This is a genomic window from Nemorincola caseinilytica (assembly GCF_039540515.1).
Lineage (GTDB): Bacteria > Bacteroidota > Bacteroidia > Chitinophagales > Chitinophagaceae > Nemorincola > Nemorincola caseinilytica.
This window is the reverse complement of the sequence record NZ_BAABFA010000018.1, coordinates 1-57,671: the sequence shown is the minus strand read 5'-3', so window position 1 is coordinate 57,671 and position 57,671 is coordinate 1. Positions and strand designations below refer to the sequence as shown.

At 52.2% G+C, this 57,671-nt stretch carries 46 protein-coding genes and 1 tRNA gene (1 of these 47 running past the window's edge); 26 read left to right on the top strand and 21 right to left on the bottom strand.

Translation table 11 applies throughout. The annotated features are described in order from the left end of the window. On the bottom strand, nt 1-3,401 hold the 5' portion of the coding sequence (locus tag ABD843_RS12425; RefSeq protein ID WP_345083613.1) for an FG-GAP-like repeat-containing protein. Its footprint begins 1,936 nt before the window's first position; only the first 3,401 of its 5,337 coding nucleotides appear in the window; its start codon is at nt 3,399-3,401; its stop codon lies beyond the left edge, outside the window. Between the two features lie 209 nt (nt 3,402-3,610). Between ABD843_RS12425 and ABD843_RS12420 the strand changes: the two genes are divergently transcribed. The 4 genes from ABD843_RS12420 to ABD843_RS12405 all read left to right on the top strand — a co-directional run bounded on the left by ABD843_RS12420 (nt 3,611) and on the right by ABD843_RS12405 (nt 10,955). Further along, nucleotides 3,611-4,675 carry a gliding motility protein GldB-related protein gene (locus ABD843_RS12420; protein ID WP_345083611.1) on the top strand — a complete coding sequence of 355 codons (1,065 nt, stop codon included), beginning with the start codon at nt 3,611-3,613 and terminating at the stop codon, nt 4,673-4,675. 47 nt (nt 4,676-4,722) lie between these two features. After that, nucleotides 4,723-5,742, top strand: coding sequence for a DUF3078 domain-containing protein (locus ABD843_RS12415; protein WP_345083609.1), 1,020 nt, complete (start codon nt 4,723-4,725; stop codon nt 5,740-5,742). Nucleotides 5,743-5,791: 49 nt separating this feature from the next. After that, nucleotides 5,792-6,643, top strand: coding sequence for a segregation and condensation protein A (locus ABD843_RS12410; RefSeq protein ID WP_345083607.1), 852 nt, complete (start codon nt 5,792-5,794; stop codon nt 6,641-6,643). Nucleotides 6,644-7,016: 373 nt separating this feature from the next. Further along, nucleotides 7,017-10,955 (top strand): Pls/PosA family non-ribosomal peptide synthetase, encoded by a 3,939-nt coding sequence (locus ABD843_RS12405; protein ID WP_345083605.1) that lies wholly within the window; start codon nt 7,017-7,019, stop codon nt 10,953-10,955. Between the two features lie 10 nt (nt 10,956-10,965). Here the strand turns inward: ABD843_RS12405 and ABD843_RS12400 are convergent, their stop codons facing one another. From ABD843_RS12400 to ABD843_RS12390, 3 genes are all read right to left on the bottom strand, one after another. After that, complete coding sequence (locus tag ABD843_RS12400; RefSeq protein ID WP_345083603.1) at nt 10,966-13,455, bottom strand: hypothetical protein; 2,490 nt, start codon at nt 13,453-13,455, stop codon at nt 10,966-10,968. Continuing rightward, the gene (locus ABD843_RS12395; protein WP_345083601.1) at nt 13,418-14,419 is read right to left on the bottom strand and encodes a hypothetical protein; all 1,002 of its coding nucleotides are present in this window, start codon (nt 14,417-14,419) and stop codon (nt 13,418-13,420) included. Before ABD843_RS12395 ends, ABD843_RS12400 begins: the two co-directional genes overlap by 38 nt. Before the next feature lie 111 nt (nt 14,420-14,530). Continuing rightward, nucleotides 14,531-15,436 carry a hypothetical protein gene (locus ABD843_RS12390; protein ID WP_345083599.1) on the bottom strand — a complete coding sequence of 302 codons (906 nt, stop codon included), beginning with the start codon at nt 15,434-15,436 and terminating at the stop codon, nt 14,531-14,533. A gap of 267 nt (nt 15,437-15,703) precedes the next feature. On the opposite strand from ABD843_RS12390, the gene ABD843_RS12385 reads away from it, so the two are divergent. Further along, a complete protein-coding gene (locus ABD843_RS12385; protein ID WP_345083598.1) occupies nt 15,704-16,240 on the top strand; it encodes a dihydrofolate reductase family protein in 537 nt (178 codons plus the stop codon). Here the strand turns inward: ABD843_RS12385 and ABD843_RS12380 are convergent, their stop codons facing one another. Then, entirely contained in the window at nt 16,241-16,642 is a 402-nt protein-coding gene (locus tag ABD843_RS12380; protein WP_345083597.1) for a hypothetical protein, read from the bottom strand. 99 nt (nt 16,643-16,741) lie between these two features. Here ABD843_RS12380 and ABD843_RS12375 point away from each other — a divergent pair, with 99 nt between their 5' ends. Beyond that, nucleotides 16,742-18,124, top strand: a complete 1,383-nt coding sequence (locus ABD843_RS12375; protein ID WP_345083595.1) for a DUF58 domain-containing protein — start codon at nt 16,742-16,744, stop codon at nt 18,122-18,124. Nucleotides 18,125-18,184: 60 nt separating this feature from the next. Here ABD843_RS12375 and ABD843_RS12370 read toward each other — a convergent pair whose 3' ends face one another. Continuing rightward, nucleotides 18,185-18,685, bottom strand: coding sequence for a phosphoribosyltransferase family protein (locus ABD843_RS12370; protein ID WP_345083593.1), 501 nt, complete (start codon nt 18,683-18,685; stop codon nt 18,185-18,187). Between the two features lie 6 nt (nt 18,686-18,691). Continuing rightward, complete coding sequence (locus ABD843_RS12365; protein WP_345083591.1) at nt 18,692-19,948, bottom strand: ABC transporter permease; 1,257 nt, start codon at nt 19,946-19,948, stop codon at nt 18,692-18,694. A 92-nt stretch (nt 19,949-20,040) separates the two neighbouring features. On the opposite strand from ABD843_RS12365, the gene ABD843_RS12360 reads away from it, so the two are divergent. Continuing rightward, nucleotides 20,041-21,375, top strand: coding sequence for an MFS transporter (locus ABD843_RS12360; RefSeq protein WP_345083589.1), 1,335 nt, complete (start codon nt 20,041-20,043; stop codon nt 21,373-21,375). Here ABD843_RS12360 and ABD843_RS12355 read toward each other — a convergent pair. Together ABD843_RS12355 and ABD843_RS12350 are read right to left on the bottom strand one after the other, a co-directional pair. Next, entirely contained in the window at nt 21,372-22,253 is an 882-nt protein-coding gene (locus ABD843_RS12355) for a hypothetical protein (protein ID WP_345083588.1), read from the bottom strand. The genes ABD843_RS12360 and ABD843_RS12355 overlap by 4 nt on opposite strands. Before the next feature lie 111 nt (nt 22,254-22,364). Then, nucleotides 22,365-23,057 (bottom strand): SDR family NAD(P)-dependent oxidoreductase, encoded by a 693-nt coding sequence (locus ABD843_RS12350; RefSeq protein ID WP_345083586.1) that lies wholly within the window; start codon nt 23,055-23,057, stop codon nt 22,365-22,367. A gap of 87 nt (nt 23,058-23,144) precedes the next feature. On the opposite strand from ABD843_RS12350, the gene ABD843_RS12345 reads away from it, so the two are divergent. From ABD843_RS12345 to ABD843_RS12335, 3 genes are all read left to right on the top strand, one after another. Beyond that, nucleotides 23,145-24,167 (top strand): quinone-dependent dihydroorotate dehydrogenase, encoded by a 1,023-nt coding sequence (locus ABD843_RS12345; RefSeq protein WP_345083584.1) that lies wholly within the window; start codon nt 23,145-23,147, stop codon nt 24,165-24,167. Between the two features lie 510 nt (nt 24,168-24,677). Then, nucleotides 24,678-25,049 carry a hypothetical protein gene (locus ABD843_RS12340; protein ID WP_345083582.1) on the top strand — a complete coding sequence of 124 codons (372 nt, stop codon included), beginning with the start codon at nt 24,678-24,680 and terminating at the stop codon, nt 25,047-25,049. Between the two features lie 17 nt (nt 25,050-25,066). After that, entirely contained in the window at nt 25,067-25,297 is a 231-nt protein-coding gene (locus tag ABD843_RS12335) for a DUF1653 domain-containing protein (protein ID WP_345083580.1), read from the top strand. Here the strand turns inward: ABD843_RS12335 and ABD843_RS12330 are convergent. After that, entirely contained in the window at nt 25,294-25,818 is a 525-nt protein-coding gene (locus ABD843_RS12330; RefSeq protein ID WP_345083578.1) for a hypothetical protein, read from the bottom strand. The two genes, ABD843_RS12335 and ABD843_RS12330, sit on opposite strands and share 4 nt — an antisense overlap. 108 nt (nt 25,819-25,926) lie before the next feature. Then, complete coding sequence (locus tag ABD843_RS12325; RefSeq protein WP_345083576.1) at nt 25,927-26,277, bottom strand: DUF2200 domain-containing protein; 351 nt, start codon at nt 26,275-26,277, stop codon at nt 25,927-25,929. A gap of 88 nt (nt 26,278-26,365) precedes the next feature. Here ABD843_RS12325 and prfB point away from each other — a divergent pair, with 88 nt between their 5' ends. Beyond that, nucleotides 26,366-27,448: a peptide chain release factor 2 gene (gene prfB, locus ABD843_RS12320; protein WP_345083574.1), complete on the top strand. Its 1,083-nt coding sequence runs from the start codon at nt 26,366-26,368 to the stop codon at nt 27,446-27,448. A 45-nt stretch (nt 27,449-27,493) separates the two neighbouring features. Continuing rightward, the gene (locus tag ABD843_RS12315) at nt 27,494-29,275 is read left to right on the top strand and encodes an ABC transporter ATP-binding protein (RefSeq protein ID WP_345083572.1); all 1,782 of its coding nucleotides are present in this window, start codon (nt 27,494-27,496) and stop codon (nt 29,273-29,275) included. 27 nt (nt 29,276-29,302) lie between these two features. Here ABD843_RS12315 and ABD843_RS12310 read toward each other — a convergent pair whose 3' ends face one another. The 3 genes from ABD843_RS12310 to ABD843_RS12300 form a co-directional block, all read right to left on the bottom strand. Continuing rightward, entirely contained in the window at nt 29,303-29,632 is a 330-nt protein-coding gene (locus tag ABD843_RS12310; RefSeq protein WP_345083570.1) for a hypothetical protein, read from the bottom strand. A gap of 18 nt (nt 29,633-29,650) precedes the next feature. After that, a complete protein-coding gene (locus tag ABD843_RS12305; RefSeq protein ID WP_345083568.1) occupies nt 29,651-30,001 on the bottom strand; it encodes a HesB/IscA family protein in 351 nt (116 codons plus the stop codon). A 91-nt stretch (nt 30,002-30,092) separates the two neighbouring features. Beyond that, on the bottom strand, nt 30,093-30,872 hold the full coding sequence (locus ABD843_RS12300) for a Fic family protein (protein ID WP_345083566.1): 780 nt from the start codon (nt 30,870-30,872) through the stop codon (nt 30,093-30,095). A gap of 217 nt (nt 30,873-31,089) precedes the next feature. Between ABD843_RS12300 and typA the strand changes: the two genes are divergently transcribed. The 11 genes from typA to ABD843_RS12245 all read left to right on the top strand — a co-directional run bounded on the left by typA (nt 31,090) and on the right by ABD843_RS12245 (nt 47,701). Next, complete coding sequence (typA, locus tag ABD843_RS12295; protein WP_345083564.1) at nt 31,090-32,898, top strand: translational GTPase TypA; 1,809 nt, start codon at nt 31,090-31,092, stop codon at nt 32,896-32,898. 225 nt (nt 32,899-33,123) lie between these two features. After that, complete coding sequence (locus tag ABD843_RS12290; RefSeq protein WP_345083562.1) at nt 33,124-36,264, top strand: Ig-like domain-containing protein; 3,141 nt, start codon at nt 33,124-33,126, stop codon at nt 36,262-36,264. A 325-nt stretch (nt 36,265-36,589) separates the two neighbouring features. After that, nucleotides 36,590-40,375: a T9SS type B sorting domain-containing protein gene (locus tag ABD843_RS12285; RefSeq protein ID WP_345083560.1), complete on the top strand. Its 3,786-nt coding sequence runs from the start codon at nt 36,590-36,592 to the stop codon at nt 40,373-40,375. A 66-nt stretch (nt 40,376-40,441) separates the two neighbouring features. Then, on the top strand, nt 40,442-40,801 hold the full coding sequence (locus tag ABD843_RS12280) for a cupin domain-containing protein (protein ID WP_345083558.1): 360 nt from the start codon (nt 40,442-40,444) through the stop codon (nt 40,799-40,801). An 11-nt stretch (nt 40,802-40,812) separates the two neighbouring features. Further along, the gene (locus ABD843_RS12275) at nt 40,813-41,301 is read left to right on the top strand and encodes an OsmC family protein (protein ID WP_345083556.1); all 489 of its coding nucleotides are present in this window, start codon (nt 40,813-40,815) and stop codon (nt 41,299-41,301) included. A 26-nt stretch (nt 41,302-41,327) separates the two neighbouring features. Next, a complete protein-coding gene (locus ABD843_RS12270; RefSeq protein ID WP_345083554.1) occupies nt 41,328-42,002 on the top strand; it encodes a vWA domain-containing protein in 675 nt (224 codons plus the stop codon). Next, the gene (locus ABD843_RS12265; protein ID WP_345083552.1) at nt 41,999-42,766 is read left to right on the top strand and encodes a PP2C family serine/threonine-protein phosphatase; all 768 of its coding nucleotides are present in this window, start codon (nt 41,999-42,001) and stop codon (nt 42,764-42,766) included. Before ABD843_RS12270 ends, ABD843_RS12265 begins: the two co-directional genes overlap by 4 nt. Then, complete coding sequence (locus tag ABD843_RS12260; protein WP_345083550.1) at nt 42,763-44,691, top strand: helix-hairpin-helix domain-containing protein; 1,929 nt, start codon at nt 42,763-42,765, stop codon at nt 44,689-44,691. Before ABD843_RS12265 ends, ABD843_RS12260 begins: the two co-directional genes overlap by 4 nt. A gap of 69 nt (nt 44,692-44,760) precedes the next feature. After that, nucleotides 44,761-46,380 carry a T9SS type A sorting domain-containing protein gene (locus tag ABD843_RS12255; protein ID WP_345083549.1) on the top strand — a complete coding sequence of 540 codons (1,620 nt, stop codon included), beginning with the start codon at nt 44,761-44,763 and terminating at the stop codon, nt 46,378-46,380. A gap of 52 nt (nt 46,381-46,432) precedes the next feature. Continuing rightward, complete coding sequence (locus ABD843_RS12250; RefSeq protein WP_345083547.1) at nt 46,433-47,209, top strand: SDR family NAD(P)-dependent oxidoreductase; 777 nt, start codon at nt 46,433-46,435, stop codon at nt 47,207-47,209. Between the two features lie 6 nt (nt 47,210-47,215). Then, nucleotides 47,216-47,701, top strand: coding sequence for a GNAT family N-acetyltransferase (locus tag ABD843_RS12245; protein WP_345083545.1), 486 nt, complete (start codon nt 47,216-47,218; stop codon nt 47,699-47,701). A 63-nt stretch (nt 47,702-47,764) separates the two neighbouring features. Here the strand turns inward: ABD843_RS12245 and xerD are convergent, their stop codons facing one another. Beyond that, nucleotides 47,765-48,667: a site-specific tyrosine recombinase XerD gene (gene xerD / locus ABD843_RS12240; protein ID WP_345083543.1), complete on the bottom strand. Its 903-nt coding sequence runs from the start codon at nt 48,665-48,667 to the stop codon at nt 47,765-47,767. Nucleotides 48,668-48,719: 52 nt separating this feature from the next. Here xerD and ABD843_RS12235 point away from each other — a divergent pair, with 52 nt between their 5' ends. Together ABD843_RS12235 and ade are read left to right on the top strand one after the other, a co-directional pair. Next, nucleotides 48,720-49,115: a group III truncated hemoglobin gene (locus tag ABD843_RS12235; RefSeq protein ID WP_345083541.1), complete on the top strand. Its 396-nt coding sequence runs from the start codon at nt 48,720-48,722 to the stop codon at nt 49,113-49,115. Nucleotides 49,116-49,129: 14 nt separating this feature from the next. Beyond that, nucleotides 49,130-50,761 carry an adenine deaminase gene (gene ade / locus ABD843_RS12230; protein ID WP_345083539.1) on the top strand — a complete coding sequence of 544 codons (1,632 nt, stop codon included), beginning with the start codon at nt 49,130-49,132 and terminating at the stop codon, nt 50,759-50,761. 52 nt (nt 50,762-50,813) lie between these two features. On the opposite strand, the gene ABD843_RS12225 is transcribed toward ade, so the two are convergent. From ABD843_RS12225 to ABD843_RS12200, 6 genes are all read right to left on the bottom strand, one after another. After that, on the bottom strand, nt 50,814-51,650 hold the full coding sequence (locus tag ABD843_RS12225; protein ID WP_345083537.1) for a class I SAM-dependent methyltransferase: 837 nt from the start codon (nt 51,648-51,650) through the stop codon (nt 50,814-50,816). A 193-nt stretch (nt 51,651-51,843) separates the two neighbouring features. Continuing rightward, the gene (locus tag ABD843_RS12220) at nt 51,844-52,707 is read right to left on the bottom strand and encodes an outer membrane beta-barrel protein (RefSeq protein ID WP_345083535.1); all 864 of its coding nucleotides are present in this window, start codon (nt 52,705-52,707) and stop codon (nt 51,844-51,846) included. A gap of 66 nt (nt 52,708-52,773) precedes the next feature. Next, on the bottom strand, nt 52,774-53,727 hold the full coding sequence (locus tag ABD843_RS12215; protein WP_345083533.1) for a hypothetical protein: 954 nt from the start codon (nt 53,725-53,727) through the stop codon (nt 52,774-52,776). Between the two features lie 136 nt (nt 53,728-53,863). Next, a complete protein-coding gene (locus tag ABD843_RS12210) occupies nt 53,864-54,565 on the bottom strand; it encodes a polyprenol monophosphomannose synthase (RefSeq protein WP_345083531.1) in 702 nt (233 codons plus the stop codon). 64 nt (nt 54,566-54,629) lie between these two features. Further along, nucleotides 54,630-55,415 carry an exonuclease domain-containing protein gene (locus ABD843_RS12205; RefSeq protein WP_345083529.1) on the bottom strand — a complete coding sequence of 262 codons (786 nt, stop codon included), beginning with the start codon at nt 55,413-55,415 and terminating at the stop codon, nt 54,630-54,632. A gap of 4 nt (nt 55,416-55,419) precedes the next feature. Beyond that, on the bottom strand, nt 55,420-56,784 hold the full coding sequence (locus ABD843_RS12200; RefSeq protein WP_345083527.1) for a UDP-N-acetylmuramate--L-alanine ligase: 1,365 nt from the start codon (nt 56,782-56,784) through the stop codon (nt 55,420-55,422). 326 nt (nt 56,785-57,110) lie between these two features. Between ABD843_RS12200 and ABD843_RS12195 the strand changes: the two genes are divergently transcribed. Then, nucleotides 57,111-57,199, top strand: a tRNA-Ser gene (locus ABD843_RS12195). The last annotated feature ends 472 nt before the right edge of the window (nt 57,200-57,671 follow it).

Sequence of the window (57,671 nt, the reverse complement as noted above, 5' to 3'; positions counted from 1 at the left end):
GTTCCCGAGTTCACTGTTGCTATGGTATAGTTGCTGCTGCTCCAGGTGCCGCCGGCCGGCGTGCAGCTAAAGGTGTCCGACATACCCGTGCACAGCACCAGGTCGCCCGATATGGCCGATGGCAGTGGGTTCACCGTTACTATACCTGTTATATAGCAGCCTGTCGATGTCTTGGTATATGTTATTACCGAGGTCCCGGGCGATACAGCGGTAACTATACCCGTAGATCCTATAGTGGCCACAGCGGTATTGCCGCTGGTCCAGGTGCCGCCGGTAACAGGGTTGGCAAGCGTACTGGTGCTGCCCATACATACCGCAAGACTACCTGCTATATAACCCGGCAGGGGATTCACCGTCACCAGGGCCGTACGGAAACAGCCTATCACCAGTGTATAGCTCACTCTTGCTGTACCGGCCGCCACACCTGTCATCACACCCAGCGCATCTACAGATACATTGGTGTTAGATGCGCTCCACGATCCTCCCGGCGTACTGCTGGTCAGTACCGTGGTAGCGTCCTTGCATATGGCAAAGGTACCGGCAATGGGTGCCGGCAGCGGGTTCACCGTCACTATCTGCGAGGCCGATATGGCTCCACAGCTATTGCTCACAGTATAAGATATGATGGTAGTACCTGCATCTATACCTGTCACCACACCCGCGGTAGATATGGTACCTGCCAGCGGATTGGAAGAAGACCATGTACCTGTCGTCACTACATTGGAAAGCGTGATGGTGCTGCCTCCGGCACATACCGACGGTGGGCCTGTTATAAGGCCGGTATCGGCTGTTACCTCTACGGTCACTATAGTTGTGGCCACAGATGTGGCGCAGCCGTTGCTCATGGTGTACGATATGGTCACGGTGCCATCGTCCACTCCGGTCACTATGCCACTCGTGCCCACTGTAGCTATGCTCACATCTGCCGACGACCAGGAGCCGCCAGCCATGGTAGATGTGAGTGTGATATCGCTACCTGTGCAGAATGTCGTTGCCCCTGACAGCACGCCGGCATATGGCGTTATATTCACGGTAATGAGCGCCGTAGTGGTACAGCCTGCCTTGCTGTAAGATATCAACACCACACCTGCGCCCACGCCCGATACCACACCCGTAGCTGCACCTACTGTAGCCAGCGAAGTGTTGCCGCTGGCCCAGGTGCCGCCTGTGGTAGTGCTGTTCAGTGTAGTGGTAGCGCCTATACATACGTTCAGCGGGCCTGTTATGGCATCGGGGGTAGCATTCACCGTTACTACGGTAGTGGCCGTAGCAGTGCCGCAGCCATCGGTCACAGAGTAGGAAATGGTGGCCGTACCACCGCTCACCCCTGTTACCTCTCCGGTACTGCTGCCTACTGTAGCTGCAGCATCGGCGGTGCTCCATGTACCACCTGCTACGCTTGGCGTCAGCGTTACATTGGTACCTGCACAGAATGGCGGCGCTGCGGTTATGACACCTGCCACAGGCAGGGCATTTACCGTCACATCCGTGGTAGCTACCACAGTACCACAGCCGCTAGATACCGTATACGATATGGTAGTAGTGCCTGCGGCTATACCCATTACCACACCCGATGCACTTACTGTACCTGCAGCAGCATTTGTCGACGACCATACGCCGCCCGGTGTAGTATTGGCCAGGGCGGTAGTGCCGCCTGCGCATACACTGGCAGTACCTGTTATAGAGGCCACAGTAGGTGCAGCGTTCACCGTCACTATGGCCGAGGTACTGTTACCTGCTACCGTATAGATGATGGTGGCCGTACCGGCCGATATGCCCGTTACCACACCCGTGGCCGCATTCACAGTAGCTATCGTTATGGCCGCACTGCTCCATGTGCCACCGGTAGTGGTTATGTTCAGTGTAGTGGTAGCGCTTATGCATACAGTAGTAGTACCCGTTATATGCCCGAAGGGGTCATTGCGGTGCAGGGCCACAAGCCCCGGCAGCTCGCCGGTACATACTACATCCGGGTGTGTATCGCCATCTAGGTCGGCGGCGGCCAGTCCGCGTGTGCCATCTACAGTGGCCACATCGCTTTTAGGTGCAAAGGTGGCTGCATCTATCACTCCCGTAGTGCTGGTGTTGCGCAGTACAGAAAAGCTCAGTGCATTATAATTCGATACCAGCAGGTCGGGCTTGCCATCACCATTGATATCGCTCATTACCATTTCTGCGGGTGCTGTACCGGTCGCATAGTTCACACGGGCAGCGAACGAGCCCGATGTGATAGAGCCCGGCGCACTCGTGTTCCTGTATACCGATACGTTATTGCTGTTGAAGTTCGCTACGCACATGTCATGCTTACCGTCGCCATCTACATCGGCCACTACTATAGCACTGGGCGAGCTGTTGGTGCTGAAGTTGACAATAGTACCGAAGGAGGAAGGCAGTAATGTACCCGGCGTACTATTGTTGTGGAACACCGAAACATTGTCCGATCCGCTGTTCACTATTATCAGTTCGGGCTTGCCGTCGCCATCTATCTCGGCTATGGCCACCTTATTGGGTGCCGCACCGGGGGTTATGTTCTCTTTCGGGGCAAATGAGCCTGCCGTTATGCTACCCACGGTGCTTATGTTGCGGAACAGGTTCACCGTGTTCGCCAGGCAGGCCACGGCCACTTCCGGCCTGCCATCCATATCCAGGTCGCCTACGGCCACACCCCTTGCATTAGCGTTCGCGCTCATATCTACCCTTGTGGCCAGCGATGCTGCTGTGAATGCACCCGAAGTAGTAGTATTGCGGAAAATGGTCACATAGCTGAGGATGGTGCCCGAATTGGCTACTATTATGTCCAGCTTGCCATCTCCGTCTATATCGCCCGTGGTCACATCATGCGGTGGCTGCGAGGTGGCAAAAGATACCCCCGCCTCAAAAGAGCCTGCAGTAAGTGTTCCCGAGGTGCTGATATTGCGATACAGTGTTATATTATTGGTGCCCGAGTTAGCCACTATCATATCGGTCTTGCCATCATTGTCCAGGTCGGCAAGGGCTATGCTGTAGGGTACGGTGGTAGCTCCATTCGTTATGTCCGCATGTACCTCAAAGTTGATCACCGTTGCATCGAACGCACTATTGTCATAGGTAGGCAAGAACGGCATGGCCGATGCCCCTGTTAGTGCCGATGCCGTATTGGTGATGCTCACCGGGCGGTAGGTGGCGCCATTCGGTACGGTAGCAGACAGCGTGGTACTGCCAGCCGATACCACAGTGGCTTTTGTGGCCCCGAAATAAACAATGTTATTGGTAGTGGTGGCATTGAAGCCGCTGCCCGTTATCAGCACATTATCGCCCGGGTGCCCCTGCATAGGTGCTACAGAGGTAATAACGGGCTGTTGCGCATATAGTGCAGGGGCCAGTATCAGTGAAAGGAATATAACAGGTAGCGTTCTTCTCATTTGCACGAACTTTAAATAAATATCTGATGGCCGCTTTCACGGCACATTTACCCTAAATTAATTGATCGACAAATTTACTTTATCGTAATGAACTTACAATTACCATTTGCTGATATTTTTTACTTGAATAAGATAATAAATGAGTGCCCGGGAAATGCGCTGCTACCTGTGGCTTTTATTACTTTTGCAGCCTCCGATGTATGCTTAGTATGAACTGGTTGAGAAAAATATCATTTGCCTGCACTCTTGCTGCTATTATAGGTCTGCTCACCGGCTGCGGCCCTGCAGAGAACGTACCCGATACTTCTGCCATAAAAGTAGACCTCAAGACCCAGCGGTTCGATGTGGACCTCTACGCCATCGATACCTCCAATATCGCCGCCGGCCTGCACCAGTTGCGCAGCAAATACCCCGATTTCCTCGACTATTTCCTCGATACCCTCATGGCCTATGAGATACATGGCAACTATAATGATACCGTGATGGGCATACGCGAGGGCCTGAAACCCTTCTTGGTACACAAGGACTACCGCGAGCTGGAGGACTACATCAAAAAGCAGTACCCCGACACCAAAAAGCAGGACGAACAGCTTACCGGGGGCTTCAAGCTGCTCAAATATTATTATCCACAATACAAGGTGCCCCGCATCATGTACCTGAACATGGGTCTAAGTAAATGGACCTCCTTCCTGGCAGACAGCGCTACCCAGTGCGTGGGGCTCGATATGTTCCTTGGCGATGATTACCCCCACTACTTCTCCGTTGGCCTGTTCGACTATATGTATCCCCAGCGTCGTGCATCCTACCTGCCCGTGGCCGTTTTCACTGTCATATACCGCACCGCCATACCGCTGCAAACGCAGGAGAAGAACCTGCTGGAGCTGATGCTGCAAAAAGGTAAGGAACAGTATTTCCTGCATAAGATACTGCCCCAGTTGCCCGACTCTGTACTGTTCGGCTTCCAGAAAAAACAGATGGAATGGTGCCAGCAGAATGAAGCATATATCTATAATTTCTTTGTGAAGAACCAGTTGATCTATAGCAAGGAAGTGCAGAACACTATACCCTATATCACCGATGGCCCCTTTGCCCGCGGTATGGAGCCACCGAGCAACCCCGAGAAATTCACTCCCGGTAACATCGGTACATGGCTGGGTTACAAGATGATATGCGCCTACATGGATCAGCACAAGGAGCTCACCATGCCCCAGTTGTTACAAACGGAGTTCAACTCTGCGACCTTCCTGGCCGAAGCAAAGTACAAGCCAAGATAAACGCCATAATAAATTGAAAATCAACACAAACACAAAACATCACACATATGAAGAAGCAATTACTTTTTTTATTCTGTCTCATCTCCTCGGCACCCATCTTTGCCCAGATCAATAAGGTGGATGATGTGAAAAAGTCGCTGCAGACCGAGAACAAGGATACCGTGGCATGGGTACACAGCGGTGTGGCCAGCATAGGCATCAATGGGGGCTTCCTGCACAACTGGGCCGCCGGTGGCGAACTCGCCTCACTGCTCGTCAACGGCATATTCAGCGGCAGGCTCGATCGCCTGAACCACCGCGATATATGGAGCAACAACCTGGATATGACCTATGGTCTTATCTACAACTACTCTACAGGTTTCGTTCCCCGCAAGACCGACGATCGTATCGACTTCACCTCGAAATACGGTATGATGCTGGACACCACCAATAATATATTCCTCACCGGCCTGTTCAACTTCAAGTCGCAGTTCACAAAAGGGTACGACTATTCCCTGCCCAAGTGGGATAGTATGTCCACTTCGGCATTCTTCTCCCCGGCCTTTTTCACACTCGCACTCGGTCTCGAATACCGCAAAGGCAGCGATATCAGCATATTCCTCTCCCCGGCCGCCGCACGCGTCATCACTGCCGATAGATATTATACCCTTAGCAACCCCGAGGGTATGTTCGGTGTGCCATATGGCAAAACGTATGCTAAACAGCTCGGTGCCTACTTCTCGGGCAGGTATACTGTGAACATCAATAAGAATATGATATACAAGACCCGCCTGGACCTCTACTCCAACTACCTGGCCAAAGACACAAAGGACAGCACGGGCGCAGTGATAAAGAAGGATAACCCCGGCAACATAAACGTACTTTTCGATAACCTCTTCTCATGGAAGGTGTCCAAAGTGTTCACCATCACATTGGGCCTTACCCTCATGTATGACAACAACATACCATACAGCAAGACCTATATAGACGACCTGGGGAACGAAGTACCCAAGAACGAACCCGGTGCCGACCTGGGCTGGATGCAGATAAAGCAGGTAGCCACCTTCGGCCTGGGGTATAAATTCTAAAGTACGTTACCCTCAAAATGGGTACTTTTGCCATCATTGCCATAGCTGAATGTCCTATACATACCAGATAAAATTGCCCCAGTTCGAGGGTCCTTTCGACCTGTTGCTGTTCTTCATAGAGCGCGACGAGCTGGACATTTATAATATACCTATAGCCCGCCTTACAAACGACTTCCTGGGGTACATACACTCGCTGGAGAACCTGAACATAGAGCTTGCCAGCGAGTTCATACTGTTCGTATCTACCCTCATGCGCATAAAGGCCAAGATGCTGCTGCCCCGCCGTGAGCTGGATGCACAGGGCAACGAGATAGACCCCCGCCAGGAGCTGGTAGATAAGATACTGGAATACAAGCGCTTCAAAGAGGCATCGGAAATGATGGCCGTAATGGAGGCCGACCGCCAGATGCAGCAGAAACGCGGCAACATAAAGCAGGAGATGGACGGCCTCACCGACTCATACTCAGAAGGTACCGAGATACAGACCGTTACCATGTACAAGCTGCTGCAGGCCTACGAAAAGGTCATAAAACGCTTCAACGAGCGCAATGCCAAGCCGCAGCATGTGGTAGTGAAGTACAACTACAGCCTTGAAGGCCAGCGTGCCTACCTGATGGGCGACCTGCAGGAAAAAAAGCGTGTGCCCTTCGAAATGCTCTTCGCTACCTGCGAGAACAGGATACATGCCATATTCACCTTCCTGGCCATGCTGGAGCTCATACAGCAGAAATTCCTGGCCATACTTATAGGTACGGGCCGCAATAATTTCATAGTAGAGTGGAGTGCCGACCGCGACAATGAGGCCGCCGACACCGAACAACCCGCTGAAGGCATAGAAACAGCCAACGATACGTTAAATACCCCCGAAGAACCAGCCAACGATGACGGTCTGGCACAGTAATTGCACTATACCAGGCATAGAGTAGCTATACTCAAAAGATGTCCCTTGTGAGGCGCTGTCGAACAGTAGGCCAGCAAGGGATCGTCGTTTTCAGGAGGTCCCACATACTCCTTCCGATACCACCTCTCAATACCCCGACCAGAAACCAACGACTCATGACTATCTACTAACGACTATCTACTCATGACTATCTACTAACTACTATCTACTCATGACTATCTACTAACGACTATCTACTAACGACTAATAAAAAGTTAATTCGCCCCTACCTCATTAAACTCCCGGGCATCCGTCATGTCTGTTATAAAGTATTATCGTACTTTTCAGCACTGTACGGTGCAGGTTCTGCCTGCATCTGTCAGGCTATTGTTCCATGACCCCCGGCATACTACTTGGTGCATATCGTCCCGACCTGCTGCATGAGGAAACTCTTGCAGATATTTTCCGTGCCACTGCCCAAAAGTACCCCCATAAGGTAGCCCTCATCTTCAACGATACCCACCTTACCTATGCCCAACTAGACCGCTGGAGCGATGCCATGGCCGATCACCTCTCGCAGCGCGGCATAGGTCCCGGCCATTTTGTAGGTGTATGGTGGCCCCGCGGCATAGAGCTGCATGTGGCGGTACTGGGCATAGTAAAGACCGGTGCCGCCTATGTGCCCCTCGATCACGAGATGCCTGCTGAGCGTGTAGAAGGTGTACTGCAGGAGGTAGGCGCCAGCGGCTACATAAGCGCCACTACGCTGAACCTCTCCTGCCCCGCCTATACCGTAGTGCCCCCACCGTCGCCCGATGAACTGGTATATACCCATCCCGGTCCACGCCCGCACCATACCGCCTATGTGCTCTACACATCGGGCAGTACGGGCAAGCCCAAGGGTATACCCATATCGCATAGGTCCATCTGCCACTTCGCCCGCTCAGAGCAGGCTATACTGGACATACAGCCCACCGACAAAGTATACCAGGGCTTCTCCGTATCGTTCGATATGTGGTGCGAGGAGGTATGGATAGGCTACCTGGTGGGCGCTACCCTATGGGTGGCCGATGCCGCCACTGCCAAGTCCATAGACGAACTGTCGGATGTACTGCGCCGCAACGACATCACAGTATTGCACGCCGTACCTAGCCTGCTAGCCGTTATGGACGATGATATACCCTCTATACGCCTGGTAAATGCCGGTGGCGAGGCCTGCACATCGCAGGTACTGGCTCGCTGGTCTGCCCCGCCCCGCCGCTTTTTCAATACCTATGGCCCTACCGAGACCACGGTAACGGCCACCATTGCAGAGCTGCAGCCCGGCGACCCCATAACCATAGGCATACCTCTGCCCAACTATGCGCTGGCCGTAGTGAATGAAAAAATGGAGCCCCTGCCCCGCGGCGAGCGCGGCGAGCTGGTGATAGCCGGTCCCGGCCTCAGTAGTGGCTACATAGACCGAGAGGAGCTGACAAGGGAGAAATTCGTACCGAAGTCCGAGGCGCTGCACGAAATGCCCGGCGACCGCATATACCGCACCGGCGATGCTGCCATCATAAACACCGATGGCAGTATAGATTTCCAGGGCCGTTTCGACGACCAGGTAAAGCTGCGCGGCTACCGCATAGAGCTGGGCGAGATAGAGAACCGCCTCAGCGGTCTTACAGACATTACGGCCGCAGCCGTAGCTGTAAAGAAAGACCTGAACGGGCAAGACCACCTTGCGGCCTATGTAGTGTGCGACGACCCTGTACGCATGAACCAGCAAAGCATTCGCGAGGAACTGGCGCGTGTGCTGCCTGCCTACATGGTACCTGCCGTTATAGTGCAACTGCCTGAGATGCCGCGCCTGCCCAGCGGCAAGATAGACCGCAAGGCACTACCCATACCGGCCATGCTGCTGGAGAATATAGGCCCCGTGGCCGATGAGGTGATAGATATAGACGCACCTATTGGCGAACGGGTCATATCTGTATTGCGCAAATTCTTCCCCAATCGCACCATCACACTCGATAACGATTTTTTTACCGACCTCGGCGGCCATTCGCTGCTGGCGGCGGCCGTAGTATCGCGGCTGCGTCGCGATGCGGCCATACCCCAGGCATCGCTGAAGGACCTTTACATGCACCGGCCGCTGAGCAAGGCGGCAGAGCACTGGGCCACTAAGCCGGTAGAGCAGGTAAAGGCCAGGCGGGTGTTCAACAATATACCTGCTGCACGCTTCTACATCTGCTGGGCGGCGCAGACCATTTCGCTGCTGCTCATGTACGGCCTGTTCGCCATACAGATATTCTTTCCCTATCTCGGTTACTATATAGTAAAAGAAGAGTACAATGATATACCGCTCGCAATAGCCGCTGCCCTCTGCCTCTTCCTGCTCATACCCCCTTTCTTCGCGCTCTGCAGTATAGTCATAAAATGGCTGGTCATAGGCCGTATGAAAGAGGGCGACTACCCACTCTGGGGCAGCTATTACTTCCGTTGGTGGTTCGTAAAGACCATGCAGCGCCTGCTACCTTCGCAGTTCCTTAATGGCACTCCGCTATATAGTGGCTACCTGCGCCGCCTGGGGGTAAAGGTGGCAAAGGATGCCCAACTGGCCGCCATCACCATAGGCGCCGAAGACCTTGTGACCATAGGCAGCGATGTCAGCATCAGTTCCGGCGCGGTGTTGAACAATGCCTATGTAGAGGACGGCCTGCTGAAGCTGCGCCGCATTCACCTGGGCCATCATGCCTATATCGGCACCTGCGCGGTCATAGCAGGTGGCACTACGGTAGAGGATTGGGGCGAGCTGCAAGACCTCAGTCACCTTTCGGCAGGCAACACCATAAAAAGTGGCGAGGTATGGCAGGGAAGCCCGGCCGTACTGAAAGAAAAAAAGAACATTGCCGATCTGCCACAGCCATTGCAGGTCTCTAATGGCAAGCGCCGCAGGTATTCGCTCATCTTCCTGCTGTCGCTGCTGGTGTTCCCCGTGGTGGTGCTGCTGCCGCTACTGCCTACCATCATCATCATTCACAACCTCGACAACTCCACCCCCGATTACGATTTCAGCTACCTCACCGTCACCCCTTCGCTGGCACTCAGCTATATCATTCTCTTTACCCTTACCACCATACTCTTGTCGCGCCTGCTGCAATGGGGCATAAAGCCCGGCAAGTACCCTATATACAGCCTCTTCTATGTACGCAAGTGGTTCGCCGACCAGCTCATGTCCCTCTCGCTCATAGTGCTGCACCCCATGTATGCCACGGTATATGTATCGCTGCTGTTCAGAGCGCTGGGCGCAAAGGTGGGCAGCAATACCGAGATATCTACCGCCAGCAGTGTCACCCATCCCTTGCTGGAGATAGGTAAGGATGCCTTTGTGGCCGATGCCGTAACCCTGGGCGAGGCCGATGTGCGCGGCCAGCAACTTATACTGGACAAGACCGTTATAGGCAACAACAGCTTTGTAGGCAATAGCGCCCTCATACCACAGGGCTACGAACTGCCCGACCGTATGCTGATAGGTGTGCTATCTACCCCACCCTCCAAAGATCAGTTGAACAGCAGCGATGCCCGCGACTGGTTCGGCTCGCCGGCCATACCATTACCCCGCAGGCAGGAAAGTCGTACTTTCCCCGCTACGCAAACATCTCGCCCTACGCCACCACGCATACTGGGTCGCAGCCTAGTAGAGCTCATACGCATCATACTGCCCGAGACCACTATCCTCATATGCAGTATCCTCTTCATAGCCTATGCACACAACCTGCTGGTAGATGACAACTGGTGGACCATAGCCATGCAGCTACCGTTCTATTACCTGTTCTTCATGGGCGTACCCGCCCTGCTGGTGACACTGGCGCTGAAATGGCTGCTCGTAGGCCGCTACAAGCCCGAACAGCAACCCATGTGGACACCCCGCGTATGGCTGAGCGAAGGGGTCACATCTACCTACGAATCGCTGGCCGTACCCTTCCTGCTCGATTATATGAAGGGTACCCCATGGCTGCCCTTCATGCTGCGCCTCTTCGGGGTGAAGGTAGGCCGCCGAGTATGGATGAACACTACCGACATCACCGAGCATGATATGGTAGAGATAGGCGATGATACCGCCTTCAACGAAGATTGCGGCCCGCAGACCCACCTCTTCGAGGACAGGGTGATGAAGATAGGCAAGATAAAGATAGGCGCGCGTTGCAGCATAGGCGCACGCAGCATCATACTCTATGACAGCGAGATAGGGAACGATGTGAATGTAGAGGCCCTGTCTCTGGTAATGAAGGGCGAGAACCTGCAGAACGATAGCAATTGGGTGGGCAGCCCGGTGAGGCCGGCATAGTTCATACCCTCTAATATCCTGCAATATCCGGACAATTCACCGAGGCCCACTCATAAGTTCTGGTCCTGCTATACCTCTTGCCCAACAGGCTCAGGTAAGGAGATGTCAGATCCTTCGGCCGTTCGAAAGGAGGATAAAGATCGCTGCGCTCCATCTTCTTTATGAATTTGTAATAGCGGTCCCCATCATCGCACAGCGCCAGCATCATTACTATTTTGGCACCCAGTTCCTTGTCTTTCCTTGCATTCACCAGTGCTTTCTCATACATTTTTATGGCCCATGTGCAGTTATAGTATACCTTCTCTATTACCGGGTCGGCAGAACGGAATCTGAAATACTCCCACTTCCCGTTCACATCATATACATCGTTCTCGTGGCTCGACCATCCGTAGCTATACATCATCCAGTCTCGCCCATAGTAGCTCATGTTGTAGAATGCATTACCTAGCTGAAAGCATATTCTCGCCACCTTTGTGCTATCCTTTTCCGTTTGCAATTGTTTACGCAGCCTTACTATATCCTGCAGGGCATACTTTTTACTTACCATATCATAGTATCTCGGCATGGTCTCAGGTTCGGGCAGCAGGGTGCCGCCAGCCGTTATATTCAGCCTGTCCAGGTATATTTTGAACTCATAATTCTCAGCCCAGTAATTCTCTGGCAAATTCGAGTAGACAGCCAGCGCCTCCTCGAATTTGCCCTGCCGCATCAGTAGTGTACCCTTCAGCTCTGCATACCATTCATTCTTTCCCCTGCGCTCCGGCATCACCGACCGCTCGAATGCGGTCTTGCCTTTCTTGTCATAAAAGGCCAGCAGGCTATCTACATCCTCCGGCCTGCCATACCTGTCCAGGTGGTGTATATAGTGATAACGGAATTCCGTATCGTCCTCCCCGGGAGGGTTATACCCGCAATGATCGTTCACCTGCATATCTGCCTTTCTGAACAACAGGTGGGCCATTACTATATCGCCCTTTTTGCGGAACTTCCCGCTCAGCATCAGGTATAGCTCGCTGCGCACATCCACCGGCGGATAATAATAGTCCCAGTACCCTGCCTCCTTCTTTACCACATCCAGTACCGCAAAGTGTTCGTATAGTTTTTGCTGCACCGTACCGGCCGCTATATCCTCTGTGTTCATTATGTGGATGATGCGCTCCACATTGCGCTGCTGCTCTATGGTACGGTCTTTCTGCCGTGGTATCTTGTCTAGGTATGTAGCGGCCATTGCAAAGTTCTTGTCCACCTGGTGCAGATGCGCCAATGCCAGCATCCTCAGGGTAGCGTTCTTTCCTCTTAGGTCCCGCAGGCCTTCCAGGCAGCTCATGAGTTGCCTCATGTATACCTTGTCCTTGGCCAGGTTCTTCAGGGCAAAAAAACGTGCCAGTGTATCCCCATGATCATACCAGTCGCTTCCCCTATCCGATCCCGAATAGAAACCATTCACCTCAGGCCCCAATACCCAGTTATCCAGCTTGCTTATCTCCCTTACCATCAGTAGCCCCAGGTAGTCGCTCCCCGGGGCATTCTCGTACACGGCCTTTATCTCCGCCATTGCCTTGCCGGGTGTCTTTATACCCTTATATGCATATATGGCAGCGCGCATCTCCTTATTTTTTTCGGTGGCCAGCAGGTCGTTCACTTCACCTGCACTCAGGTGCTTGTATATGAAATCCTTCTTCTCATCGCACCTGTGAAAGCATCGTATCAGCTCTGCTGCGCGTTTCCTCTTATCGGCAAATGACAGGCCGTAGTACAAACGCCCCCATTTGGCCACTATCGTTGGTCTGTCTTTCAGGTATCTTTCGTAGCACTGTATCAGTGGTGTATTGTCTTTTGTACCACCATCGGCATCGCATATGACGGTATCGGTGCTGTAGTAGTTCTCATAGTACATCATCTTCACGGCCTGGAAAGCATACCGCTGCCGCAGGAACTGCGCCACATCTGCGTTCTCGCATAGTACCATCGCATCTTTTATCAGGAAGTATTCACCCTCCCTATCCATACCCACATCTACTATCCGCCATTTCCATAGGTTCTGTTCGTCCTGGGTCCACCTGCTGTGCGCCAGTTCCACCTTTTTGGCAAAGAGCATATAATCCATCGCCTTTTTGTTCTGCGGCAGCAGCAGCCATTGTATGAAGGTGTTCTGCCGTAGCCTGCCCCAGTCATTGTTCGCATATGCATCTACGAACTCATATCCCGGTACATTGTACATCACCGTATCTATATCTGCCGGTCTTGCGGCTCCCCATGTATAGGTGCTCCATTCATTGGCATTGCGCAGGCGGTCGCCCTCGCCTATTCCCCCGTTCAGAAAGCTGTAGGTGAAGTAGAACATGGACAGGCCATCGTTACCCACCATCTCCTGCAGGAAAAGCGACACCCTCGTATCTCCTTCGGTGAGGTATGCCCCACATCCCCGCGATGAACGCGGCCATACGGTGAGCGACAGGATGCTAATGGCGGCTATATATAGCCTGTATGGTATGTTCATAACGTATAATGGATGTAGTGTTCCAGTCGAAAAATGCAAGCCGCCTCATATCGGGTAGCTTTTTGTGCAACATATCCGCTGCTGCTATCAGTTCGTGCTCACCGGCATACTCTGCACGCAATACATCGCCCTCCCTGAAGTAACGGTCACCGAGGACAGTATCTGTCACGAAACGATACCTGTTATCCCCCTCTCTTACATACAGTTGCTCATTACCTGTCAGCAGGTCCTCATGTATGATACCCTTGTACTTACCATTGCCGAACCACACCTGCCAGCCGAATACCGGCAAGGCCGCATCCAACGGCAGTGGGTATTTGTCCACCGTAAGGTACTTGCCCAGCTCCTTAGCATCAAAAACAGAGTTCTTTGTGGCCATATTGCTTATGCCACCCATGTTATAGCACATCAGCATACCCCTGTCTACGGGTGGTACACCCATTTTTGTACGGTACTTGTAGGGGTATGCGCGTATGGTAGCAGATAGCTCTACACCCGGTTCCAGCGTCCTTAACCTTCGCAGGAACCTGAAGTATCTTTCCTTCGATGCCGCTGTCCAGTCACAGTCTATCTGCAACTCTTTGGGTCCACTCGCACCTGCGGCCAGGCGGTGGTTTATCTCGGCTACCTTATCGGCTATCTTTTCGGCCAGTGTATCTGCCCCGGCATCTGTGATGCTGCCGAACACCCTTGCCGTAATGAATACCACGGGCGTAAAGCTCTTGCCTGTGAACGCCGCACTACCCCTGTTCTTCTGCCCTATGGCGGCCACAGGTACCGGCTGCCCGGTGCGCTTGTCTATGTCCACATCCATATAGCGGATGTAGAAGTGTGCCGCGTCCAGCCTGTCTATTAGCCCTGCAGATACGGTATCATTATCGTCAAAGGTGGTGCGCCAGTAGTAGAAGGCATGTACGGGTCTACTGTTGCCTGTATCGCAGCCCGATAGCAGTAGCAGCAGCAAAAAAAGCGGTAAGATCGCTCGCAGGAACACAGAAGTGGAAAAGTGATATAAAGTTAGTGAAGTGTATCATTCACTGACAACTTTTATACCATATAAAAGATCGTTAAAGCCTTATACCTTCTCTTTGAAGCGGTAACGCACCGTGCGGCCATTGTTCACCTTGGTGGTGGCTATGGTTATCACACAGTTCACGTTGTTGGTAAAGGTATACTCGAACTCCCTGCAGCCCGGGTCTTGCAGCATGGCCTTGTTTCGCGCTATCACCCGTGTTATATAGGGCACCTTCGATGCCGGGTGCACGCGCTCTGCAGTACCTACAGGCTTTATACCGTAGCATTTGGAAGGTACATTCCCCGCCGGCTCATCAAACTTCTTTGTGATCTTGAACTCAGGAAAATACACCGACCGTTCCTTTACCTTGCCGTTCTCGCCATAGGTATAGTTCTCTACATGTATCACGTCCTTGTTATTGTCGTTCATCCGCACCTCCTTTATCTTCTGGCCCTCCTTGTCGTAGTACATTTTGGTGTAGAACTCTATCTTGCCGTTAAAGTAAGAGCACTCCGATGTCACCGACTCGCCTGTCTTCTTGTCCGCACTGTAGTCATAGGTCTTCTTATACACATTGCTGTTCAGCGCATTGGTGCGTATGTGGCATATCTTGCGGTTCTTGTCGTCATACCTCCATTCGTTAGCCTCCAGCAGGTTGCCATCCTTATAGTCCTCGGTCTTCAGCAGTTGCCGTTTGGGGCTGAAGTAGTTGATGGTCTTGTACACATTGTTGTCCCTGCCACGCACGGCCTCGGTCATGGTCACCGAGCTGTCGGTCGCTATATAGGTTATGATGCTGTCCGCCAGCGAAAGCCGCACACTATCGGCATGGGTGTAGTTGTAAATGTACTCGTGAATGATGCTGCCGGCAGTATAGGTCTTCCACCCTGCCTTGAAGGTTTGCTGGCCACGCAGCGTGCCTGCTACCAGCAAAAGTGGTACAGCTAGATACAGTGTTGGCCTCATAGCAAAAGAGAATTTGGTGATATTATGCACAAAGTAAAACAGGACAGCAGAACAGCCATCATATTTTAACTAACAGGATGTGGATATGTACCCCTAGCACAAGGGCTACCAACGCAAAATATCAAGGAGCTTCAAGGATCTGATAATTATGAAATAGTGTGATCAGAGCCCATCTCCTCCCCTTGGGGGAGGTCGGGAGGGGCTGAATATAGGCCTTGTTTTTATGTCCTCATGGTATAACTTGCATCCTACATCATCCATATCCCTATGAGCAGCAGAAAAGTTGTACTATACATAGCCACCAGCGCCGATGGCTACATTGCCAAAGAAGATGGCGACCTGGGATGGCTATCGGCAGTAGAAAAGCCGGGCGAGGACTACGGCTACCACGAATTCGTAAGCACGGTAGATACCGTGATAATGGGCCGCAAGACCTACGACAAGGTGCTGAGCTTCGGCATAGAATTCCCCCACAAGGGCCGCAAATGTTATGTATGGTCGCAGAGCCGCACGGGCAGCGACGATAATGTGACCTATGTGAACGGCCCCCTGGCCTCACTTATAGCAGAGCTGAAAAGCACCGAAGGCAAGGACATATTCATAGACGGCGGCGCCGAAGTAGTGAACCAACTGATGAAGGAAGACCTTATAGACCGCTATATCATCTCTGTCATACCGGTGTTCATAGGCGGCGGCATACGTTTGTACAATGAGGGCAGGCCACAGCAGCAGCTATCGCTGGTACGCTCCATGGCATACACATCAGGCCTTGTTCAGACGTGGTATGAGCCGAAAGCCGACTGATCAGCCTACCATCTTTTTAGCCACCAGGCATATGCCACCCAGCGCTACCCCTACGGCCACGCCTATCACCGGGCCGGTAAGCAGGGGAAAGAAACGCGCAGGCATAAAGGTCACTTTATCGAAATTCTCTTTCAAAGAGGGGTTGTTGGCTATATAGCTGTCGAAAAAGGCACATTGGCTCAGGCCGTTCAGTACGCCCCACAATATGCCTATGTACAGCCCATGCAGAAATATTTTGCCCTCCACGTTCCGGGCTACCACCAGGGCGGTCACCACCGCAAAGAGCAGCCAGAGAAATGGCTCTATCTTTTGTGTATAGCCGTTCACGGCCAGCGCTCCCATCAGCAGGCCACAGCACGACAATATAGAAACGATCATCCAGTTCATAGCATCCGTTCTCATTCAATGATGCAAGTTAGCCCCCATGGCGGCATACTTTCACAACTAAATTAACAACATTTACACGATGCTTTTGCTACTTTCACGCATTGCAGGCACCATATGGACCGTAAACAGCTGAAATGGCGGCTTCTCTACTACTGGCAGTACTTTCCCTTCACGCTCAATACTGTGCTGTGCGGGGTAGCTGCATGGGCCGCCTTCAAGCTGCTGTACAAGCCCGCCCCCAAGGGTGACTACCCTTCGCCCTTCATGCCCTTCATCATCCTCATGGGCAAGCTGGCCTTCTGGTTACTGGTAGCATTGGTACTGCTGTCCATGCTCAGTACACTGGCCAGTTACTTCTACTACGCATGGCTGCGCGCATCAAAGGGCGTGACCCTGAATGTAGAGTTCGCTACCGAGACAAAGAAGGGCAAGACCAATAAGCTATACCTTATAGCCCAGCTAGAGGGCGCTTTCCGCCCCATACTGGGTTTCATAAAGGGCCGCCTCTACTATGACGACAACATCATGACCGACCGCTTTGCCCTCATGACCGACAAGCGCAGGCCCCGTAGCCTGCGCCGCCTGGCAGTAAGCGGCAAAAGCAGGCTATACCTGCCCGACATAAAGGAATACGACCTCAAAGGCGGCTTCATCTACTTCCAGGATATGCTGCATATCTTCTCACTGGCGGTAGAGCAGCCGGTGAGCGGCCACTTCTACCAGCCACCCGTGCTCACCGGCCAGCACGATGCCGAGGTATACCCCAAAAAGACCGAGAACATGGATGTGCGCATAGAGCAATTGCGCCGGGTAGAGGGCGAATACCTCAATTACAAGGACTTTGAAAGCGGCGACGATGTGCGTCGCATAGTATGGAAGGTATATGCCAAGAATCGCGACCTGGTGGTGCGCATACCCGAGATGTTCGAGCCCTATGCTTCGCACCTGTATTTCCATGCCTCCTTCTATGCCGATGTGAAGGCCCAATGGCTGGCCGATGGCTACATGAAGGAAATGCTGAACTACTACAAGAACTGTGTATGGACGGTATACGACACCCTGTCGAAAAAGGAATGGGAGATGCGCTACATACCCGATCAGTCCTTCAACCTGGCCGATATGCCCGAGGATGAGCGTCCGGCACGCATCATCACCAATAGCGACTGGCACCGCGACCGCTCACTGCGGCAGTACTTCAACCCTCGCACCGGCGCCGTGCTCTGCATATCTTCCTTCACCAGCATGGCAGAGCTGCAGGAGGTGCTGGAACATTGCGATGCATCTACCGTGGTATACTTCGTAAAGGCATCGGGTATTCTGCGCTCCTTTGTACCCCTCACCTGGATCAGCAGGCTCATTTTCCTGCCCCCGCAGGACCGCCTCTCCAAACTACGCGCCCGCTGGACCTTCTCGCCCATGCGCCTGCAGGTACAAAAGCGCGAGAAAGAGATAGAAAAGATACTGCAGGCCAGCAAGGTCACTTATGGTGTCATATAATACCGGCACAAAAAAGGGCCGGCATAACGCCGACCCACAAAATATCTTTCTTCTGGCCTGTTACTCCAGGTATACGGCCGTCACCTTCTTTCCCGTTGTCTCTACCTCTATATGGTCTTGCAGCGTGGTGGCCACGGTATGACCCACTATATCGGCAGCTATGGGGAACGATTTATGTTTCCTGTCCACCAGTACGGCCACCATTATCTTTTTCAGGTCGTAAGATAGTATGCCGTTCAGGGCATACATCATTGTCTTGCCCGAGTTCGCCACATCATCCACCATCACCACCGTTCTGCCGCTCAGGTTCTCATCTACCGCAAATACGAAGTCCAGCGGGCTCTTCTTGTTGATGGTCACCGTTATGAACTTGATCTTCAGCGGAGACACCTTTTTCAGCATCGCCACCAGGTTGGCCGCCACTATACTGCCGGTATTCTCTATACCTATCACCACTATCTCTTTCTCATCGCTGTTGCGCTCCCATATCTCGTAAGCCATGCGGCGCAGCTTGAATTCTATACGTTCCTGATCGAGGAGAAGTACTCTCTTTTTTTTCATAAGCAGTTAGTTTGATCTGATGGCTACTACCGGGTCCAGTTTAGATGCCGACACGGCCGGAATGATGCCTGCCAACACGCCTACGAATATAGAAACAAAGATGCCAATGAAGAAATTACTTAACGAGAGGATAACCTCGAATTCAAATCCATATGTTAAGATAAGACTTATCAGCATAACTATCATTATACCTGCCACCCCACCTATGAGGGAAAGTACCACTGCCTCCAGCAGGAACTCTAGCAATACCGAGCTGTTCTTTGCCCCTATGGCCTTTTTCAGGCCTATGATGCGCGTACGCTCACGCACCGTCACGAACATGATATTGGCGATACCGAAAGCGCCCACCAGCAGCGATAGTCCACCTATGAACCACCCCACTATGTCTATGGTACCGAACACCATGTTCAATCGTTCCGATACCTGGCTCAATTGATTGATAGCGAAATCATTAGGCTGTCCGGGCCTCACCTTTCGCATACGGCGCAGCACCCCTTCTACCTCGTACTTCACCTCGTCCACATCCTTGCCATCGGCAGCCTTTACGGCCAGTATGGGGTCGTAATTCAGCGAATGCACATCCAGCACGGTAGCGGCCGAATAGTAGGGGAAAACCACCGAATTGTCATAGTCGAATCCCGCCATGTTCTGCCCTGCCTTCTTCATTACCCCCACCACATTGAACTTTTTGCCCAGGAAGCTCACATTCTTGCCCAGCGGGTCGGTATTGCCGCCAAAGAGGTTGCGGTACACGGCATAGCCCAGTACCACGGCATTATTGCCCCCGTCTATCTCCGAAGAGCTCAGGTACCTGCCCAGCTGTATGTCTATGTTCTGCACCTTGTCAAAGTAGTTCAGCACGGCATAGCCCGCTATGCTGCTCAGTTCGGCATCATTATATTTCACCGTTATACGGTGAGACGACAGGCAGAGTGTCACTGCAGCCACATCGGGTACATTGGCCTCTATGGCCCTTACTTCCTGCGGGGTCATACCCGGCCTGCGCCAGTATTCCCACCACTTATATTCGGTACCGTCATCCATCCACGGCCAGCGGCCCACATATAGTACATTGCTGCCCAGTGTGGCCATATCTTTCTGTATATTGTTCTTCAGGCTGTCCAGTACAGTAAGTACAGATATGATGCAGAATATACCTATGGTAATACCCAGCAGAGACAGGAACGTACGCAACTTATTGGCTTTCAGCTCCAGGAAGGCCTGAACGATACTCGTACCCGTTATCTGCCAGAAGTTGGTCATGCACAACAAAAGTAATGGTAAAATTTCGTGGTCCACACCATAATGATCTCGCCGCCATGGAATAATTTTGCAGCTAACTAAATACGGCCGTTTTGCCATTCATAGCTCCCTTCCTTTCCAGGAACAAGGCATTGGGTTACCCCCGCTTCCGCAACTACATGATGATGCGTTTTTCCATCATCATGGCGCTCAATATGCAGGCGGCCATCATTGCCTACTATGTATACCAGCTCACCCACGATAAGCTGGCGCTGGGCATGATAGGCCTGTGGGAGGTGATACCCGCCGTGGGTGTCTCCATGTTCTCGGGCCATTTTGTAGACCTGCGCGAGAAGCGCACCCTGCTCGTACGCTGTTTCTTTGCCTACCTGCTTTTATCCGCTTTTTTTGTATCGCTTACCTGGCCGGGTATAGACGGGCTCATTTCTACCCGGGGCATAGTATGGCTCATATACGCAGGCATCTTTGCAGGCGGTGCATTGCGGGCCTTCATCAGCCCATCGTCTTTTGCCCTTATGGGTATGCTGGTACCCAAAGACCTCTACCCCAATGCCACTACCTGGAGCAGTGCCGCATGGCAGGCAGGCGCTGTATTGGGCCCGCTGGCAGGCGGTTTCATGATAGCCTATGCAGGTTTCCGTACCAGCCTTGTGTGCAGCGGCCTCATAGAGGTGGTAGGCCTGCTGGCCCTGCTGCGCATTCCCAAACAGCAGATACTGAACAAGACCCGAGAGCCCATTTTCAAAAGCCTGGGCGAGGGCATACGCTTCGTATTCAGTACACAGATAATACTTGCCGCTCTCTCACTCGATATGTTCGCTGTGCTCTTTGGCGGTGCGGTGGCCCTCCTGCCCGTCTTTACCGACGATATCCTGAAGGCCGGCGAGGTAGGCTATGGCTGGCTGCGTGCCGCGCCGGGTATAGGCTCCATCATCACGCTGCTCATACTTTCCTTTGTACCACTGGGCAAAAAGCCGGGGGTAAAGCTGCTCATCTGCATAGCAGGCTTCGGTATCACTACCATCCTATTCGGGCTATGTGGGCATTTCGGCACCGAGCCTGTTTTTAGCTATAGTGGCTTTGCGGTATCATACGGCTTCCTGGTGGCCTTCCTTATGCTGCTGGCCGGTGGCATGTTCGATGCCGTCAGCGTGGTCATACGCGGTACCATACTGCAGGTATATACGCCCGATAACATGCGTGGCCGCGTAGCCGCCGTCAATACCATGTTCATCAGCTCGTCCAACGAGCTGGGGGCTATGGAAAGCGGCATCACCGCCCGCCTCATGGGCACCGTACCCGCCGTGGTATTCGGCGGCTGCATGACCCTCCTCGTAGTGGCCGTCACATGGTTCAAAGCCCCTGCGCTGCATACACTAAGCCTGCATGGCGGTGAGGATAAGGATACCGACAAAAAGACAAATTAGCGGAAATACGTTATCTCCTGATCCATAGTGATCTTAGAGCTACCCGAGGCGCCCTTCATGTCCCATACCGCCCTTCGGTAGTTTCCATATCTGTCAAAGTCCAGGTAAGTAGTGGTGGTCGTTCCGCCTTTGTAGAGCTCGGTCTTTTTCAGAATGTTGCCTTGCAGGTCGTACACATATTTTGTAGTAGTGTGCCGTGAGTTTCCATCATCATACCTAGTATGTTCCTTTACCACATTGCCATACCTGTCATAGAGATACTCGGTAGTTCTTTGCAGGTGTCCATTCTCGTACTGCAGCATTTTCATGCCGGGCTTGCTATCGTCATACCTGTATACTGTTCTCTTGTTCTCGCCATTGGTACGGTGGCTGGTCTCCTCTATCAGCCTGTTCTTCCTGTCATAGACACTTCGGAAGTAAGTGAATATCATCCCACCTTCGAACTCGGTCACGAACATTCGCTCTACGATATTCTGCCGTTCATCGTACAGATCCACCCTTGAGGGGTATTTTTTCCCACCAACGAACTGCTCGGCACGCAGCAACCTATCGCCATCATATATATACTGGATCTTGCTGTCGTTCCTGGCGTCCTTTGTGTACCACAGCTCTTCCGTCAGCCTGTCGTTGCTGTACTTATAGAGTGTCTTATAGTCAAAGCCATGCCGCTTGTCTTTCACTTCGCTCTTGGCAAGCAGGCCCCCATTATACTTGTATGTATGTACCGAGTATACTGCACCCTTATTCCTGTCATCACCATATTTCGCCATGGTAATGTTCCCGTCCATGTTATAGGTCCTGCTTTCCGCAAAATAAGGGCCCCATACTTTCGTATCACCTACTTCATCCACGTTCTCACCCCATCGGGTGACATGCATACTCTTTACAGGCCCTTTTGGTTTGTCTTGGGCAAACACCGAAAGACATAGCATCAAAAGAACGACCATCAACATTCCCTGTTTCATAACCGAAAAATTTACAAAATACACTTATGGGGTGCTCGTAGACACCGGCACTATCTTCCCATTCATGAACCTATGGTTGTGCAGGCAGAAGTGGGCCACCATCCGCGCCATCTCTTCTGCCCCTACCGGCGCCTGGTAGCCGGGAAAAGCCTCGTTCAGCATTTCGGTATTCACCGCGCCCAGCGCCAGACAGTTCACCTTTATGTTCAGGGGCTTGAGTTCCTCTGCCAGGCACTCGGTCAGGTTGGCTATGGCCGCCTTGCTGGCGCTATAGGCCGCCAGCCCGGGAAACTTGCTGGTGCCCTGTACACCGCCCATGCTGCCTATGTTCACTATATGTGCCACAGCGCTCTTTTGCATCAGCGGTATGGCAGCCTGCACCATCTTCACCGTACCAAAGAGGTTTGCCTCGAATGTGCGCTGCCACATGCCCATATCCGTCATGGCAAATGGCTTGTTCATCAGCACACCCGCATTATTTATCAGTACATCTACCTCCTCGCAGGGTGCCAGTATGGCCTCCAGATCGGCCACGGTACTGGTGGCCAGGTCTGCGGGAAATATATAGATATTGCCATGAGGCGCATTGCTCCGCAGCACATCCAGCGCAGCAGTATTTCGCGATAGCGCTATTACCCTGTTGGCCGGGTCTTTGGCCAGTTCCAGCGCCGTATGATACCCTATGCCCCTGCTCGCCCCTGTGATAACTATATTCATGATATATGGGCTAAAAATACAGTATTATTCACAATACCACGGCCAGCAGGGCGCACAGCACACCGGCTGCACTATCTTTGCACCCACATGTACTCCATCATACGCAAGATATTGTTCGGCATAGAGGCCGAAAAGACCCACTACCTCGTAATGAGGTGGCTCACAAGAGGATATAACATATCGTTCGTCCGCAGCCTGCTCAAAAGCAGCTTCGTAAAACGGTCTCCCTCGCTAGAGCGTACCCTTTGGGGTATCAAATTCCCCAATCCCGTAGGTCTTGCCGCCGGTTTCGACAAGGATGCCAAATTCACCGATGCGCTGGCATGCCTGGGCTTCGGCTTCATAGAGATAGGTACGGTCACTCCCCGTCCCCAGCCCGGCAACCCCAAGCCCCGCCTCTTCCGCCTGCCTGCCGATAAGGCACTCATCAACCGTATGGGCTTCAATAATGATGGTGCTACAGAGGCCGCCAAAAGACTGCGCTCCCGCAAAGAGCCTATCATAATAGGCGGCAACATAGGCAAGAATAAGGACACCCCCAACGAGCAGGCCACCGACGACTATGTAAAAGGCTTCAACGAACTGTACGATGTGGTGGATTACTTCGTGGTGAATGTAAGCAGCCCCAATACGCCCGGCCTGCGCGCCCTGCAGGACAAAGAGCCGCTCACACAACTACTCAGTACCCTGCAAGGCCTCAATAAGCAGCACGGTGGCAAAAAGCCCCTGCTGCTGAAGATAGCCCCCGACCTCACCAACGAGCAACTGGATGATATAATAGACATAGTACGCACCACATCGCTCGATGGTATCGTATCTTCCAACACCACCATCAGCCGCGAGGGACTTGCCACACCCAAAGCCGTGGTAGAGGCCATAGGTATGGGCGGTCTCAGCGGTGCGCCCCTGCGCCAGCGCGCTACCGAGGTAGTACGCTACATACATACCCACAGCAAAGGCAGCATACCTATCATAGCATCGGGCGGCATATTCACCGCGGCTGATGCAAAGGAAAAGCTGGATGCCGGCGCATCATTGGTACAGGTATACACAGGCTTCATATACGAAGGGCCCGGCATAGTGAAGAATATCTGCAAGGGGTTGATGTGAGACACATAGATAAATTTGGCACACTTATTGTTTTGAAAAGATCATGCGTAGATCACACCTTCTATTATTGGCATCCATTTGCATAAGCACATTACCTGCATGCCGCAAAGAGAAAGTGATAACGCTTGATCCTCCTACTCCCGTTCCTGCTAATAAATGGCGGGCGCTCATATATAAAATGGGAAATAGCAGGACATGGAAAAGGACAGAATTGCACTGGCACTATGGCCCTTACGACTCATTGGTAGTTAAACCAGACACGACCTTTGCTTTGACAATAATAAACGACAGTAGTATATCCACTCCCATACCCGGCGTTGATATTGCATATTTAGGTGGTGCAGACTCCGATGTATTATTGTTTTACAACACATATTACGATGCAGGTCCTAATGTCCTGTCTTACCCTTGCAAGGTGTACTATTTCCCTGCTACAGACAGTATCAGTATAAAATATGATCCTTCATACCCATTTGGAATTGCGTATCAGTTCCATAACCCCTGATCTCTATGAGAAAAATAGCTGCTTGTATTATCATGATGATCACATGTGCCTGCCATAAACAAAAAAATGTAGTTATGGCAAAGCCTGACCTTTCCCTTTATACTCCCAATATTCTTGGCCCGCATATGTGGAGAAGAGGGATCGGCACAGGTGATGTTGTAGGGATACACAGGGTAGGAGGCGGAGATTCGGTAATTTATATAGATGCTATAGCCGGGTTGGGCGACTATATGTATTATTATACTTCAAGTGACAGTACTTTAGAATATAGGTCATATCCCCCCGAAAACTCCTCGAATATATTGATATACAATTTCAAGAAAAATTATCTTGAATACAATGGCATGTTCAGCTTTACAATATATGCACGGCTGTAACACCCAAATCTCACCTCATGAAAAACACCTCTGTAAACCCAGGCATATACCGCCACTACAAGGGAAAAGAATACCGTGTGCTAGGCACAGCCAAACATTCAGAGACCTTAGAAGATCTTGTGGTATATGAGACCCTGTACGAGAATGACCTGTCGAAGCTATGGGTACGCCCGCTGAAGATGTTCACCGAAATGGTGGAAGTGAATGGAGCTATGATATCCAGGTTCCAATATGTGCGCCCTGCCTAATGGCGTTCTTTTCTCGCAGCGGCGTTCTGCTCTTCTATACTGGCTTTGTTCGCAACTATATAGTTACGCAACTTAGTAAGCCCATCCAGTATCTCTTTATGTTTCGCCGGGCTTTTCTTCTTTGGGTAGAAGGTATATTCGTGTCTTTTATCCCATGCCAGTACCGAGTCCAGCACTATCGCATAATTGTCCGCATGACCGCCCAGGAAGAAGTTGATCTCCTCCCCCACTACACTGTTCAGCGATGCCAGTACGGCCTTATCTCCATCCTCCTCCACTTCGGGGTTGGCATGGCAGTAATATTTGTACCGCAACTGACCCAGGTAGTACAGAAAAGCGCCACCATACTTATCGCCCCTGTCGTAGGCATTTATGGCAGCCTCGTAGAACCCTGCAGGATGCATTCGCTCATATAGTAACGCCGTGTCGAACACTTTTTTATTCATCAGCGGCTTGGTCTGACCCATAGCAGCTAGAGGCAACAGGAAAATGGCCAGGATGGCCTGAACATAGAAACGCATGGGGTATATCATTAAAAGGTAAGCTATAAAAGTAAGGACAACAGACATAGGAAACTATACTGTATTTTATAAGCACGATCGTGATACTACATACTAACGGGTATCAGCCTACTTTCTCAATATCTTCTCCATTGCCCTTCCTTTGGCCAGTTCGTCTATCAGTTTGTCCATATAGCGCACCTTTCGCATCAGCTCATCTTCTATCTCTTCTATACGGTACCCGCATATCATTCCCGTTATCTTTGACACGTTCGGGTTCAGTTCCGGGGCCTCGGCAAAAAAGGTCTCAAAGTCACTTTTCCTGTCTATCTGCTGCTGCAATGTCTTTGCATCATAGCCCGTTAGCCAGAAGATGACAGTATCTACCTCTTCTTTCGTGCGTCCTTTTCTTTCCGCCTTTTGTATATATAACGGATAGACACTTGCAAAAGACATTCTGTACACCCTCGTATTATCCATTTGCCTGTTTTGTCCATCAAAGATAATTTTTTATCGCCTGCTGTCCGCTCCCCCGCTTTCCTACATTCCGCTTACCTTTGCACCCGTTATGACACAAGAGAACCTGAAAGAGATGCGCGAGCGTATAGCGCACCTGCATCGATTTCTGCGTGTAGAGGACAGGCTGGCCAAAATGGAGAACGACCGCCAGCTCACACTTGCCCCCGGCTTCTGGGACGATAATGCCCGTGCCACAGGCATCCTCAAAGAAATAAAGATCGACAAATACTGGGCCGACTTCTTCGACCGCGTGAGGGATTCTGTAGAAGACTTCGCCGTGCTATTCGACTTCTGGAAAGAGGGCGAGGCAAAAGAAGAGGAGGTACAGGAAGCCTACGACAAGGCGCTGAAGGATATAGACGACCTGGAGTTCAAGAGCACCCTCAATACCCCCGAGGACGAAATGCCTGCCATGGTGGTGATAAACAGTGGCGCCGGCGGTACCGAAAGCCAGGACTGGGCCGAGATGCTGCTGCGCATGTACCGCATGTATGGCGAAAAGCAGGGCTGGAAGGTGAGCGAGGTAGATGTGCAGTATGGCGATGGCGCAGGCATCAAACAGGCCACGCTGGAATTCGATGGCGAGTTCGCCTACGGACTGCTGAAGGCCGAAAGCGGTGTGCACAGGCTGGTACGTATCTCCCCCTTCGACTCTAATGCCCGCCGCCATACATCCTTTGCATCTGTATTCGTATACCCCCTTATAGATGATACCATAGATATACAGGTGAGCCCGGCAGACCTGGAATGGGCATTCTTCCGCTCGGGCGGCTCGGGTGGACAGAACGTGAACAAGGTAGAAACGGCCGTACGCCTGAAACATATACCCACAGGTATAATAGTAGAATGCCAGCAGGCGCGTACACAGGGCGAGAACCGCGAAAAGGCCCTCACCATGCTGAAAAGCCGCCTGTACGAGGAAGAGATGCGCAAGCGAGAAGAGATACTGAATGCCACCAATGCCACCAAGAAGAAGATAGAATGGGGATCGCAGATACGCAGCTATGTGTTCCACCCCTACAAGATGATAAAGGACCACCGTACCGACCACGAAGTAGGCAATGTGCAGCCCGTGATGGACGGTGAGATAGACGACTTCATAAAGGCATACCTGATGGCGGCCAAAGAGTAATAACAGACCACACATCCAGGCAGACCCAAACTCCATTAGCACGATATGAGCACACCCGCACCGGGAAACAGCGGAAAAAAGAAATTCGACCTGAAGCAGCTGCGCCGCATCTTCTCGTTCACCGGGCCATACCGCCGCACGCTCTACCTCGTAGCCATACTGGCCATAGTGCTGTCTATACTCTCACCGCTCAGGCCCTACCTCATCAAGGTATCGGTAGATAGATACATAGGCCAAAATATGCTCAAGGGCCTTATCTGGATCAGCGTTGTTCAGCTGGGCCTGCTTATGGCAGAGAGCCTGCTGCGCTTCTGGTTCAGCTACCGCGCCAACTGGCTGGGGCAGACCGTAGTGAACGACATTCGCAATACCGTCTTCCGCAAGATACTCTTCCAGAATGTCTCCTTCTACGACCGCACACCCATAGGCCAGCTCACTACCCGCACCATCAATGACATAGAGGCTGTGAACGATATCTTCTCCGAGGGTATCATTTCCATCGTGGCCGATGTGCTCACCATACTGGCCATTATTACGGTCATGCTTGTCACCGACTGGCGGCTTACCCTTGTGTGCCTGGCCACCTTTCCCCTGCTCATACTGGCCACCTGGTGGTTCAAGGAGGCGGTCAATAAGTCCTTCCAGCGGGTACGCAATGCCGTGGCCGCGCTCAATGCCTTTGCGCAGGAGCATCTTACGGGCATGTATATAGTACAGGCCTTTGCCGCGCAAGACCGCGAGCTTGCCAAATTCACCACCATCAACAAAGAGCACCGCGATGCCAATATCAAGGGCATCTTCGCCTACTCTGTTTTTTTTCCTATAGTAGAGATAATACTGGCCATGTCTCTGGGGCTGCTGGTGTGGTACGGGGCATCGCGCATCCTGCATTATGGTGCCACCACGGGTGTTATCATATCTTTCGTACTCTACCTCAACCTCCTCTTCCGCCCACTGCGCATGATGGCCGATAAGTTCAATGTGCTGCAGATGGGCATCATAGCTGCCGAGCGCGTCTTTACCGTGCTGGACAGCGAAGAATATCTTTCAGACAATGGCGCAGCCAAAGCAGACACCATAAAAGGCGATATCACGTTCGAGAACGTACACTTCCGCTACAAGCCCGAAGTACCTGTGCTGCGGGGCGTATCTTTCAGACTGCAGGCAGGCAAGACCATGGCCGTAGTGGGCCATACGGGCGCAGGCAAAACATCCCTCATCAGCATACTGAACCGCCAGTACGAGATAGAAAGCGGCCGCATACTCATAGATGGCCGCGACCTGAAGGAATACGATATATACAGCCTTCGCCAGCGCATAGGCATAGTGCTGCAGGATGTGTTCCTGTTCTCGGGTTCTGTGGCCGATAATATAACTCTGCGCAATAAGTCCATCCCCCGCGAGAAAGTAGAGGCCGTATGCCGTATGCTGGGCATTCACGACTTCATTATGCGCCTGCCGGGTGGCTACGATTTCGAGGTCATGGAGCGTGGCGGTACACTCTCGCAGGGCCAGCGGCAGTTGCTGTCCTTTGCCCGTGCCCTGCTGTACGACCCTGCCATACTGGTGCTGGACGAGGCCACCTCATCGGTAGACAGCGAGACCGAGCAACTGATACAGCACGCCATAGATACCCTCATCAAGGGCCGTACATCTATAGTCATAGCCCACAGGCTATCTACCATTCGCAAGGCCGATGAGATACTGGTGATGGACAAAGGGACCGTCATAGAGCGTGGCGACCACGAAGCCCTCATTGCTGCCCGTGGCGAGTATTACAAGCTCTATACTGCTGTAGAGCAGCGGAAGGAAAAAGAAGTATTATAAATGAATTGAGACCACTTCCGGCCCGGTTCATTCTACCGGGAAATTATAGATCACCCCCTTGCCGGCCACATATTGCCTTACGCTCATGAAGGAAAGACCGTCATTGGCATCCAGGTCGCTTACTATCAATATCACATCATATAGGGGAGCGTCAGTATCGGCTGAGGATATCACATTCCGTTCACCATTCTCATACGCAGCAAAAAAAGCCTCCTTCTCCGTTGTCTCAAAGGGGCATACCACTACATCTTCTACCATATAGGGCCTCCCTTCCAGTGCGAATTCGGTATCCTTCAGGTCTTCGAAGTCCTCGCATATCTCTTCCGCCTCTTCCAGGGTGAATGGTCTTAGCTCCATAAATGTGCAGGTATGGCTTTATACGGCAAATGAGCTGCCGCAACCGCAGGAACTGCTCGCATTGGGGTTATTGAATACGAAGCCGCGTGCGTTCAGGCCGTCAGAATAGTCTACCTGCATACCAAGGAGGTATATGCCATGGGCATCTTTCATTACTACGGGTATACCCTCTATTTCGTATTCCTTATCATCGGCTTCCATCCTGTCGAAACCCAGCACATAGCTCAGGCCAGAGCAGCCACCGCCCTTCACACCTATACGCAGGTGCTGGCCTGCTTCAAAACCCGGCTCGTTCATCAGGCGTTTTACCTCTGCCACTGCGTTAGCGGTCAGTTTTACCGGCACTTCTGTGCTTACTGCTACTTCCATTTTCTAACTGATGTATTTATGCAAATTTACGCCCATTGGCAAGGCTATCCAAATCCCATGTGCCGCATTATAAGCAAAAGCAATGCGGATATCATCTGTTCCATCGCAAAGCCAAAGGTAACATCTGCAGAAATGGCTGTGCGTCCTTCAGATCCAGTGCATCATAGAACATTCCTACCCTGTTCAGGTTACGGTAGTATTCGTTCACATGATCATAATAATATTTTTCAGAGCGTATATACCATGCTTTGTTACCTATATGCTGCACCACGAACCATTTCTCTAAAAGGCGAGCCGCCCGGCCGTTACCATCATTGAAAGGGTGTATACACACGAACATCATATGTATGAACGCCGCATAATAGAATACTTCATTCATCGGCAATTCTCTGGCAAGAAGCTCATCTATATCTTCCCACAGCTTTTGCATTTCCACAGCTACTATAGCGGCCGGTGCGGCTTCGAACTGTACCCTGCCACTACCATGCTCCAGCACCAGCATTTCGTTCTTCCTGTATACGCCACGCCATTTTTCGGGCAGCAAATGTTCTGTTATCAGCTTATGCGCCTGCAGAAAATGTTCTTCATCCAGGGGAGCCTTTCTTGCGAATGCATATGCCCTGTACAGGTCGTTGGGCTTCTCTACCAGTTCGGGCAGGTATTCTATATCCTGCACCTTGTGCTTCACATAGCTATCCACCTCCATCTGCTCCCCCTCTATACGTGATGACGATATGACCGCTACCGATGTATAGAAGGTAAAATTGTGCACCGTATCATCAATGGCCGAGATACTATCCAGTGTTGCGGCTATGTCCGCACCGCAGGTTTCGGTATATGCAGCAAGATATATGTCGGTAAGCAGATGCAAGAGATAGTTATTAGCCCTGCAAAATAGCCAAAGAAAAGGAAAGCATCACCTATCGGTCTATACTACATTAACAATACTTTACCCATCCTTAACCCATAAATGATCTTTGAATAAGTATTATCTGTACCTTTGCACGCTGAAAAATGACCCCCTTCCTCATTTTCACTACGGGAAGGGCATTTTTTTAGGTACAAAAAAAAAGGAATAAAAGATCGATATGGATATTCGTAACATTGCCATCATTGCGCACGTTGACCACGGTAAGACCACGCTGGTAGACAAGATATTGCATTCTACCAACGTCTTCCGCGACAACCAGGAGACAGGAGAACTGATAATGGACAGCAACGACCTGGAACGTGAGCGCGGCATCACCATCCTGGCCAAGAACGTCTCTGTGACCTACAAGGGCGTGAAGATAAACGTGATAGACACTCCGGGCCACGCCGACTTCGGTGGCGAGGTGGAGCGCGTACTGAAAATGGCCGATGGTGTACTGCTGCTGGTAGATGCGTTCGAAGGTCCTATGCCGCAGACACGCTTCGTGCTGCAGAAGGCGCTGAACCTGAACCTGCACCCAATAGTTATCATCAATAAAGTAGATAAGCCAAACTGCCGCCCCGAGGAAGTGCATGATGCGGTTTTCGAACTGTTCTTCCAGCTCGATGCTACCGAAGAGCAGCTCAACTTCCCCACCGTTTACGGTTCTTCAAAGCAAGGTTGGTTCAATACATCACTCACCCCCACACAGGACATCACTGTACTGCTCGATACCATACTGGAAAAAGTACCGGCTCCAAAAGTAGTAGAAGGCCCTGTACAGATGCAGGTCACCTCGCTCGACTATTCATCTTTCCTTGGCCGTATAGCCATAGGCAAGGTAACGCGCGGTACACTGAAAGAAGGTCAGGCGGTAATGCTGTGCAAGGCCGATGGCACCATGCAGCGCAGCCGTGTGAAGGAACTGTATGTGTTCGTAGACATGGGCAAGAAGCGTGTACAGGAAGTACAATGCGGCGATATATGCGCTGTGGTAGGTATAGAGGGCTTCCAGATAGGTGAGACAATAGCCGATGCCGAGAACCCCGAGGCAGTGCCTGTGATACCCATAGACGAGCCTACAATGAACATGCAGTTCTCTATCAATAACTCACCGTTCTTCGGTAAGGAGGGCAAGTTCGTTACCAGCCGCCACATACGCGACAGGCTTATGAAGGAACTGGAGAAGAACCTGGCCCTGCGCGTACTGGAGACCGACGATGCCGATAAATTCCTCGTTTACGGCCGTGGTATCCTGCACCTCAGCGTACTGGTAGAGACCATGCGCCGCGAAGGCTACGAGCTCACCGTAGGCCAGCCACAGGTGATAGTAAAAGAGATAGACGGCAAAAAATGCGAGCCGTATGAGATACTGGTGGTAGACGTACCGGCCGAGTTCAGCGGCAAGGTCATAGACCTGGTAACGCAGCGCAAGGGCGAAATGATGATCATGGAGACCAAGGGCGAAATGCAGCACCTCGAGTTCGATATACCATCGCGTGGCCTTATAGGCCTGCGTTCGCAGATGCTTACCGCTACTACAGGTGAGGCCGTTATGGCACACCGCTTCAGCGAGTACAAGGCATGGAAGGGCCAGATACCCGGCCGCAACAATGGCGTGCTCCTGGCCAAGCAGGCAGGCACATCTACAGCATACTCTATAGACAAGCTACAGGACCGTGGTGCGTTCTTCATCGATCCGGGTCAGGAGCTGTATGCCGGCCAGGTAATAGGTGAGCACATCAAACCGGGAGACCTGGTAGTGAACGTGACAGAAGGTAAAAAACTTACCAACATGCGCGCCAGCGGTAGCGACGACTCTGTACGCATAGTACCCAAGATACAGATGACGCTTGAAGAATGTATGGAATACATTCAGCAGGACGAATGCATAGAGGTGACCCCGCAGAACATACGCCTCCGTAAGATAATGCTGGATGAAGAGGACCGTAAGAAGTTCCAGAAGATGATAAAGTCGGAAGCATGATAGTTATCGACATGTGAAGCTATCAACTAATATTTAATAAAACACAGTGCAAATAGCCCCGGAACGTCCGGGGCTATCTTTTTTTGTCATAAAAAGGTCTTCATAAGCCATTTATTCCAACATTTTGGTGAAAAAAACCGTCTATATATAGATATATTAAGTGTAGAATAAGTAAATTTATACCACTCATATTTCACAACGCAGAACCCAAGAAACGACAGACCAATGAAAAAAGTCTTATTACCCTTACTCGTTTGCCTATTGCTGAGCACTCGTGCGCTCCCGCAATTCGTCGCAGACCTTGCTGGTTTCCCGCTCGTTACCACTGGCTGGAACATAGGTGGTTTCGCTACTGTGATAGATAGCTTCGTACAGCTCACCAACCCCACCACCAACCAGAATGGCTATGTATACTATGCCACCCCGGTCAATCTTACCGGCTGCGGCCAGTTCACCGTCGATTTCGATTACCGCATACAGGTATCTCCCGCCTCCACCGTGGCCGATGGTATCGCGTTCTGGTATATTAGCAATCCTCCCAGCGGCTTCGTTACGGGTGGCGGTATAGGCCTCCCCAGCAATCCCAATGGTCTCATCATGATCATGGACACCTACAACAACGTGGCCCCGGCCGATGTTCCCCTTGCTACCCTGCTGGGCTATAACGGCACCATACCGGGGTATACCGAGGGGTCTGCGGCAGGTTTGCTCTGTCCTGTTGCCCCTCTGCTCACATATATAACCGATGGTACATGGCGCCATTGCAAGATCACCTACAACACCGGTACCGTCAATGTGTATTTCAACTATAGTGCCACGCCCACCCTTACCGGCTCCTACCCCCTCACCATCACAGGCTATTTCGGTTTCAGCTCCAGTACGGGTGCTGCTTACAGCACACAGAGCGTGAAGAACATACACATCACGGCCCTGGTATCGCTGCCTACGCCTACCATCACCACCCCTGTCACCTACTGCCAGGATGCCGTGGCCTCACCCCTCACAGCTACCCCGGCCACAGGCGCCACTATCAGGTGGTTCTCTACCGATACAGCTATCACGGTATCACTTCCCGGCGCACCTACCCCCAGCACTACTGTGCCCGGTACATACAAATACTATGTACGCCAGACGGCCGGTACCTGTATCAGCCCTCCCGATTCCATTACTGTTGTGGTGAACCCGCGCCCTGTGCCGCCCACCATTACAGGCGATACCGCCTATTGCCAGAACGAGACCTTTGTACCATTTACCGTTACCGGCAGCAGCATACTGTGGTACACCACTACTACAGGCGGCACAGGCTCTTCTACAGCGCCTACGGTACCTACGGCCACCCCGGGCACATATAAGCACTATGCTTCGCAAACGCTACTGGGCTGCGAAAGCTATCGCGACTCGATAGAAGTATTTGTACATTCCACTCCACCCACGCCTGTGATGGTCACAGGCCAGCTTACCTATTGCCAGTACGAGGCTTTTGTGCCCTTTACCACTACAGGTACCAATGTGCGCTGGTACACCGTGGCTACAGGCGGCCTGGGTACGCTTATAGCGCCCACCATCAACACAAGCACCGCAGGCACCTACGACTATTATGTGAGCCAAACAGATGTGTTCGGCTGCGAAAGCGACAGGCTACACCTGCACATCACCATTACTGCAGAGCCACCGGCGCCCGCGGTATCGCCCATCACACATTGCCAGGGCACACTGGCGCCACCACTCATCGCAGGCGGCACAGGGCTCACATGGTATGGCCCCGGCCCTACACCGGGCTCTTCTACCGCACCTACACCATCTACGGCAGTTACGGGTACTACCACCTACTATGTTACACAAACGGTAGGCGGTTGCACCGGCGACAGCGCTATGCTGGTGGTTACTATAGACAGTACACCTGTTACACCCAGCGCATTCAGCAATAGCCCCGTTTGCGAGGGCGATACCCTGTACCTTTCGGCTGTTACCGCTACCGCAGGTATCACCTGGGGCTGGGCCGGTCCTAACTCCTTTACGGCAACTACGCCGAGCACATATATCCATCCCGTTACACTGGCCGCCGATGGTTTCTATACCGTTACTGCTACACTGGGTGCATGCTCTTCCAATGCTATCATAGCAGTTGCCATCACCCCCAGGCCGCTTGTTACTATCACCAGCAACTCGCCCGTATGTACCGGCGATACACTGGAACTGCATGCTACAGGCGCTACAGGTACGGTCTTCAACTGGACAGGCCCTTATGTATTCGCATCAAGCGCACAAGACCCGGTACGCCTTCCTGTGATAGCAGAGTATGGCGGCGAATACCATGTGAATGTGCTGTACAATGGCTGCACCAATGCTACGAGCCATATAGTAGTAGTGTACCCCACACCCAACGCACCATGGATAAAATGGCTCACCTACTGCCAGCACTATGATGCCCCCAACCTGCAGGCCAATGGCAACCCCGGCAGCACTATACTGTGGTATACATCATCCACGCCGGGCAGCATAGGCTCTCCTGTACCGCCCAAACCACAGACCGATGTAGTTGGTTATTCTTTCTACTATGTCAACCAGGTATTGGCGGGCTGCCCCAGTATCATAGATTCTATAAGGGTGACCATAGATCCCAAGCCATCTGTCACAGTTACGCCAATGGACACCACCGTTTGCCCACGCGATTCTGTGCAGATGATAGCTACCAACCCCGATGCCGTTGCCTATTACAAATGGTATCCCGATATGTACCTGAACGCTGCAACAGGCCCGCAAGTGAAGGCTTATCCCGAGACCGACATGGAATATACGGTGGTAACAAGTAATATGTACAACTGTACCGATACCTCTACCGTAATGGTACATGTAAGGCCCGGCGCAGTGATACACCTGCAGGACTCTGTGACCCTCTACCCCGGCGAAAGCTACCAGATAGACCCGCAGACCAACTGTACCATATTCTCATGGACACCCGCAGGCGGCCTCTCAGGCAAGTACATTTCCAACCCCACTGCCAGCCCTGTCATCAGCACCAAGTATGTGCTCACAGGTGTTACCGAATGGGGTTGCCGCACAAAGGACTCTATAAATGTGAACATAGCCAGCGATGCCGTGATAGGTGTGCCTAATGCTTTCGCCCCGGGCAGTGTTAATGGTATCTTCAAACCCATCAGGCGTGGCAATGCCAGGCTGGTAAGCTTCAAGGTATACGACCGCTGGGGTGTGGTAGTGTACGAGGGCAAGGATATAGATGCAGGCTGGGACGGTACCTATAAGGGTGTACCGCAGCCGATAGGCGTATATATATACGAAGTGAGCGCAGTGACCGCCAATGGCAGTGTCTTCAACAAAACGGGCAATGTGACATTATTGCGATAGCCCTTCAAATAATTTTTCCTTTAAAAAAGCTCTCTTTCCAGAGGGCCTTTTTCATGTTACAAATTGGCATATACACACTCAAAGGCAGGCATGTACACTGCTTTATTTATTTTATGTTATAAAAAGAGGGTTTGCGGCCTATCATTTTGCCCGAAAAGGTGGTCTTTATGTACAGAAAGGTTCTTTGAGATCTGTTTTTTCTTCCATAGAATGTTAATAATTATCACTATTTTTATACCAAGCGGCACGGCATATTCTATATGCTGTGCATGCCTGTTATGACCCACTGAAAACAACTGATAGTAAATATTTACAACCCAAGCCAATGAAATTGAAATTTATTTTACCTGTTCTTGGTTGTTCCCTGGCGCTTAGCACACTTTGCAAAGCCCAGCTGATAGCCCCCAGTGTATTTTTGCAGGGGGCGTTCGTAGAGGTAGGCGTGGCGCAGAACGGATCTTGGGGAGCGGGCCCTGTACCTGCCACCTACCATCCCCTGGGCACCTTTGGCCCCGGTAGCAATATAGCCATCGTATACGACTATGGCCACGACGGATGGGCTACCGGTACTCCCGGTTTTTTTGGCGACTATATATTTCCCGGCACACCCTTCGAGGGGTGGTCGGTACAGGTGGCCGGCGATAGAAGCGATGCGTTCTATTCCAGTGGTCCCGCCTCCTTTGCAGGCCCCGGCGGCCTTACGGGCAGTAATGTTTCTTACTCATATACGCCCTCGTCCTCTACCTGCGGTGTTCCGCCCGATCCGGCCTCGGTATCTGGTGTATGGCAAGGCAGCATGACGGCCGGCGGCGGTGGGCTGCGGATCCGCCAGACCACCACTATAGATACCAATGCATCGTGGGTATATGTCACCACCGTATTCTCCAATGCGGGCGCTACACCCATCACAGACCTTTATTATCACCGCACCTGCGATCCCGATAATGATGTTACTTATTCAGGCTCATACAGTACCGTAAATTCCGTAACATACCAGGACGATATGGACCATAGGGTGCTTGTGGGCTCCTACGGTTTCTCTCTGCACCACAATGCCTACCTGGCGCTTGCCACCAAAGATTGCCGTGCTAAGTGTCTCATATACCAGTCGTGGCCGCCACCTGCCGGCGTGGGCAATAACCTTGACCTTATATATTCCGGGGGTTCCGGACTGGGAACCACCTATTACTCGCCCGGCCAGAAAAGTATCAACCAGGATATAGCCATTGGTCTTGTATACAAGCTGGGCAACCTTGCCCCCGGCGATAGCACCATGATATGTTATGCCTACATCACCAAGGACTCTCTGGCCATAGATAGCGTGTTCAGAGAGCCGCAACTGGTGGTGAATTGTGTGGCAGCAACGCCATCAGGCCCTGCACCGGCCCCTACTTATGATACCTTTGCCATGTGCGAACATCCGGGTGTCACCAGCATACCCGTGTATGTGAAATATGGCGGCGTAAAGAACTGGAGCTGGAGCAAATGGAACTGGGCGCCCACTACAGGCCTGTCATCGGCCACAGGTCTCAATAATACTATCGACCTCACTACCATTACAGCCCCCACTACTTATACCATCACCGGTACCGATAGCGCTACGGGCATGTTCTCATGTGCCAACAGGGTGCTCTACCTCACTATACTGCCATGCTTCAATGCCACCAGCAATAGCCCCGACAATAACAGGATATGTGTAGGCGACACGCTGAGGCTCTTCGCCCATGGCGATTCTACAGATGCTACCTACCGCTGGTATGGTCCCGGTATCACCGGCCCGCTCAGGGGTACTGACCAGTATATAAAAATACCCAACATAGCCATGACCGATACCGGCTGGTACTATGTGATAAGGACCATTGGTACCGATCGTGATACCGTGCGCACGCATGTGCTCTTCACGCCCAAGCCGGTCATCAATGCCACTACGAATGCACCTATATGCTCGGGCCTCACCCTGAACCTGTACTCCAACCCCGACTCTGTAGGCGAGACATGGGTATGGAAAGGCCCCGGCGGGTTCGCCTCCGTTCTGTCCGATCCTACACGACCCTCGGCGCTCACATCCTACTCGGGTGTGTATACGGTCATAGCCACGTTCCGCGGCTGTACCGATAGCAATACCGTAAGCGTGACGGTAGATTCTACCCCCGTAGTACCTACCGTTGGCAGCAATACCCCCGTCTGCGATAACGACACCCTCTTCCTTACATCATCCAGCGCCACATCAGGCGTCACCTATAGCTGGTCGGGGCCATTATCGTTCTCATCTACCGTGCAGAACCCTGTGGTCATCAACCCTGCCGTTGCTGCCAGTGGCACTTATACGGTCACCGTCACGCTGGGTAGCTGCAGCAGCAGGAACACTACCGTGGTAGAGATACGGCCTACGCCCACACCTGTGCTCGGCAGCAACTCGCCCGTATGCTCAGGTAATACGCTCAATCTTACCTCCACAGGTGTCACGGGCTCTACCTTCAGCTGGACGGGCCCATATAGTTTTACTTCTACATTGCAGAGCCCATCCATAAGCCCTGCCATCACAGCCAATTCGGGTGTGTACTCAGTGGTAGTGACACTGAATGGCTGCATATCTGCCGTTACCACCATAAATGTGGTAGTAGATACTACGCCATCACTCATAGTATTCGAAACCAACAGCCCGGGCCCTCCCGGCCCCAGCATATGCCAGGGCGATACGCTTACATTCCTTGCGCTCAGCTCCACATCGGGCGCTACCTATTCGTGGACCGGCCCCAACTCGTTCACCTCTACCCTGCCAAACCCCTTCATATTACCTGCTACACCTGCCGCTACAGGCATATATACGCTGGTAGTATCTGTGGGTAGCTGCTCGGTATCTGCCGTATTGAATGCATCTGTAACGCCTACTCCGCCGCTCACTGTTACCAGCAACTCGCCGGTATGTTCCGGCGCGGGCGATACGTTGCAACTGCACGCCATCAGCGATCCCGGCGCTATATTCTCATGGACAGGCCCATACACCTTCTCATCGGGCGCGCAAGATCCGTTCCGTACGCCTGTGCTCACAGAGCATGCCGGTACATATATAGCCACCGTTTTTGTAAATGGCTGTAGCAATACCGTAAGCCACAATGTGATAGTGAACCCCACTCCACTCCCACCCTGGATCAAATGGCTCACCTACTGCCAGTACTACGATGCCCCCTACCTGCAGGCATGGGGTAACAATGTGCTGTGGTTCTCTTCTTCCGCTCCGGGTGGTGTAGGATCTCCAACTCCGCCCAAGCCGCAGACCGATGTGGTTGGTTACTCGTTCTACTTCGTGAACCAGACCGTGGCCGACTGCCCCAGCGCCATAGATTCTATACGCGTGGTGGTGAACCCCAAACCTGTGGTAAGTGTGAGCAAGGGTGCAACGGTATGCCCGCACGACTCGCTGGTAATGACCGCTACCAACGCTGATGCCATTGCCTACTATCACTGGACACCCTATATGTACCTGAACGATACCGTAGGCGCAGAAGTAGTGGCATATCCCGAGACCGATGTGGACTATACTGTTGTCACCAGCAATATGTATGGCTGCACCGATACCGGTATCATCAAGGTAGAGGTCAAACCATCTGCCGTAGTATTTCTCGAAGACTCGGTGACACTATTCCCCGGCGAGACATACCAGATACAGCCGCAGACCAACTGTACCATCTTCTCATGGACACCCTCAGGTGGCCTGTCAGGCAAGTACATACCCAACCCTACTGCATCGCCCGTCATCAGCACCAAATATGTGCTTACCGGCGTTACAGAATGGGGTTGCCGCACCAAAGACTCCATAAACGTGAACATAGCCGAGGACGCCTCACTGAATATGCCTAATGCCTTTGCACCCGGTGGCGCCAATGGTACCTTCAAGGTTGTAAAACGCGGCATTGCACAGTTGCAGAGCTTCCGCATATACGACAGGTGGGGTGTAGTAGTGTACGATGGCAAGGATATAGATGCCGGCTGGGATGGTACCTACAAAGGTGTACCACAACCCGTGGGCGTATATGTATACGAGATCATAGCCGTTACCAAAAATGGCAAAACATTCAACAAGGCGGGCAATGTGACCCTGCTGCGCTGATGCTGTCGCCTTATTCATTCACATTCCGAAGGCCGCTTGTCGCGGCCTTCGGTCATTAGATCTGCTATGGAAAAACTGAACATCTCAGAAAAGCTATCCCTCTTCTCCGACCACTGGAACCCGCGCATCGTTGCCACGCTCAATGGCCAGCATGTAAAGCTGGTAAAATTCAAGGGCGAGTTCGTCTGGCACCGCCACGACCACGAGGACGAGCTCTTCTATGTGCTCGATGGCGCCTTCAATATGCATTTCCGCGATAGAATAGTACATTTGGATAAGGGCGATATGCTGGTAGTGCCACGCGGTATAGAGCACAGGCCGGTGGCAGAGCAGGAAGTATCGGTAATGCTGTTCGAACCTGCCACTACCCTCAATACAGGCGATGCCGGTGGCCCGCTTACAAAAGAGACATTGGATACCATATAAAGCACTATATAATGAACGGAACACACCACTACAAGCTCACTGTAGAATGGACGGGCAACAATGGTACCGGCACCAGCAATGCCCGCGCCTATGAGCGCAGCCACACCCTGGTGGCCGATGGCAAAGAACCGTTGCCATGCTCCTCCGACCCGGCATTCCGTGGCGACCCTACCAAGTACAATCCCGAGGATATGCTGGTCTATGCGCTCTCTTCCTGCCACATGCTGTGGTACCTGCACCTCTGCGCCGATGCGGGCATCGTCATCACCAGCTATGTCGATCATCCCGAGGGCACTATGGTAGAAGAGCATGGCGATGAGAAAGGCCGCTTCACAGAGGTGACCCTGCACCCTATTATCACCATTACCGATGGCAGCAAGCAGGCCCTTGCAGAAAGCCTGCACGAGCAGGCGCATCACAAGTGCTTCATTGCCAATTCCTGCAATTTCCCGGTACATCACAAGCCCCGGTTCATAATACAGGCAGCATACGCTCAATGATATTTCACTAAAACTTACCTTTGGGTATGGACGAATACATCTCATTCGAACAGATACCTTTCGGCAGCGACAACTTCGCGGACAATCCCGAACCGCGCTGCCCCTGCGTACTCCTGCTCGATACTTCAGGCTCTATGGGCGGCATGCCCATCATGCAGCTCAATGAGGGCGTGCGCACCTTCCGCCAGGAGCTGCTGGCCGACCCCATTGCTACCAAACGTGTAGAGGTGGCCGTTGTCACCTTCGGCCCCGTTACCATAGAAACGGACTTCCATACGGTGCCCAATTTTCACCCGCGCGAGCTGGAGACTACCGGCGACACACCCATGGGCGAGGCAATAGCTACGGGTATAGAGCTTATCACAAAGCGCAAGAAGGAATATAAGGAGAGCGGCATAGCTTACTACAAGCCTTGGATCATCCTCATTACCGATGGCGCACCCACTGATGAATGGGCCGCTGCAGCACAAATGGTGCAAAAAGGCGAGGCCAATAAGTCGTTCGCCTTCTTTGCCATAGGCGTGGAAGATGCCAATATGGATATACTGAAACAGATATCGGTACGCGCCCCGCTGAAGCTGAAAGGCCTCATGTTCCGCGAGTTCTTCATATGGCTGTCGGCATCTATGAAAATGGTATCGGCCAAAGAGCCGGGCAATGCCATCAATCTTTTACCCCCAAGCGGCTGGAGCGAGCTATGACATGGAAAGCCATAGGGCAGAGTGTCGCAGGCACATCGCACATTGCCGCAGCTAAGGGCTGCGAAGATGCCGTACGTTACGAGGTATTTTCTCACCCTCATGGCTACGATGTGCTTGCATGCTGCATCAGCGATGGTGCAGGCTCTGCCACGCATGCGGCCATTGCTTCCGCGTTCACGGTCACGAAAGCAATGGAGTACATACAGCACTTTATAGCGCATGGCGAAGAGCTTACCGAAGCGCACATCTATGCATTGGCAGAGGATATATACCATGGCCTGGCAGAGGAAGCAGCCGCAAATGAGCTACCCATTAGCGAATACTCCTGCACCATAGCTGCATGTATACTCACTCCGGACAGATCGGCATTCATGCAGATAGGCGATGGCGCCATAGTGCGCGATGATGGCAATGACGGGTACAACATAGTATGGTGGCCGCAGACCGGCGAATATCACAATACTACTTACTTCATTACCGACAACAGCAGCCTGGGCGACCTGCATGTAATGGTCACCGATACCCCGGTGAACGAGATAGCCCTGTTTACCGATGGCCTGCAATTGCTGGCGCTCAATATGGAGGCCAGTTCGGTACACCAGCCCTTCTTCAAAGACCTGTTCCGCTACCTGCGGCAGGCCGACAATTCCGATAAGATAGCTGTGCTCGACCACAAGCTGGCCGAGTACCTGGACAGCCCGCGCATCAACGAACGCACCGACGATGATAAGACCCTTTTTATGGCCACAAGGCTACCGGCATGATATGGCACGGACGCAATAACGAACAGTATGTGACCACCCGCGAGCTGGGCAAGGGCGGCGAGGGCAGCGTGTACGAATTGCAAAGCCATCATGGGCTGGTACTGAAACATTACAACGAGCCTCCATCTCCCGACCGTATAGCCAAACTGGAGCTGATGGTATCTATGCGCACACCTGCCATAGAGGCCTATGCCGCATGGCCTGTAGATATAGTACACAACGATACAGACGCTGTTTGTGGCTTCGTAATGAAGAAGCTCACAGGCTATATACCGCTCCACCACGTTTTCAGCCCTATGGACAGAAAAAAGATGTTCCCCGACAAGGGCTACAACTTCCTGGTGCATGTGGCGCGCAATGTTGCCACTGCCTTCCACAAGCTGCATGAGGCAGGCCTTGTAGTGGGCGATGTTAACGAGGGCAATATACTGGTGAGCGCATCGGGCATGGTAGCCTTTATAGACTGCGATTCCTTCCAGGTAAAAGGGCCGCACAGGTACTACTTCTGCGAGGTAGGTATACCCCGCTATACCCCACCCGAGCTGCTAAGGAAAAAGACCTTCGAGAATGTAGTACGCACACCCCATACCGACAACTTCTCTATGGCGGTGCTCATCTTCCAGTTGCTCTTCCTGGGCAGGCACCCCTTTGCAGGCAAGAACAGAACGGCCGGAGATATAGACGAGGAAACAGCCATCAGGCAGGGACAGTTCGCCTATTCGCTCACCAACACCAAAAAGAAACTCACGCCCCCGCCCGCCAGCTTTGCCATCACGGCTTTGCCACAAGATGTCTCAGACCTCTTTCACCATGCGTTCGAGGCCGAAGAACGGCCTACTGCCGCCGACTGGGTAAAAGCCCTTGCTGCCCTGCTTGTCGATATGACCACCTGTGGCGTATCGAAGCTGCACAGCTACCCTGCCGCCCTGCAGGAGTGCCCCTGGTGCGCCTTCCGCAAGGAAATGGGCATCATGTACTTCCTCGACGATAGCTATGTACAGGCCAATGCTGCGCTGGGCAACATAGAGCATTTCATAAACGGCTTCAAGCCCCAGCGGCCCGAGCTAAGAAAATGGGTGTTCAAAGGCCCAATGCCAAAGATCACCCCGGCGCCACTGCCGCCCCAGGTGCTCCGCGCAAAAAAGCTGCGGATATGGGTAAGCATAGGTATCGCGGTCACAGGTCTTGTTATGGGTTTCCTTCATCCTGCCATCACGGTCACATTCCTGCTCATTGCGTTCTATGTGTACACACGGTCGGGATGGGTGAACACATTGGCACAGCAACAAAAGACAATGGCCCGCAACCATGCGGACCTTACCGCTAGGTTGCGCAACACGATACGCGACTACGAGCAACCTGCCGACATGGTAGCCTATAACAAGGGGTTGGACACATTGGAACAGCTCATTCACCAGTTCAGGCGGCTGCCCGATGAGCTGATGCGGCGTACCAAGCTACACGAAGAACAGCTCTACAACGAACAACTGGACGACTACCTGCGCCGGTTCGATATTGAGTCGCACAGCATACCCTCCATAGGTCCCGAGCGCAAGCGTGCCCTCTATAGCTCCGGTATACGCAACGCATCACACATCTCCCTGCTGGCCACTACCAAAGTACCCGGCATAGGTCCCGCATATGTACAAAAAATGCTGGACTGGCGCAGGCAAATGGCCACAGGCTTTGTGTACATACCCGATAACTATAGGCTGGGTATCGCACGGCAAACAGCAGCCGATGAGGTGAACACCCTGAAGCAAAAACTGGAACAAAGGATCCGTACCGAATACCAGTCGCTCAACTTCCTGAAGCTGAACATCAACAACCGTATGTCCGCACTCGAGAAGCAACTGGACATACTTTACATTAAGGTACATCAGGCCCAGGCAGACCTTGAAGTTTTCAAAAAAGTAGCTGCCTGATATTTTTTCTCCTGCACCCAAGCAATGCCTGTATTGCTACGTCTTATATTGTACAAACACCCTATAGTTATGAGGTATCTGCTCTTACCCATCTTTGTGCTTTGCACATTGTCTGCCCTGTCGCAGACCAAGATCTCAAGAATAATGTTCACCCGCACCACCAGTCTCACAACACCGTACAACTACAGCTCCGGAAGCTCGCTGGTACATACCCCCGATGGCGGCTACTATATCAACAGTTCCTTCTTTGCACCTTTCATCGATGATTGGGGAGGCGAAACATATCTCACCAAGACCGATAGCCTTCTTCGCCCCCAGTGGAAGATGTACTATGGCGGCGCCCACCAATGCCTGCCTGATGGTTCTGTTATCATGGCATCAGGCGCCGATATGTTCGGCTCGGGCCTTGAATGCGAAGGCTCCGAGGTGATAAGGATGGATATGACCGGCGACACCAAATGGATAGGTAAGTTCTGTTCAGACGATGATAAAGTGGTAAAGCTACATGCTACTTCTATAGTCAATGGCCGCATAAGGCTGCTCGGCCATCTGCGAGATAACATAGGCTGGGGCACGGCCGCCATGCTCTGCGAGATAGATACCATGGGCCACCTGCTATCTTCCGACACCCTATCACTGCCGCATCTTGTCAACTACGCGCATATAGAAAGAATGTTCTCGGACGACTCAGGCAATGCCTATCTATTACTCACGTCTGTTCCCCCATGGCATAACCCCTACACCATAGTAAAGATGCGGCCCAATAATACTATAGTGTGGAGCTACGAATTCCAGCTACCCTATGTATCGCGTATCAATGCCATGGCATCCTTTGCAAATGGCGATGTAGTGTTCGCAGGAGACTTCCGTATCTCTGCCACCGACCATAGAACATTCGCCATAAAGATGGGCGCTACCGGCATATGCAAATGGCAAAAGGTAAGCGAGCAGCCATGCCACCTGTCCGCTATGCGGGCCATGCCCGATGGCCACCTGCTGCTATCGGCCGTAGGCCAGCCCATATATCTCAACACGGTACCATACTCATCTACCTATACCTACGAGTACCCCCTCATCCTGACCGACAGTGCCATGCATGTAAAATGGGCCCGCAACATGACACCCGGAAGCAGCAACTCTATCCAGTATACCGGCATGAGCGCTCCATACATAAAAAGCCCCAATGAATGGGTTTTCGCGGCCACAACACGCAGCCCGAATACCACAGTAGTATTCACCACAGATAGTCTTGGCTCGGGTCTCTGCAGTACCATACCTTACGAAGACCCAATATCCTTCCGCGATACCCTATTCACCCTTCTGCCAGTTCCTGTCAGCATAGGCCATTATACGCCCCTCCTTATTCGTGGCGTGCCCGATACATCCAGGGTAATGCGTGTAAAATATGTGGACGGCTGCTCCGACACCCCACCTACGCTCACTGCCACAACATCTGCCGGTATCATATCCATCTTCCCCAATCCTGCAGACCATACCCTGCACATCGCCAGCAATACCGCTCTAACAAGGCTGGAGCTTATAGATATGACGGGGCGTACTATAGCCACCCAGCACCCTGGTTCTACCGGCGACATTGATGTTGCGCACATTACAAATGGCAACTACCTGCTAAAGATATATACGGCCACATCAGCGCCTGTCTACCACAAGATCACGATACTGCACTGATACATCTCAAGTAAAAGGCGCATCCTGTATCTTTACGGCACAACACAGCTACATGAGCAGGACAATACTGATAACAGGCGCCACTGCCGGCTTCGGCAGGGCCATAGCAGAACGATGTGCTAAGGAAGGATATACCGTATGTATAACAGGCCGCCGCGAAGAGCGCTTAAAGGCCCTGAAGGAAGAACTGGAAGCAAAATATGGTGTACGCGTCATACCGCTGTGCTTCGATGTGCGGGATAGCGCACAGGTAGCCGCTGCCATAACCGAACTGAAACAACAGGTAGACCGCATAGATGTGCTGGTGAACAATGCAGGGCTGGCAGCAGGGCTGTCTACCATAGATGAGGGCGAACTGGCCGACTGGGAAGTGATGATAGACACCAACATCAAAGGCCTCGTCTACATGACCCGCCAGGTAGCTCCCATGATGCGCGAGCAGGCCAGTGGGCACATCATCAACATCGGCTCTACTGCGGGCAAGACCGTATACCGCAATGGCAATGTGTACTGCGCTACCAAGTTCGCGGTAGATGCCCTCACGCAGGCCACCCGCATAGATATGCTGCAGTACGGCATCAAGGTCACGTCCATCAATCCCGGTATGGCAGAGACAGAGTTCTCCCTGGTACGCTACAAAGGCGACGAGGAACGTGCCGCCAATATGTACAAGGGTGTAAGACCCCTGCAGGCCGAAGATATAGCCGATATACTGTGGTACTGCATCAACCTGCCACCACATGTATGCATCAACGATCTTACGGTCACATGCCTTACACAGGTCAATAGTGTATACCACATAAAAGAGGCCGAACGTATAGTAAAATAGCCCTCAATGCAGCCATACACCATTCGCCCTATCAGGCAAAACGACAATATCGCTATCGCGACCATCATTCGCAGCGTGCTTACAGAGTTCGGCGCCAACAAACCCGGCACTGTCTATTACGACCCCACTACCGACGATCTTTTCTCCCTCTTCTCCATGCCCGGTGCAGAGTATCATATACTAGAGGTAGATGGACAAATAGCAGGCGGTGCAGGTATCTACCCTACTCCCGGCCTGCCTAATGGCTGCTGCGAGCTGGTAAAGCTGTATATACTGCCCACTGTACGCGGCAAAGGACTGGGCAAGGTGCTTATAGAAGACTGTTTCGCAATAGCGCGCAGGCTTGGGTACACACAGGTATACCTCGAGACCATGCCAGAATTGAAGATGGCGGTCGGGCTATATGAGAAATGTGGATTCCGCTACCTCACCTGCTCTTTGGGCAACTCCGGCCACTTCGGCTGCGATCTCTGGATGCTGAAAGAATTATAACAAATACTACCTCCCTCTCCTTCGGAAAGGCCTGCCTGCCGGTAGGCAGGACCGGGAGAGGTCCTACTTATACCTCGGGTGATACCGTTCCAGTGTTTGCCGCAGGTAGGTGCGGTCCAGGTGGGTGTATATCTCTGTAGTGGTTATGCTCTTGTGGCCCATCATCTCCTGCACGGCCCTCAGGTCCGCCCCACCCTCTACCAGGTGCGTGGCAAATGAATGCCGCAGCGTATGCGGATGTATCTCCTCGCTCACACCCGCCTTTTTAGCCACGTCCTTCATTATCAGGAACACCATCACCCGCGACAGCTTACCTCCAAATCGGTTGAGGAATAGTATATCCTCGCTTCCTTTCTTAATAACAGGCACATGGCTGCGGATATGGTCTTTATACAGTGTCATTTGTTTTATGGCAGTATCGCCCACAGGTACCAGGCGCTCCTTATTGCCCTTCCCTATCACGCGTATATAGCCAAGGTTCAGGCTCAGGTCCGATATGCGCAACCCTATGACCTCCGATACACGCAACCCGCAACTATACATCACCTCCAGCATGGCCCTGTTGCGCTGGCCATCAGGCCTGCTATGGTCTATGGCCGCAAACAAGCGTTCTATCTCCTCTATGCTCATTACATGTGGCAGTGCCCGCCTTAGCTTGGGCGCTTCCAGCAGTTCTGTAGGGTCTATGCGTATCACCTCTTCCAGCATCAGGTAGCCAAAGAAAGACTTGATACCACTCAGCACCCGCGCCTGTGTGGTCGCTGCCAGTTCCATCTCGTTTATGGCCTTCAGCAGCGACCGCAGGTGCTGCAGCTGCACACTCTCTACTCCTAACCCCGGGTATTCGGCCTGCACATGGCGGTGCAGCATACCTATGTCGTTCAGGTAGGCGCTAACGGTGTTCTCCGACATAGACCGCTCCAGTTGCAGATATGCCTTATAGCCCTTTATGTATGCTTCCCACATTCGCGGTCAAAGCTACCAACTAACCATTAACTTTGAATAAGAAACAGTGAACATGAACGACATAACGAACCGTACTGATATAGAGCATCTTATAGACACCTTTTACAGCAAGGTCCGCAAGGACGATCTCCTCGGCCCCATATTCGATACCATCATCGGCAATGATTGGAGCCACCATCTGCCCATCATGTACAAGTTCTGGGACATGGTGCTTTTCAGCGCTCCGGGCTATGCGGGCAGCCCCGTGCGCAAGCATACCGATATAGATAAGAAGATGCCTATGGACCGCCCACACTTCGACCGCTGGCTGGCCATATGGATAGAGACCGTAGATGAAATGTTCGTCGGCGAATATGCCGATATGGCCAAGAACAAGGCCTCGCTCATGGCCAACCTGATACATATGAAGATACAGATGAGCCGCGAGGGCTTTGAAACACTGAACTAAAGGTACACCGCACCATGACCATCACCGGACAGCTTGTAGACCTCCATGCACGGCGCATATACCCTGCCGCGATAGCTATAGACAATGGCCGCATCGCATCCATCACCGAGGTAAGCGAAGCCCCTGCGCACTACATCATGCCCGGCTTTGTAGATGCGCACATACACATAGAAAGCTCTATGCTGGTGCCCACTGCGTTCGCCCGGCTGGCAGTGATACATGGCACGGTAGCCACAGTGTCCGATCCGCACGAGATAGCCAATGTATGCGGCTCCGCAGGGGTGCGCTACATGATAGATAATGCCAGGCAAAGCCCGTTCAAATTCTTCTTTGGCGCCCCCTCATGCGTACCTGCTACCGGCTTCGAGACCGCCGGTGCTACACTTGGTGCAAAAGCGGTGGCAGAGCTCCTTACCGATCCCGATATATGGTACCTTTCAGAGATGATGAACTATCCCGGTGTGTTGCACAACGCCCCTGAGGTAATGGCCAAGATAACAGCAGCAAAACAGGCAGGCAAACCCATAGATGGCCATGCACCCGGCCTTCGGGGGCAGCAGGCCGCTGCCTATGCGGCCGCAGGCATCACTACCGACCATGAATGCTTTACGCTCGACGAGGCGCTTGATAAGATAGCGGCAGGTATGCACATCCTCATACGCGAGGGCAGTGCTGCTAAGAACTTCGAGGCCCTTGCCCCGCTGCTGCGCCTGCACCCCGGCCGCGTGATGTTCTGCAGCGACGACAAGCACCCCGATGAGTTGGTAACACACCACATAAACGATACCGTAAAGCGCGCCCTGCAAAAGGGATATGATATCTATGATGTATTGCGTGCGGCATGCATTAACCCCGTACTGCACTACAGGCTACCCGTAGGGCTGCTTCGCCCCGGCGATGCTGCCGACCTCATAGTGGTGCGCGACCTCACCTCGTTCGATATACTCCAGACGTGGATCGATGGGACCCTCCTGGCAGAGAATGGCAGCACGCTACTACCACAGGTAGAGGCCCATATCATCAACAATTTCGATACAGGTAAAAGAACTCCTGCCGACCTCGCTATAAAGTCTGTGAACGACGGCCCCATCAGGGTCATAGAGGCCATAGAAGGCCAGCTCATAACCGACCAGCTATTTACCAACCCTGCTATAAAGGATGGCTACCTGGTAAGCGATACCACAAGAGATATACTGAAAATAGTGGTCGTGAACCGCTATACACCCGGCGCTCCTGTCGCAGTTGCTTTCATAAAGAATTTTGGGCTGAAGCATGGCGCCCTCGCCTCTACAGTAGCCCACGACTGTCACAACATCATAGCCGCAGGCGTGGATGATGACAGCATATGTGCGGCCATAAATGCACTGGTAGATAGCAAAGGCGGTATATCGGTGGCCCGTTCGGCATCAGCGGTACAGCATATGCCTTTGCCCGTGGCAGGGCTTATGTCGGCAGATGATGGCTACGAAGTAGCCGCAGCATATACGCGTATAGACAAGCTGGCAAAAGAACTGGGCACCCCGCTGCATGCACCATTCATGACGCTTTCCTTCATGGGCCTGCTGGTGATACCATCATTGAAACTGAGCGATAAAGGCCTCTTCGATGGCAGCACATTTACCTTCACCAGTGTGCAGGATCTGTAACATACACTTACACAACACATCCCTCTCCTTCGGAGAGGGCCGGGGAGAGGCCCTACTTCTTCTCCGCCACAAAGTTCAATCCAAAGAACAGGTATTCGCGCCTCATACCGGGACTGGCCTGTATCTTTTCCTCCTGCCGCAGTAGTTCTTCGGCATCAGAATGGCGGTAGTAGAACGGCAGGTAGTAGCGCACATACTGTACACTGGCATCGCTGATGTCAAAACCGTTCTTAGCGAACAGTTGCTGCCAGCTTGCCAGGCTGCGTATGTTCTCATTGCCTATCAGTATATCCTTTTGCAGCTTTTCGTCCCATATGGTTATGATGCGCTTATTGCCCCTGTACTTATACAGCTTGGCGCGCTGTATTATATTGTTGCCGTTCTCCTCTATAGACACCACCTGGCCACCCGGCCGCAGGCTGTTGTTGAATATCTGCAGGGCATCGTTTATTGGCTCCAGGTGGTGCAGGGTATCCTGTACTATTATGCGGTCATAACTGGCAGGCGCAGGCCTGTTGTCAAAGAGATTCTCATAAGTGCAGGTGAACAGCGAAGTATCGCCATACTGCGCCCAGTACTCCTTGCGTTTCTGCACTGTCTCATAGTAAAACTCCAGCGTGGTGCCATGCGTGGCTATGCCGTTCATGGCCAGGTACAGGCAGGTAGTGCCATAGCCGCAGCCACAGTCCCATATGGTCATACCCGGCCTGTGGCCCTCTACAAGGTACTTGTGTATATAACGCAGCCTTTGCAGAAAATAGTTGCGCCTGAAATGCCATGACGACCGCTTACCCAGAAATTTGTAGTAAGGCTGCATCTCGGTATGCACTTCCAGCTCTTTCAGCAGCAGTTCGAAGAACTGTTCCGGCGACATTTTGGGTCTTGTCAATGTTCAGTCTATTGCCCGCATCCCTTCCGGGGCGGTATCGTTAAAAAGTGTGCCAAATGTAGCAAGTATAAGGTATTTTTCCTTCGCTACAGCCCTATCGCCATTCATATATCAGGCACACGGCCGCTCACATGCCCATATTCACATAACGGACATACCCGGAACATCCCTGAATTCAACCCTGGAAACTGCCTTAGAAAGACATGCTGATACCCGCCGATAGGCCCGCATTGCTGTAGGGCAATGCTTCCGCTATACTCATGGCCGGCTTATCCTCATTCAGCGGAAAGGCCTCCTGCCCCGAAAGATCGAAGTTCACCCGCTTGTTTCTTGCCGATACGTTGGCCAGTTCGTTCACGCCATTCACCGTATACTTTGTCAGCACCATCTCATCCATTATAGGCGAGAGGGATAGCATATTCGCCTCTACCCATATACGTATCTTGTTACCTGCCTTAAAGCTTACGCCTGCTGCACCCGTAAAGCCCAGCTTCATCTTGCTCGTCATTTCATATTCCGCATGCCCTCTGAATGGGTTCCCCGCCACCTCATAGTCATCCTTGATGTCTATCTTGTTCGATAGGGGTATGGCCAGCCCGAAACGGCTGTAGATGTTCACCTTCTCCCCGCCGCTCTGCACCACCATCGATGGCATCAGTACCATTGGGGTCCTTGCCCGTGTAGTTACGGTCTCCTTGTCATACATGGTAATGCCGCCAGAAGAAACGAACCCCTCTGTTACATATGTATATTCAGGCGTTCCTGTTACTATATATGCGCGCAGCTCTGCGCCCACATGGCGCCCGAAAAGCGCGCCCACACTTATCTCTGCGCTCTGCCCTGCGGTGAACGATGCCGGCTTCATGTCTATTGTGCGCATGGTAGGTGTTACCCTTTCGCTGCCGTTATAGGTACTCACTATACCCGACGATACGAAGCCATACCCTATGCCTATTTTTGCATAAGCTGTCACTTCATTTTTGGGCTTTTTTTCGGTGGTCTGCGCGGTAGCGCTCAGTGCCAGGCAGGAGAGGGCTGCGAGTGTTAGTTTTTTCATAAGGTGGATATTAAATTGAGAATTAAAAGTATAAAATTTACCAGGATACTACATATTATTTGTACCCTAGTCCACCGAGCGTACTATGTCCACATCTTCTTCCTCTTCGGGTACGCCACGGCTCAGTTTGCTCTTTACCCATGCTGCCTGTCTATGGCCCGGCATCTGCCTCAGGGTAATGATGTAGATAACGCCTATCACGGCCAGTATATAGGCTATATGCAGCGGTGCAAAGAAATGCCATGTTATCACCTGCTCTATCACCATCACCACCAGTGAGCCTATCAGGTAGGGCCGCTGCGCGCGCTCTACCTCTCTGCGCCGATATACTACAGAGGATGTATAGTTGAGCGCGAACTGGCTCAGCGATGCCAGCGCCAGTATCCACAGATGCTCTATGTGGAACCAGCCTATATTGCCCCGCAGCAGGCCACTGATGCCGCCTACCAGCAGGCAGCCTATGTTGGTGGTGTTCACTATAGAAAAATTGTTCTCGTCCCTGGTAGAGCGCTTTATGAGCAGGTAGCTGATAGATATCTGCACTACGGCTATGATAGACAGTCCCAGCGCCACGGGGTCCTCATTGATGGTGCTAGAAAAGAACAGTATCGATAGTACCAGGCATATGGCGAATACCGATAGCCCTACCTTGAAGTCGCGCTTGCGCTTGCCGGCCATAAAGCCTATCATTACTGCTATGGGTATATCCAGCCTCGATACCATGGCCACCGTAGATGCAGTGAGCCCCTTATATGCCTCGAAAGCCAGCAGCAGCCCCACACCCGAATTGGTAAGGCGCAGCAATTGCAGGTGCAGCTTCTTCGGCATTACAGATTGGCCGCTATTGAGTGCGAACAGTACGGTGATGGCCATGCTCAGCATACCCCGGTACACCAGTACCGACGACGAGCTATAGCCGATATCCAGCAGCGCATCCAGCGAAAGGTTATACACCACCGCTGCCACTATAACTATAAGGGGGCTGAATTTGTAGACCAGTACGTCGGCTCTGTGCTGCATTGCGCCAGGGAGAAAGAATGCGAAGCTCTTCGCGGCGCAAAATTATGCCATTTCAGCATCAAAATGTGCTACATTATGTACTTCTATGGGTCTGAACGGAACACCTGCCTCTCCTTCGGAGAGTGCCGGGGAGAGGTCAGAAGCGGCGCATCTTCCACACACCGTACATGGCCTCTTTTATGATATTGCCAGACATCTTGGAAACTCCCTCCCTGCGGTCCTTAAAGGTAATGGGCACTTCCTTTATCTTGAAGCCCAGTTTCCATGCACGGTATTTCATCTCTATCTGGAAGGCGTACCCTACAAAATGTACCTCATCCAGCGGTATAGTGCTCAGCACCTTGGCGCTGTAGCATACAAAGCCCGCGGTAGGGTCGTTCACCGGCATCCAGGTTATCATTTTGGTGTACAGCGCCCCACCCTTCGATATGAATATCCTGTCCCAGGGCCAGTTCACCACCTTGCCACCTTTTGTATAGCGCGATCCCACTACCATGTCTGCACCTTTCGTACAGGCATCATACAGGCGTATCAGGTCGTCAGGATCGTGAGAGAAGTCAGCATCCATTTCGAAGATGTGGTCATATCCACGCTCCAGCGCCCATTTAAAACCCGCTATATACGCCCTTCCCAGGCCCGATTTTCCGGCACGTTCCAGTATGTTCAGCCTGTCGGGAAATTCCTGCTGCAGCTTCTTCACTATAGCGCCCGTACCATCGGGAGAACCATCGTCTACTATGAGCATATGAAACTCGCCGGGCAATGAGAGCACCTTGCGGATCATTTTCTCAATATTCTCCTTTTCGTTATACGTTGGTATGATGACAAGCTTCTTCAATCGGGCCGCAAATGAATTGGGTGGCAAAATAAGGATTAACTTATGAATTACGTCTAAAAAAATGCTAAACTTTCAGGCCGGAGCGTCCCAGTTTCATGCGGTTCAGGATCTCCGATATCTTTTGTTTGGTATGCAGGGCAAAGTCGGCTTGCATCATCCAGTCATAATATTGGGGCTCTTCGGTGAAAACGTCCTCTACCCTGCGCCCTTTGTGCTTGCCAAAGTTGAACACAGGGTGGCCATCCTTCATCACTATGCGGCGCGCATAGTCCACATACTCCTCGTTGGTGGTGAATTTGTGCAGTGCAGGCACATCGGCGCCCAGTTGCTGGTAGCGCTCCAGCTGAGCCTCCAGCACTTCTATAGTGGCCTCTATATCGGCCTCGGCGCTATGTGCGTTCGTCAGTTCCTTCGAGCAGTAGAAGCTGTAGGCCGCACTTAGCGTACGCGCCTCCATTTTGAAGAATATCTGCTGCACATCTATCATGTGGCGCTCTGTAAAGTCCACATTTATATCGCACCGCAGAAATTCCTCTGCCAGCAGCGGCAGGTCGAATTTGCTGGAATTGTACCCGCCCAGGTCGCAGCCCCTCATCCAGTCGAACAGCGTATGCGCTATCTGCCTGAAAGTAGGGCAGTTCTTCACATCCTCATCGGTTATTCCGTGTATGGCAGTGGTCTCTGCCGGTATGGGTATACCCGGGTTCACTCGCTTTACGAATCTATCCCGCTTCCCGTCGGGTGCTATCTTTATGAGCGCCAGCTCTACTATACGGTCCTTGGCATGGTCGGTCCCGGTCGTTTCCAGGTCGAAAAAGATGATAGGTCTCTTCAGTGTCAGTTTGGGCATGGTACTATTTCTTGTGCGAACTTACACTATTCCAATCAATTCCATCAAAAGTACCCGAGCTCATCAGCAGCAGGAACACCGGCTTGTCCTTGCCCGATATATGCTTGCGTACCGTAGCCTCCAGTTTTTCCTTGTCATCCGATACTATCAGGTCCTCCCTGCCAAAGTAGCTCTTTACCGTGGCTGTGTCCAGCGTAGGCAGCCCCTTCAGCTTCAGGGCATGGTGGCTGAAGTATACTATCGCATCATCGGCCCCATCCATACTGCCTGCATATTCGTTCAGGAACTGCTCGTTCAGGCTGCTGAAGGTATGCAGCTCGAAGCAGGCCACCAGGTGGTGTGTCGCATATGCCTCGCGCACGGCATTCAGGGTGGCTCTTAACTTGCTGGGCGCATGTGCAAAATCGCGGTACACCAGCAGGCCCGGCTCCTCTTTTACCTTCTCCAGCCTGCGTGCCGCCCCCATGAACGATGCTATCGCCTCGAAACATGCCTTTTCGCTCACACCCAGCTCCATGCATACATCTATGGCAGCGCGCATGTTCAGCAGGTTGTGCCTGCCAAATACCGATACCTTTACATTACCATCCGCGGTCTCCATCACAGGGTAGCCATCCTCATAGTGGAAAGGCGGCGTAGCATACGGATGCACCGCCAGCTTACCGCCCGATGTAGATATAGCGCGTATCACCTCTGTATCCTCGCTGTTGTAGTACACCTTGGCGCCCTCTGCCATACCCAGCAGGTACTGTTCGAACTGGTTGAAATAGTTGTCGTAAGTAGGAAAAACATTGATGTGGTCCCACGCTATGCCGCTAAGTACGCTTATATGCGGGTGGTAAAAGAATATCTTGGGCTTGCGCTCCTCGGCCGATGCCGGGTATTCATCGCCCTCCAGCACTATAAGTGGCGCATCGCTCAGCCGCACCGACTGGTCGAAACCCGCCACCCGTGCGCCCACCAGGTAGTCGAAGTCCATACCCTGCAGGCGCAGTATGTGCATGATCATAGATGTTATAGTGGTCTTGCCATGGCTGCCGGCTACCACTACCCTCTTCTTGTCCTTACTCACCTCGTACACATACTGCGGGAAGGAGTACACAGGTATACCCGCCTTTTTGGCCGCCAGCAGCTCGGGATTATCGGCCTTGGCATGCATGCCCAGTACCACCGCCTGTACCGATGAAGTTATCTTCCCGGGAAACCAGCCGAACTGTGCCGGCAGCAGCTCTGCAGCGGCCAGGTTGCTCTTCGCCGGATCGGTGATCTCATCGTCGCTTCCCGTCACTATATACCCCTTCCTGTGAAGTGCCAGCGCCAGTTGGTGCATGATAGCCCCGCCAACTGCTATGAAATGAATATGTTGCATATTTTGTCCTTACTTTTTTATATCTTCGTACAAAGTTAACTTAGCTTTTTACTATTTATAATCTCAGAAGTATGCAACTCTTTACAAAGATCGGACGTGTGTTGCCTCTGATCGCTATTATTGCGGTCCTCGCCATGTCTTCCTGCGGCACCAAAAAGTATGGCTGCCCGGGTCATATGTTCACCCCTCCTACTTACAACGTCCATATTTAGTACCGTTACGCGTGGCCGTTCTTAATACGTCCCTGCTACCGGTCACCTGCGATACAATAAATATATTTTTGGTAGTTGCGCGCGATCATTACCTTTGCCGCCCCATACCAATATGGAGAGATGCTCGAGTGGTTGAAGAGGCACGCCTGGAAAGTGTGTATATCTGTCAAAGGGTATCAAGGGTTCGAATCCCTTTCTCTCCGCAGAACGACAAAACCCGTGCTTAGCACGGGTTTTGTCGTTCGAAAAGTCCCGTTCTCATAAAATGCTGGCATCACCAGAATTTTAAAGATCAACGTTGGTGATATTACATTTTCCTTAACCTTCATTTGATTAACTTTACTATCGTTACAAACAGTAACAATCAAGACACGATTTTCCATTCTGCGGCATTTGCATTATTACTGATGCAACGCGTTTCATAAATGCACTTCCTTTCTTGAGATCTTTTCACTCCTTCAATTAAGGATCAGTATGTCTATTATCATTTTGTTTATTACCGTATGGTATTTATCTCTGTTCGCGCAAACTTTTTTTCATCACCGCTATGCATCGCACGGCGCATTTACCATGAGTAAAGGCTGGGAACGCTTTTTCTTTATTTTCCATACATCACACAGGGACCGCATTATATGAGCCCTCGGGCATATGCTATTATGCATCGTCTGCATCATG

Coding starts and splice junctions, on each gene's coding strand:
- ABD843_RS12420 (WP_345083611.1), top strand. CDS start 3,611: ATGAACTGGTTGAGAAAAATATCATTTGCCTGCACTCTTGCTGCTATT.
- ABD843_RS12415 (WP_345083609.1), top strand. CDS start 4,723: ATGAAGAAGCAATTACTTTTTTTATTCTGTCTCATCTCCTCGGCACCC.
- ABD843_RS12410 (WP_345083607.1), top strand. CDS start 5,792: ATGTCCTATACATACCAGATAAAATTGCCCCAGTTCGAGGGTCCTTTC.
- ABD843_RS12405 (WP_345083605.1), top strand. CDS start 7,017: ATGACCCCCGGCATACTACTTGGTGCATATCGTCCCGACCTGCTGCAT.
- ABD843_RS12400 (WP_345083603.1), bottom strand. CDS start 13,455: ATGAACATACCATACAGGCTATATATAGCCGCCATTAGCATCCTGTCG.
- ABD843_RS12390 (WP_345083599.1), bottom strand. CDS start 15,436: ATGAGGCCAACACTGTATCTAGCTGTACCACTTTTGCTGGTAGCAGGC.
- ABD843_RS12385 (WP_345083598.1), top strand. CDS start 15,704: ATGAGCAGCAGAAAAGTTGTACTATACATAGCCACCAGCGCCGATGGC.
- ABD843_RS12380 (WP_345083597.1), bottom strand. CDS start 16,642: ATGAGAACGGATGCTATGAACTGGATGATCGTTTCTATATTGTCGTGC.
- ABD843_RS12375 (WP_345083595.1), top strand. CDS start 16,742: ATGGACCGTAAACAGCTGAAATGGCGGCTTCTCTACTACTGGCAGTAC.
- ABD843_RS12370 (WP_345083593.1), bottom strand. CDS start 18,685: ATGAAAAAAAAGAGAGTACTTCTCCTCGATCAGGAACGTATAGAATTC.
- ABD843_RS12365 (WP_345083591.1), bottom strand. CDS start 19,948: ATGACCAACTTCTGGCAGATAACGGGTACGAGTATCGTTCAGGCCTTC.
- ABD843_RS12355 (WP_345083588.1), bottom strand. CDS start 22,253: ATGCATGTCACCCGATGGGGTGAGAACGTGGATGAAGTAGGTGATACG.
- ABD843_RS12350 (WP_345083586.1), bottom strand. CDS start 23,057: ATGAATATAGTTATCACAGGGGCGAGCAGGGGCATAGGGTATCATACG.
- ABD843_RS12345 (WP_345083584.1), top strand. CDS start 23,145: ATGTACTCCATCATACGCAAGATATTGTTCGGCATAGAGGCCGAAAAG.
- ABD843_RS12340 (WP_345083582.1), top strand. CDS start 24,678: ATGAGAAAAATAGCTGCTTGTATTATCATGATGATCACATGTGCCTGC.
- ABD843_RS12335 (WP_345083580.1), top strand. CDS start 25,067: ATGAAAAACACCTCTGTAAACCCAGGCATATACCGCCACTACAAGGGA.
- ABD843_RS12330 (WP_345083578.1), bottom strand. CDS start 25,818: ATGCGTTTCTATGTTCAGGCCATCCTGGCCATTTTCCTGTTGCCTCTA.
- ABD843_RS12325 (WP_345083576.1), bottom strand. CDS start 26,277: ATGGATAATACGAGGGTGTACAGAATGTCTTTTGCAAGTGTCTATCCG.
- prfB (WP_345083574.1), top strand. CDS start 26,366: ATGACACAAGAGAACCTGAAAGAGATGCGCGAGCGTATAGCGCACCTG.
- ABD843_RS12315 (WP_345083572.1), top strand. CDS start 27,494: ATGAGCACACCCGCACCGGGAAACAGCGGAAAAAAGAAATTCGACCTG.
- ABD843_RS12310 (WP_345083570.1), bottom strand. CDS start 29,632: ATGGAGCTAAGACCATTCACCCTGGAAGAGGCGGAAGAGATATGCGAG.
- ABD843_RS12305 (WP_345083568.1), bottom strand. CDS start 30,001: ATGGAAGTAGCAGTAAGCACAGAAGTGCCGGTAAAACTGACCGCTAAC.
- typA (WP_345083564.1), top strand. CDS start 31,090: ATGGATATTCGTAACATTGCCATCATTGCGCACGTTGACCACGGTAAG.
- ABD843_RS12290 (WP_345083562.1), top strand. CDS start 33,124: ATGAAAAAAGTCTTATTACCCTTACTCGTTTGCCTATTGCTGAGCACT.
- ABD843_RS12285 (WP_345083560.1), top strand. CDS start 36,590: ATGAAATTGAAATTTATTTTACCTGTTCTTGGTTGTTCCCTGGCGCTT.
- ABD843_RS12280 (WP_345083558.1), top strand. CDS start 40,442: ATGGAAAAACTGAACATCTCAGAAAAGCTATCCCTCTTCTCCGACCAC.
- ABD843_RS12275 (WP_345083556.1), top strand. CDS start 40,813: ATGAACGGAACACACCACTACAAGCTCACTGTAGAATGGACGGGCAAC.
- ABD843_RS12270 (WP_345083554.1), top strand. CDS start 41,328: ATGGACGAATACATCTCATTCGAACAGATACCTTTCGGCAGCGACAAC.
- ABD843_RS12265 (WP_345083552.1), top strand. CDS start 41,999: ATGACATGGAAAGCCATAGGGCAGAGTGTCGCAGGCACATCGCACATT.
- ABD843_RS12260 (WP_345083550.1), top strand. CDS start 42,763: ATGATATGGCACGGACGCAATAACGAACAGTATGTGACCACCCGCGAG.
- ABD843_RS12255 (WP_345083549.1), top strand. CDS start 44,761: ATGAGGTATCTGCTCTTACCCATCTTTGTGCTTTGCACATTGTCTGCC.
- ABD843_RS12250 (WP_345083547.1), top strand. CDS start 46,433: ATGAGCAGGACAATACTGATAACAGGCGCCACTGCCGGCTTCGGCAGG.
- ABD843_RS12245 (WP_345083545.1), top strand. CDS start 47,216: ATGCAGCCATACACCATTCGCCCTATCAGGCAAAACGACAATATCGCT.
- xerD (WP_345083543.1), bottom strand. CDS start 48,667: ATGTGGGAAGCATACATAAAGGGCTATAAGGCATATCTGCAACTGGAG.
- ABD843_RS12235 (WP_345083541.1), top strand. CDS start 48,720: ATGAACGACATAACGAACCGTACTGATATAGAGCATCTTATAGACACC.
- ade (WP_345083539.1), top strand. CDS start 49,130: ATGACCATCACCGGACAGCTTGTAGACCTCCATGCACGGCGCATATAC.
- ABD843_RS12220 (WP_345083535.1), bottom strand. CDS start 52,707: ATGAAAAAACTAACACTCGCAGCCCTCTCCTGCCTGGCACTGAGCGCT.
- ABD843_RS12215 (WP_345083533.1), bottom strand. CDS start 53,727: ATGCAGCACAGAGCCGACGTACTGGTCTACAAATTCAGCCCCCTTATA.
- ABD843_RS12205 (WP_345083529.1), bottom strand. CDS start 55,415: ATGCCCAAACTGACACTGAAGAGACCTATCATCTTTTTCGACCTGGAA.
- ABD843_RS12200 (WP_345083527.1), bottom strand. CDS start 56,784: ATGCAACATATTCATTTCATAGCAGTTGGCGGGGCTATCATGCACCAA.